General features: G+C 41.5%; 60 protein-coding genes, 1 pseudogene and 1 riboswitch (1 of these 62 running past the window's edge). Of the genes and pseudogenes, 45 read left to right on the top strand and 16 right to left on the bottom strand.

Annotated features, from left to right (window positions below):
- A protein-coding gene (kinD, locus tag AC0DBE_RS07825) for a sporulation kinase KinD (protein ID WP_072566188.1) crosses the window boundary here: on the bottom strand, positions 1–663 show its 5' end (the start). It extends 858 nt beyond the left edge of the window; the window shows 663 of its 1,521 coding nt (coding positions 1–663); the start codon lies at positions 661–663; its stop codon lies off the left edge, out of view.
- A 192-nt stretch (positions 664–855) separates the two neighbouring features.
- Here kinD and mhqR point away from each other — a divergent pair, with 192 nt between their 5' ends.
- Positions 856–1,293 (top strand): MarR family transcriptional regulator MhqR, encoded by a 438-nt coding sequence (gene mhqR / locus AC0DBE_RS07820; RefSeq protein ID WP_003232475.1) that lies wholly within the window; start codon positions 856–858, stop codon positions 1,291–1,293.
- Positions 1,294–1,331: 38 nt separating this feature from the next.
- Here the strand turns inward: mhqR and motB are convergent, their stop codons facing one another.
- The 3 genes from motB to clpE all read right to left on the bottom strand — a co-directional run bounded on the left by motB (position 1,332) and on the right by clpE (position 5,389).
- Positions 1,332–2,117 carry a flagellar motor protein MotB gene (gene motB / locus AC0DBE_RS07815; RefSeq protein ID WP_472961690.1) on the bottom strand — a complete coding sequence of 262 codons (786 nt, stop codon included), beginning with the start codon at positions 2,115–2,117 and terminating at the stop codon, positions 1,332–1,334.
- Positions 2,089–2,901 carry a flagellar motor stator protein MotA gene (motA, locus tag AC0DBE_RS07810; RefSeq protein ID WP_003238984.1) on the bottom strand — a complete coding sequence of 271 codons (813 nt, stop codon included), beginning with the start codon at positions 2,899–2,901 and terminating at the stop codon, positions 2,089–2,091. Before motA ends, motB begins: the two co-directional genes overlap by 29 nt.
- Positions 2,902–3,289: 388 nt before the next feature.
- The gene (gene clpE, locus AC0DBE_RS07805; RefSeq protein ID WP_472961686.1) at positions 3,290–5,389 is read right to left on the bottom strand and encodes an ATP-dependent protease ATP-binding subunit ClpE; all 2,100 of its coding nucleotides are present in this window, start codon (positions 5,387–5,389) and stop codon (positions 3,290–3,292) included.
- A gap of 366 nt (positions 5,390–5,755) precedes the next feature.
- Between clpE and AC0DBE_RS07800 the strand changes: the two genes are divergently transcribed.
- The 10 genes and pseudogenes from AC0DBE_RS07800 to AC0DBE_RS07755 all read left to right on the top strand — a co-directional run bounded on the left by AC0DBE_RS07800 (position 5,756) and on the right by AC0DBE_RS07755 (position 13,159).
- The gene (locus AC0DBE_RS07800; protein WP_014113587.1) at positions 5,756–6,799 is read left to right on the top strand and encodes a YkvI family membrane protein; all 1,044 of its coding nucleotides are present in this window, start codon (positions 5,756–5,758) and stop codon (positions 6,797–6,799) included.
- Between the two features lie 141 nt (positions 6,800–6,940).
- A riboswitch (PreQ1 riboswitch) is annotated at positions 6,941–6,985 on the top strand.
- Between the two features lie 128 nt (positions 6,986–7,113).
- Positions 7,114–7,773, top strand: coding sequence for a 7-cyano-7-deazaguanine synthase QueC (queC, locus tag AC0DBE_RS07795; protein ID WP_079288755.1), 660 nt, complete (start codon positions 7,114–7,116; stop codon positions 7,771–7,773).
- Positions 7,766–8,215, top strand: coding sequence for a 6-carboxytetrahydropterin synthase QueD (gene queD, locus AC0DBE_RS07790; protein WP_072182858.1), 450 nt, complete (start codon positions 7,766–7,768; stop codon positions 8,213–8,215). Before queC ends, queD begins: the two co-directional genes overlap by 8 nt.
- Complete coding sequence (gene queE, locus AC0DBE_RS07785) at positions 8,208–8,939, top strand: 7-carboxy-7-deazaguanine synthase QueE (protein WP_472961683.1); 732 nt, start codon at positions 8,208–8,210, stop codon at positions 8,937–8,939. The genes queD and queE overlap by 8 nt, the downstream gene beginning before the upstream one ends.
- 17 nt (positions 8,940–8,956) lie before the next feature.
- On the top strand, positions 8,957–9,454 hold the full coding sequence (queF, locus tag AC0DBE_RS07780) for a preQ(1) synthase (protein WP_472961681.1): 498 nt from the start codon (positions 8,957–8,959) through the stop codon (positions 9,452–9,454).
- A gap of 392 nt (positions 9,455–9,846) precedes the next feature.
- Entirely contained in the window at positions 9,847–11,043 is a 1,197-nt protein-coding gene (gene ykvP, locus AC0DBE_RS07775; protein WP_472961679.1) for a spore protein YkvP, read from the top strand.
- A gap of 15 nt (positions 11,044–11,058) precedes the next feature.
- The gene (locus AC0DBE_RS07770) at positions 11,059–11,286 is read left to right on the top strand and encodes a LysM peptidoglycan-binding domain-containing protein (protein ID WP_061187358.1); all 228 of its coding nucleotides are present in this window, start codon (positions 11,059–11,061) and stop codon (positions 11,284–11,286) included.
- Positions 11,287–11,384: 98 nt separating this feature from the next.
- Positions 11,385–12,320, top strand: a complete 936-nt coding sequence (locus AC0DBE_RS07765; protein WP_061187359.1) for a glycosyl hydrolase family 18 protein — start codon at positions 11,385–11,387, stop codon at positions 12,318–12,320.
- Positions 12,321–12,452: 132 nt separating this feature from the next.
- Positions 12,453–12,591: pseudogene (locus AC0DBE_RS07760) on the top strand (preQ(1) synthase); the annotation flags it as partial.
- Between the two features lie 277 nt (positions 12,592–12,868).
- Positions 12,869–13,159, top strand: coding sequence for a DUF3219 family protein (locus tag AC0DBE_RS07755; RefSeq protein WP_061187360.1), 291 nt, complete (start codon positions 12,869–12,871; stop codon positions 13,157–13,159).
- A gap of 120 nt (positions 13,160–13,279) precedes the next feature.
- On the opposite strand, the gene AC0DBE_RS07750 is transcribed toward AC0DBE_RS07755, so the two are convergent.
- Complete coding sequence (locus tag AC0DBE_RS07750; RefSeq protein WP_003232446.1) at positions 13,280–13,465, bottom strand: YkvS family protein; 186 nt, start codon at positions 13,463–13,465, stop codon at positions 13,280–13,282.
- A 164-nt stretch (positions 13,466–13,629) separates the two neighbouring features.
- On the opposite strand from AC0DBE_RS07750, the gene AC0DBE_RS07745 reads away from it, so the two are divergent.
- From AC0DBE_RS07745 to pfeT, 5 genes are all read left to right on the top strand, one after another.
- Entirely contained in the window at positions 13,630–13,824 is a 195-nt protein-coding gene (locus tag AC0DBE_RS07745) for a hypothetical protein (RefSeq protein WP_003218622.1), read from the top strand.
- 298 nt (positions 13,825–14,122) lie between these two features.
- Positions 14,123–14,752, top strand: coding sequence for a cell wall hydrolase (locus AC0DBE_RS07740; protein ID WP_061187361.1), 630 nt, complete (start codon positions 14,123–14,125; stop codon positions 14,750–14,752).
- A 117-nt stretch (positions 14,753–14,869) separates the two neighbouring features.
- The gene (gene ykvU, locus AC0DBE_RS07735) at positions 14,870–16,207 is read left to right on the top strand and encodes a sporulation protein YkvU (protein ID WP_061187362.1); all 1,338 of its coding nucleotides are present in this window, start codon (positions 14,870–14,872) and stop codon (positions 16,205–16,207) included.
- Between the two features lie 50 nt (positions 16,208–16,257).
- The gene (stoA, locus tag AC0DBE_RS07730) at positions 16,258–16,755 is read left to right on the top strand and encodes an endospore biogenesis thiol-disulfide oxidoreductase StoA (protein WP_472961673.1); all 498 of its coding nucleotides are present in this window, start codon (positions 16,258–16,260) and stop codon (positions 16,753–16,755) included.
- Between the two features lie 236 nt (positions 16,756–16,991).
- Positions 16,992–18,905, top strand: coding sequence for a metal-transporting ATPase PfeT (gene pfeT, locus AC0DBE_RS07725; RefSeq protein WP_472961671.1), 1,914 nt, complete (start codon positions 16,992–16,994; stop codon positions 18,903–18,905).
- A gap of 37 nt (positions 18,906–18,942) precedes the next feature.
- Here pfeT and AC0DBE_RS07720 read toward each other — a convergent pair whose 3' ends face one another.
- Positions 18,943–19,146: a hypothetical protein gene (locus AC0DBE_RS07720; RefSeq protein WP_014113599.1), complete on the bottom strand. Its 204-nt coding sequence runs from the start codon at positions 19,144–19,146 to the stop codon at positions 18,943–18,945.
- A gap of 164 nt (positions 19,147–19,310) precedes the next feature.
- Here AC0DBE_RS07720 and papB point away from each other — a divergent pair, with 164 nt between their 5' ends.
- From papB to splB, 8 genes are all read left to right on the top strand, one after another.
- A complete protein-coding gene (gene papB / locus AC0DBE_RS07715) occupies positions 19,311–20,405 on the top strand; it encodes a di/tri-peptidase (protein WP_242733367.1) in 1,095 nt (364 codons plus the stop codon).
- A 281-nt stretch (positions 20,406–20,686) separates the two neighbouring features.
- The gene (locus AC0DBE_RS07710) at positions 20,687–21,652 is read left to right on the top strand and encodes a LacI family DNA-binding transcriptional regulator (protein ID WP_472961668.1); all 966 of its coding nucleotides are present in this window, start codon (positions 20,687–20,689) and stop codon (positions 21,650–21,652) included.
- A gap of 62 nt (positions 21,653–21,714) precedes the next feature.
- Positions 21,715–22,581, top strand: a complete 867-nt coding sequence (gene glcT / locus AC0DBE_RS07705; protein ID WP_242733366.1) for a glucose PTS transporter transcription antiterminator GlcT — start codon at positions 21,715–21,717, stop codon at positions 22,579–22,581.
- Positions 22,582–22,810: 229 nt separating this feature from the next.
- The gene (gene ptsG, locus AC0DBE_RS07700) at positions 22,811–24,910 is read left to right on the top strand and encodes a PTS glucose transporter subunit IIABC (protein ID WP_061187367.1); all 2,100 of its coding nucleotides are present in this window, start codon (positions 22,811–22,813) and stop codon (positions 24,908–24,910) included.
- A gap of 98 nt (positions 24,911–25,008) precedes the next feature.
- On the top strand, positions 25,009–25,275 hold the full coding sequence (locus AC0DBE_RS07695; protein WP_010334034.1) for a phosphocarrier protein HPr: 267 nt from the start codon (positions 25,009–25,011) through the stop codon (positions 25,273–25,275).
- Positions 25,275–26,987, top strand: a complete 1,713-nt coding sequence (gene ptsP / locus AC0DBE_RS07690) for a phosphoenolpyruvate--protein phosphotransferase (RefSeq protein ID WP_144482504.1) — start codon at positions 25,275–25,277, stop codon at positions 26,985–26,987. Before AC0DBE_RS07695 ends, ptsP begins: the two co-directional genes overlap by 1 nt.
- Positions 26,988–27,077: 90 nt before the next feature.
- Positions 27,078–27,317, top strand: a complete 240-nt coding sequence (gene splA, locus AC0DBE_RS07685) for a splAB operon transcriptional regulator SplA (RefSeq protein WP_072182867.1) — start codon at positions 27,078–27,080, stop codon at positions 27,315–27,317.
- 77 nt (positions 27,318–27,394) lie between these two features.
- On the top strand, positions 27,395–28,423 hold the full coding sequence (splB, locus tag AC0DBE_RS07680; protein ID WP_014113605.1) for a spore photoproduct lyase: 1,029 nt from the start codon (positions 27,395–27,397) through the stop codon (positions 28,421–28,423).
- 14 nt (positions 28,424–28,437) lie between these two features.
- Here the strand turns inward: splB and AC0DBE_RS07675 are convergent, their stop codons facing one another.
- Positions 28,438–29,118 carry a GNAT family N-acetyltransferase gene (locus tag AC0DBE_RS07675; RefSeq protein ID WP_072182868.1) on the bottom strand — a complete coding sequence of 227 codons (681 nt, stop codon included), beginning with the start codon at positions 29,116–29,118 and terminating at the stop codon, positions 28,438–28,440.
- 134 nt (positions 29,119–29,252) lie between these two features.
- On the opposite strand from AC0DBE_RS07675, the gene mcpC reads away from it, so the two are divergent.
- Together mcpC and AC0DBE_RS07665 are read left to right on the top strand one after the other, a co-directional pair.
- Positions 29,253–31,220 carry a methyl-accepting chemotaxis protein McpC gene (gene mcpC, locus AC0DBE_RS07670; protein WP_090557603.1) on the top strand — a complete coding sequence of 656 codons (1,968 nt, stop codon included), beginning with the start codon at positions 29,253–29,255 and terminating at the stop codon, positions 31,218–31,220.
- A gap of 150 nt (positions 31,221–31,370) precedes the next feature.
- Entirely contained in the window at positions 31,371–32,237 is an 867-nt protein-coding gene (locus AC0DBE_RS07665) for an NAD(P)-dependent oxidoreductase (protein WP_014113608.1), read from the top strand.
- A gap of 39 nt (positions 32,238–32,276) precedes the next feature.
- Here AC0DBE_RS07665 and AC0DBE_RS07660 read toward each other — a convergent pair whose 3' ends face one another.
- The gene (locus tag AC0DBE_RS07660) at positions 32,277–33,047 is read right to left on the bottom strand and encodes a CAP domain-containing protein (RefSeq protein WP_079288743.1); all 771 of its coding nucleotides are present in this window, start codon (positions 33,045–33,047) and stop codon (positions 32,277–32,279) included.
- A gap of 337 nt (positions 33,048–33,384) precedes the next feature.
- On the opposite strand from AC0DBE_RS07660, the gene AC0DBE_RS07655 reads away from it, so the two are divergent.
- Together AC0DBE_RS07655 and kinA are read left to right on the top strand one after the other, a co-directional pair.
- The gene (locus AC0DBE_RS07655; RefSeq protein WP_061187369.1) at positions 33,385–35,499 is read left to right on the top strand and encodes a peptidoglycan D,D-transpeptidase FtsI family protein; all 2,115 of its coding nucleotides are present in this window, start codon (positions 33,385–33,387) and stop codon (positions 35,497–35,499) included.
- Positions 35,500–35,663: 164 nt separating this feature from the next.
- Entirely contained in the window at positions 35,664–37,484 is a 1,821-nt protein-coding gene (gene kinA / locus AC0DBE_RS07650) for a sporulation histidine kinase KinA (protein WP_061187370.1), read from the top strand.
- Positions 37,485–37,493: 9 nt separating this feature from the next.
- Here kinA and AC0DBE_RS07645 read toward each other — a convergent pair whose 3' ends face one another.
- Both AC0DBE_RS07645 and AC0DBE_RS07640 read right to left on the bottom strand, forming a co-directional pair.
- A complete protein-coding gene (locus AC0DBE_RS07645) occupies positions 37,494–38,675 on the bottom strand; it encodes an aminotransferase A (protein WP_003218653.1) in 1,182 nt (393 codons plus the stop codon).
- A gap of 201 nt (positions 38,676–38,876) precedes the next feature.
- Positions 38,877–39,038, bottom strand: coding sequence for a hypothetical protein (locus AC0DBE_RS07640; RefSeq protein WP_003218655.1), 162 nt, complete (start codon positions 39,036–39,038; stop codon positions 38,877–38,879).
- A gap of 205 nt (positions 39,039–39,243) precedes the next feature.
- On the opposite strand from AC0DBE_RS07640, the gene cheV reads away from it, so the two are divergent.
- Positions 39,244–40,155, top strand: coding sequence for a chemotaxis protein CheV (gene cheV / locus AC0DBE_RS07635; protein ID WP_079288742.1), 912 nt, complete (start codon positions 39,244–39,246; stop codon positions 40,153–40,155).
- Positions 40,156–40,196: 41 nt separating this feature from the next.
- Here the strand turns inward: cheV and AC0DBE_RS07630 are convergent, their stop codons facing one another.
- The 4 genes from AC0DBE_RS07630 to AC0DBE_RS07615 all read right to left on the bottom strand — a co-directional run bounded on the left by AC0DBE_RS07630 (position 40,197) and on the right by AC0DBE_RS07615 (position 43,566).
- Positions 40,197–40,661, bottom strand: coding sequence for a YkyB family protein (locus AC0DBE_RS07630; RefSeq protein WP_003232406.1), 465 nt, complete (start codon positions 40,659–40,661; stop codon positions 40,197–40,199).
- A 125-nt stretch (positions 40,662–40,786) separates the two neighbouring features.
- Positions 40,787–42,079, bottom strand: a complete 1,293-nt coding sequence (locus tag AC0DBE_RS07625) for an MFS transporter (protein ID WP_072566202.1) — start codon at positions 42,077–42,079, stop codon at positions 40,787–40,789.
- A 75-nt stretch (positions 42,080–42,154) separates the two neighbouring features.
- Entirely contained in the window at positions 42,155–42,649 is a 495-nt protein-coding gene (locus AC0DBE_RS07620) for a L,D-transpeptidase family protein (RefSeq protein WP_072182876.1), read from the bottom strand.
- A 56-nt stretch (positions 42,650–42,705) separates the two neighbouring features.
- A complete protein-coding gene (locus tag AC0DBE_RS07615; protein ID WP_114150604.1) occupies positions 42,706–43,566 on the bottom strand; it encodes a metallophosphoesterase in 861 nt (286 codons plus the stop codon).
- A gap of 141 nt (positions 43,567–43,707) precedes the next feature.
- On the opposite strand from AC0DBE_RS07615, the gene fadH reads away from it, so the two are divergent.
- From fadH to AC0DBE_RS07550, 13 genes are all read left to right on the top strand, one after another.
- Positions 43,708–44,472, top strand: a complete 765-nt coding sequence (gene fadH, locus AC0DBE_RS07610) for a 2,4-dienoyl-CoA reductase (RefSeq protein ID WP_472961659.1) — start codon at positions 43,708–43,710, stop codon at positions 44,470–44,472.
- A gap of 63 nt (positions 44,473–44,535) precedes the next feature.
- The gene (locus AC0DBE_RS07605) at positions 44,536–45,759 is read left to right on the top strand and encodes an EAL domain-containing protein (protein WP_061187372.1); all 1,224 of its coding nucleotides are present in this window, start codon (positions 44,536–44,538) and stop codon (positions 45,757–45,759) included.
- 621 nt (positions 45,760–46,380) lie between these two features.
- Complete coding sequence (locus AC0DBE_RS07600; RefSeq protein ID WP_003218671.1) at positions 46,381–46,620, top strand: YkuJ family protein; 240 nt, start codon at positions 46,381–46,383, stop codon at positions 46,618–46,620.
- 108 nt (positions 46,621–46,728) lie between these two features.
- Positions 46,729–47,247: a ribonuclease H-like YkuK family protein gene (locus AC0DBE_RS07595; RefSeq protein ID WP_003218672.1), complete on the top strand. Its 519-nt coding sequence runs from the start codon at positions 46,729–46,731 to the stop codon at positions 47,245–47,247.
- 133 nt (positions 47,248–47,380) lie between these two features.
- Positions 47,381–47,578, top strand: a complete 198-nt coding sequence (gene abbA / locus AC0DBE_RS07590) for an AbrB antirepressor AbbA (RefSeq protein WP_010886502.1) — start codon at positions 47,381–47,383, stop codon at positions 47,576–47,578.
- 138 nt (positions 47,579–47,716) lie between these two features.
- Positions 47,717–48,160 carry a cyclic-di-AMP-binding protein CbpB gene (cbpB, locus tag AC0DBE_RS07585; protein ID WP_003218674.1) on the top strand — a complete coding sequence of 148 codons (444 nt, stop codon included), beginning with the start codon at positions 47,717–47,719 and terminating at the stop codon, positions 48,158–48,160.
- A gap of 146 nt (positions 48,161–48,306) precedes the next feature.
- Complete coding sequence (gene ccpC, locus AC0DBE_RS07580) at positions 48,307–49,188, top strand: transcriptional regulator CcpC (protein WP_014113620.1); 882 nt, start codon at positions 48,307–48,309, stop codon at positions 49,186–49,188.
- Between the two features lie 110 nt (positions 49,189–49,298).
- A complete protein-coding gene (locus AC0DBE_RS07575; RefSeq protein ID WP_014113621.1) occupies positions 49,299–49,775 on the top strand; it encodes a flavodoxin in 477 nt (158 codons plus the stop codon).
- Positions 49,765–50,658: a WD40/YVTN/BNR-like repeat-containing protein gene (locus AC0DBE_RS07570; protein WP_242733362.1), complete on the top strand. Its 894-nt coding sequence runs from the start codon at positions 49,765–49,767 to the stop codon at positions 50,656–50,658. Before AC0DBE_RS07575 ends, AC0DBE_RS07570 begins: the two co-directional genes overlap by 11 nt.
- 15 nt (positions 50,659–50,673) lie before the next feature.
- A complete protein-coding gene (locus AC0DBE_RS07565) occupies positions 50,674–51,129 on the top strand; it encodes a flavodoxin (protein ID WP_014113623.1) in 456 nt (151 codons plus the stop codon).
- 105 nt (positions 51,130–51,234) lie between these two features.
- The gene (dapD, locus tag AC0DBE_RS07560) at positions 51,235–51,945 is read left to right on the top strand and encodes a 2,3,4,5-tetrahydropyridine-2,6-dicarboxylate N-acetyltransferase (protein WP_003218680.1); all 711 of its coding nucleotides are present in this window, start codon (positions 51,235–51,237) and stop codon (positions 51,943–51,945) included.
- 69 nt (positions 51,946–52,014) lie between these two features.
- Positions 52,015–53,139 carry an N-acetyldiaminopimelate deacetylase gene (locus tag AC0DBE_RS07555; protein ID WP_472961651.1) on the top strand — a complete coding sequence of 375 codons (1,125 nt, stop codon included), beginning with the start codon at positions 52,015–52,017 and terminating at the stop codon, positions 53,137–53,139.
- A 61-nt stretch (positions 53,140–53,200) separates the two neighbouring features.
- Complete coding sequence (locus AC0DBE_RS07550) at positions 53,201–53,446, top strand: YkuS family protein (protein WP_003218684.1); 246 nt, start codon at positions 53,201–53,203, stop codon at positions 53,444–53,446.
- 35 nt (positions 53,447–53,481) lie between these two features.
- Here AC0DBE_RS07550 and mscT read toward each other — a convergent pair whose 3' ends face one another.
- Positions 53,482–54,285, bottom strand: a complete 804-nt coding sequence (gene mscT, locus AC0DBE_RS07545; RefSeq protein WP_061187375.1) for a small-conductance mechanosensitive channel protein MscT — start codon at positions 54,283–54,285, stop codon at positions 53,482–53,484.
- A gap of 243 nt (positions 54,286–54,528) precedes the next feature.
- Between mscT and ahpA the strand changes: the two genes are divergently transcribed.
- The 3 genes from ahpA (at position 54,529) to rok (ending at position 56,633) form a co-directional block, all read left to right on the top strand.
- Positions 54,529–55,071, top strand: coding sequence for a biofilm-specific peroxidase AhpA (gene ahpA, locus AC0DBE_RS07540; RefSeq protein WP_003245371.1), 543 nt, complete (start codon positions 54,529–54,531; stop codon positions 55,069–55,071).
- Positions 55,072–55,140: 69 nt separating this feature from the next.
- Positions 55,141–55,608: a thiol-disulfide oxidoreductase YkuV gene (ykuV, locus tag AC0DBE_RS07535; RefSeq protein ID WP_242733360.1), complete on the top strand. Its 468-nt coding sequence runs from the start codon at positions 55,141–55,143 to the stop codon at positions 55,606–55,608.
- Between the two features lie 440 nt (positions 55,609–56,048).
- Positions 56,049–56,633, top strand: coding sequence for a transcriptional regulator Rok (gene rok, locus AC0DBE_RS07530; protein WP_061187376.1), 585 nt, complete (start codon positions 56,049–56,051; stop codon positions 56,631–56,633).
- A gap of 40 nt (positions 56,634–56,673) precedes the next feature.
- Here the strand turns inward: rok and AC0DBE_RS07525 are convergent, their stop codons facing one another.
- Entirely contained in the window at positions 56,674–57,639 is a 966-nt protein-coding gene (locus AC0DBE_RS07525) for a coiled-coil domain-containing protein (protein WP_242733359.1), read from the bottom strand.
- Positions 57,640–57,671 lie beyond the last annotated feature (32 nt).

The raw sequence follows: 57,671 nt of genomic DNA, 5'->3' as shown, positions 1-57,671 counted from the left end.
TTTCTGATCTATTGCATGTGAGGCCTGTCCGCTCGTAAAAATTATTTTTCCGTCTTGATTCACAACTTCAATATAAACATCAGGGCTAAGTAAGTTAATGAGATTTTTCAGATAATCAATTTGAATAGCTGCGACGAGATAATTTGTCACATTTCGTTTTGAGTCCAAAACAGGGACACAAATTGTAAAAATCGGCTGGCCTGTAATTCTGCTCGAATAACTATCTGAAATGACTGTCTTTTTTGTTTCCTTCGCTTTTGTAAAAAAAGATCTGTCGGCCAGGTTTACTTTCATTTTTAACTCTGTTGTGCTTGCGGTGACGTCTCCTTTGGCATTTAGAAAATAGAGACCGGAAAATCTCGGCTCTGAATCAAAGGTTTTTTCCAAAATCGACTGCATTTTCTTTATATCAACCGGTCTGTCGATGGCGATGGACAAGGAAGTCATTCTCGCCTCTGTTTCTCCGATTAAATAATTGATTTTGTTGCGGTGAAGGTTCAGCATTACACTCGCTTCTTGCTTATGTTCTGCAGCTATAGTATCTTTTTCTTTTTCATATACGAAAAAGCTGATGACGATTGCCGGAATCACGACCAGTATAATATAAAGTTTGACTCTCCCGCAGGCGCCTTTTAGTATTTTCAATTTGCATCGCTCCAACATACACCTGATTAGAGGTATTATATCATTGTTTCTTCTTCTTTAATAAGAAAAAATAACCAAAAAAATTAGAAAAAGATGTTGAGCAGCTTATAATATAAAAAAGAAGAGAAATATTGGAAAGATTTTTATTGACATTTCGGTCTTTGTTTATTAATGTTTCTCTGTAACGGTTTCTAAAAGGATGATTGAGACATGACAGAAAAATCACTGAAGTTATTTATCGTGCTGTCGCGCGCGTATCGGTCCATTAACGATCATATGAATAAGCATATTCATAAGCATGGACTAAACCCGACTGAATTTGCTGTGCTAGAGCTGTTGTACCATAAAGGCGATCAGCCGCTGCAGCAGATAGGAGATAAAATTCTCTTGGCTAGCGGGAGCATCACATACGTTGTAGATAAGCTGGAACAAAAAGAACTCCTCATTCGGAAAGCGTCTCCTACAGACAGACGTGTGACATTTGCACAAATTACTGAAAAAGGCATCGGTCTTTTGAATGATATTTTTCCTGATCACGCTGCTGAAATTGATGAAATGATCAGCGTATTAAGCGAAGAAGAGGTAGAGATGTGCACGGAAATGTTAAAAAGAGTAGGATTAAACGCAAAACAGTTTCATAATAAGTAAAAAAAGGAAGCCTGATATGTCACAGGCTTCCTTTTTAACTATTTTTCATTTGTTTCCGCTGCGCCTCTCGGCAAGATGAGAACTTCAACACGCCGGTTTTTGCTTCGGCCTTCCGCTGTTTTGTTGGAAGCAACCGGTTTATACTCACCATACCCCTTGGCACTGAATACTTTTGCATCGAGCTTAGGGTTTTCAATCAGTAGCCCCATAAAGTTTACCGCTCTCATGACGCTTAAATGCCAGTTTGATTGGAATTCAGAATTTTTAATTGGCATATTATCAGTATGTCCGCTAATAATGATATTTCTTGGCGGATTAATCACAAGAAGATTTGAAATCTCTTTTGCAAGCGGAACATCTTCCTTACGGATGGTCGCTTTCCCAGAATCAAAGAAGATACTGTCTTTAATCGTAATCAGAAGGCCTTCACTAGTCATCTTCGTTTCCAGCTGATGTTCCAGCTTTTTATCTTTGATGAACTTTTCCACCTGGCTCTTCACATTTTCAAGTTCTTTTTGATCAGCGGCTTTTTCTTTTTCTTTCTTGTTTTTCGCTTTCTCTTCTTTATCCTTTTCAACTTCATCGATTCCGTCTGACTCGTTTTCTGGAGGGGTGACACTGGAGTAGTCCATTACGCCGGTGCCACCTGTAAAGACTTCATTAAATGATTTTGAAAGCATCTGAAACTTAGCTGCGTCAATCGAGCTGCTCGCGTACAGCACAATAAATAATGCCAGGAGAAGAGTAAGGATGTCGGCGTAAGGGACGAGCCATGATTCATCAACGTGTTCGTCCTCATGCTTCTTCTTCTTTTTTCTCGCCATTTTGCGCCTCTCCTTGTTCTGCAAATTTCAAGCGGTCCTTCGCAGGAAGATACATTAAAAGCTTTTGTTCGATGACTTTCGGTGCCTGTCCTTCTAAAACGGATAAAACACCTTCAATCATGACCTCACGCAGTTTTACTTCTTGTTTTGATTTGCGTTTTAATTTATTTGCGAAAGGATGCCATAATACATATCCCGTAAAGATACCGAGAAGGGTGGCGACAAAGGCTGCACTGATAGCGTGTCCAAGCTCATCTGTGTTGTCCATATGAGAGAGGGCGGCAATCAGTCCGATTACAGCGCCTAGTACTCCAAGTGTCGGCGCGTACGTTCCCGCCTGCGTAAAAATAGCGGCTCCGGCTTGGTGCCTGTCCTCCATCGCTTCGACTTCCTCTGTCATGATATCTCTGATAAATTCCGCACTTTGCCCGTCAACAGCCATGCTGAGCCCGTTTTTCAGGAAAGCGTCATCTACATCCTCAATGCTTGCTTCTAAAGCAAGCAGGCCTTCGCGGCGTGCAAGCTGGGCCCATTCAGAGAACATAGGAATGAGCTCCTCTATCGTCAGCTGTTTGTTTTCTTTAAATAACACTCGGAACAGCGCAGGCACTTTTTTAATTTCTTTTGTTGGGAACGCAATAACGACTGCTGAGATTGTCCCGGCGATAATAATTAAAATGGCAGCTGGGTTTGCAAGCGCACTGAAACTGACGCCTTTCAGAACCATCCCCACGCTCAATGCCACAAAAGCAAGAATAATACCTATTAACGAAGTTTTATCCATAGTTTTCACCAAATCCTTTTTTACTAGCTTGTCTATGGTTAATATCGGTTTTGGTGCCCGGAACTTTAGGGACATTGTGAATTTGTTCATGAAATATTCAAGGAAGAGGCATAGAAGGGAGAAATAAACAAAAACGGGCCTTTCAAAATTGAAAAGCCCGAGAGTTTAGCGGTATTGAATTTGGCAGTTTGTTTGCAAGCTGTCCTTCAGACGGTTTTCATATAATAATAGAAATAAATATTCACTGTATATAAACATGTTCCATCCCTCCTTAAGAAAAGTGTAAAGGATGAAGGGAAGTAACGCTTCGGGGGAAGGAACGGTATTTTCTCAGTAAAGAGTATGAATCCGCAAAAAAGCGGCTTCCTAAATAGGAAACCGCTGATTATTATTTCGCTTGCACTTTGATTGTATGATCTTCTGCAGTGACGTGAAAACTTGTGATCTCGCTATTGTCAAGCAGCAGATCGGTCATTTTATCCTCAATCCATTCTTGGATGGTTCTTCTGAGCGGACGTGCGCCGAATGATGGGTGGTAGCCCAGCTCAGCGATTATTTCTTTCGCTTCGGCTGTCACATTCAAGCTGATGCCGCGTTCTGACAATGTTTCTTCAAGTTCTCCAAGCAGCAGGCTGACGATTTTGACCAAATGTTCTTTTTCCAGTGAGCGGAACTCAATAATGCTGTCAAAACGGTTGAGGAACTCAGGTTTAAAGAACATGCTCAGTGAATCAATCAATGTTTGTTCTTCGATTACACTGTCATCTGATTGGAAACCGACTTTCGTTTGTTTCTCACCAGCACCCGCGTTGCTTGTCATGATAATCACAGTGTCTTTAAAGCTTACGGTTCTGCCTTGGCTGTCTGTCAGACGGCCGTCCTCCATAATTTGCAGGAACATATGCTGAACGTCAGGGTGTGCTTTCTCAATCTCATCCAGCAACACGATGCTGTATGGATTGCGGCGCACTTTTTCTGTTAATTGCCCAGCTTCCTCATGGCCGACATATCCAGGCGGTGAACCGATGATTTTAGATACGGCGTGTTTCTCCATGTATTCGCTCATATCGAGTCGGATGATAGCGTCTTTTGTGCCGAATAATTCATCTGCCAGCGTTTTAGAAAGTTCTGTTTTCCCTACGCCGGTAGGGCCGACAAAGAGGAAGGAGCCGACTGGTCTGTTTTTGGATTTTAATCCGGCGCGGCTTCGTCTTACCGCTTTTGCCACTTTTTGAACAGCGGCTTCTTGTCCGATCACGCGTTCACGAAGTTTTGCTTCAAGCTCTTTCATTTTTGTTTGTTCATCTGCCTGCAGTTTGCCGACAGGGATGCCTGTTTTTTGTTCAATGATATCCTGAATGTGCTCAGCTTTCACAGTGACAGCGGAATGAGCAGAAGAGCTGTTCAGCTTTTTCTCTAATGCAATTTCTTCATCACGGAGTTTTGCCGCCAGTTCGTAATTTTCTTCTTCCAAGGCTTTTGTTTTTTCGGCTTCAATCGCAGTTAAGCGTTCAGCCGCATCTTCGTCATTCAGCTCATCAATTAACAGATTGGCTTTTGAACCTGCTTCATCTAATAAGTCAATTGCTTTATCCGGCAGGTGTCTGTCCTGAATGTAGCGGGATGATAAAGTCACACATGCTTTGATTGCTTCATCACTGAATGTCACGCCGTGATATGCTTCGTATTTGTCTTTGATCCCTTGCAGAATGAGGATGGCCTGTTCAATTGAAGGCTCCTGCACCATGACAGGCTGAAAACGTCTTTCCAGCGCGGCATCTTTTTCGATTTGACGGTATTCTTTCAGTGTTGTCGCACCGATGACTTGCAGTTCGCCTCTGGCAAGGGCAGGTTTAAGAATGTTGCCTGCGTCCATTGATCCTTCAGCAGAGCCAGCGCCAACGAGAAGATGAATTTCATCAATGAACAGAATGACATTTTTTCGTTCTTTCAGCTCAGTGATCAGCTGTTTCATTCTCTCTTCAAATTGGCCTCTGATCCCTGTGTTTGCAACAAGGGATGCAACATCAAGCAAGTAAAGCTCTTTGTTTTTCAGTTTGTTTGGAACATCACCTTCAGCAATTTTTAAAGCAAGTCCTTCGGCGATGGCGGTTTTCCCTACACCCGGCTCACCAATGAGAACTGGATTGTTTTTGTTGCGGCGGTTCAGAATTTCGATCACGCGCGCCACTTCTTCATCACGGCCGATGACGGGGTCAACGAGACCTGCTTTTGCACCGTTTGTAATATTTTGAGCCAGCTCATCAAGCAATCCTTTTTTCTCGCTTTGTTTTGCTGCGCTATGTTCTTTCGGCTGGAATGCTTGTTCAAACGGAAAACCGAAAGAGTGAGGACCCATGCTCATTGAAGGTTTACGAGTCAGTTCGTTATAGCAGGTTTCACATAGAACCATATGTTTATGAACGGAATTTATTTGCATGTTAAGGCGAATCGTCGCCTCGTTTTGATGACAATGTTGACAACGCATTTGCCAAAACCTCCTTAAAAGTTTGATCTTCTTTGACCAATGAATGTGAATAAAAAGGCCGTTTGGAATTGACCTTCTTTGACTATTAGTATACGGCAAACTTAACGGCTTTCAAAACAATTTGCTCAGAGCAGTCTGACTATTTGACTAACTTTGACCAATTGGTTTTTAAAAAAGGCCGGTTCATTTGACCAACTTTGATTAATAGTATACTCTGACCATCTTTGACTTTCAAGTCTTTTGCGTAAAAAATTTTTGATTTGTTTACACAGTAAAACATGTTTTCTTCGTCTTTTCAAGGAACTTGTCTCATAGGTTATAAAAAGGCATATATGGACAAAACTGCGGTTCGTTCGGAGGGGAGAAATGGAACAATCAAAAGGGTCTGCAAGTCAGCTTGCTTTTGTGTATGTCGGTACAGTAGTCGGAGCTGGATTTGCGACTGGCAGGGAAATTGTTGAGTTTTTTCTGAAGTTCGGCTGGTTCGGTTTATTCGGTATTATCATCAGCGGCGGGATGTTTACGTTTTTGGGGGCCAAGCTGATGATCATTTCAAAGCGAATCAATGCCAAGTCATATCAAGAAATGAATATATTTTTGTTCGGTGCGACAGCTGGGCGGATTATCAATGTGTTTATGCTGTTTGTTCTCCTCGGTGTCACATCTGTTATGCTTTCTGGGGCAGGGGCGCTTTTTGAGGAGCAGCTGGGGATGTCTGCTCAGATTGGGATGCTGATTACAATCGGATTGAGCTTAATTGTGATGACTAAAGGGGTAAAAGGCATTTTCGGTGTCAATGTGTTTGTTGTTCCTCTTTTGATCATCTTTTCTATGATTGTGGTGGCCGACTCTTTTATTTTCAGCGAGTCGCGGAACGCAGCTCAGTGGGTCTGGCCACATCGCTGGGACTGGCTGTTGTCAGCGGTTTCTTACGGCGCTTTGAATTTATCGCTTGCCCAAGCGGTTTTGGTTCCACTGGCGAATGAAATGCCATCGGAAAAAGTAATAAAAAAAGGCGCTTTAGTTGGAGGCACGATGCTGACGATTGTGCTGTCCGCGAGTTTTCTGTCATTGTCGACACTCCCGGATGTATTTTTGTATGATATACCGATGGCTCAAGTGGTTTATCTCTTTGCGCGATCTGTCCATTTGATTTATTTGCTCATTATTTTCGGTGAAGTGTTCACATCAGTTATCGGCAATCTATATGGATTGGAAAAACAAGTGCAGAGCTTTCTGCCAATGAAAAGCAAATATATCTTTGCAGCCATTATGATTACGGCTTATATCACGAGCCAAATTGGATACGGCAAGCTGATTTCAACGATTTATCCTTTGTTTGGCTATGTGAGTTTGGCCTTCATCGGCGCCCTGATTTGCAAAAAGTCTCCCCGGCGGCGCAGTTTGTAACATACATATATAATGAAGCGAGCCGTCATTGCAGAACGATGCTTGAACGGAAAGCTAGGGGCTGACTTTTTTTATTGTCAAGAAAAACAACATTATGGTAAGATAGCAGAAGTGAAAAATTGAAGAAAATCCGTACGATATGCGGGAGAGGTTCTAGCTACACCCTCTATAAAAAACTAAGGACGAGCTGTATCCTTGGATACGGCCTTTTTTATGTTTTTCTAGAGCACCTTCCGAAAAGGTGTTTTTTTGTGTAAATCAGCTGTAGCGATGTCTCTCGCCGAAAGTTTTTATTGCGGAGAAGGAGAGGAATCATGAAAAAAGAAAAAGCAATTGTCGTATTTAGCGGCGGTCAAGACAGCACCACATGCTTACTGTGGGCTCTAAAGGAATTCGAAGAAGTCGAAACGGTGACTTTTCATTACAATCAGCGTCATTCGCAGGAAATTGAAGTGGCAAAATCCATTGCAGAAAAGCTTGGTGTGAAAAACCATTTGCTCGATATGTCACTTTTAAATCAGCTTGCACCGAATGCTCTGACAAGAAATGATATTGATATAGAAGTAAAAGACGGCGAACTGCCATCCACATTTGTTCCGGGCCGCAATTTGGTATTCTTATCTTTTGCGTCTATCCTTGCATACCAAATTGGCGCGCGCCACATTATTACAGGAGTTTGCGAGACAGACTTCAGCGGTTATCCTGACTGCCGTGATGAATTCGTGAAATCTTGCAATGTAACAGTAAACTTGGCGATGGAGAAGCCGTTTGTGATTCATACGCCTCTCATGTGGCTGAATAAGGCAGAAACGTGGAAGCTTGCAGATGAGCTTGACTCGCTTGATTTTGTAAAAAACAACACGCTGACGTGTTATAACGGCATCATCGCAGACGGCTGCGGCGAATGTCCGGCATGCCACCTTCGTTCAAAAGGGTATGAAGAGTATATGGCGATGAAAGGAGAGCGTGCATAAATTGTTATCTCAAATTTATCCGCAGGCCCAGCATCCTTATTCATTTGAACTGAATAAGGACATGCACATTTCAGCTGCTCATTTTATCCCTAGGGAAAGTGCTGGAGCGTGCAGCAGGGTTCACGGGCACACGTATACCGTAAATATAACCGTTGCCGGCGACGAACTTGACGATTCCGGCTTCCTTGTCAATTTCAGCGTACTCAAAAAACTGGTGCACGGAAACTATGATCATACGCTTTTAAATGATCATGAAGATTTTTCTCAGGACGACCGGTATTCGCTGCCGACAACTGAAGTCGTGGCGAAAACGATTTATGACAACGTACAGGCTTATTTAGACACATTGGAGAATAAGCCGAGCTGTGTACAGGTGTTTGTCCGTGAAACACCGACAAGTTACTGTGTCTACCGTCCGAAAAAGGGTGGTTTGAATGGCTAAAGGAATTCCTGTATTAGAAATATTCGGACCGACGATTCAAGGAGAAGGCATGGTGATCGGACAGAAAACGATGTTCGTCCGTACAGCCGGCTGTGACTATTCCTGCAGCTGGTGTGACTCCGCCTTCACTTGGGATGGGTCTGCTAAAAAAGATATTCGCTGGCTGACGGCTGAGGAGATTTTTGCAGAGCTTAAGGACATTGGCGGAGACGCGTTTTCCCACGTGACGATCTCAGGCGGCAACCCGGCCCTGTTAAAGCAGCTGGATGCTTTTATCGAACTGCTGAAGAAAAATAACATCCGTGCAGCGCTCGAAACCCAGGGGACCGTTTATCAGGATTGGTTTACGCTGATTGATGATCTGACAATTTCTCCAAAACCGCCAAGCTCAAAAATGGTGACAAACTTTCAAAAGCTTGATCACATTTTGACTTCGCTTAAAGAGAATAACAGACAGCATGCTTGCAGCTTGAAGGTAGTCATTTTTAATAATGAAGATCTGGAGTTTGCCAAAACGGTGCACAAACGTTACCCGGGAATCCCGTTTTATTTACAAGTTGGTAATGATGATGTGCATACGACAAATGATCAGTCACTGATTGCACATTTGCTTGGAAAATATGAAGCGCTTGTTGATAAGGTAGCTGTCGACGCGGAGCTGAATCTGGTCAGAGTGCTTCCGCAGCTGCACACCCTGTTATGGGGCAACAAACGCGGAGTATAATAGAAAGGAAGATAAATATGACGACAAGAAAAGAATCAGAATTAGAAGGTGTCACACTGCTTGGCAACCAAGGAACAAATTATTTGTTTGAATATGCGCCGGACGTGCTGGAATCCTTCCCGAATAAACATGTAAACCGTGATTACTTTGTAAAATTCAACTGTCCTGAGTTCACATCTTTATGCCCGAAAACAGGACAGCCTGACTTTGCAACAATCTACATCAGCTACATTCCTGATGAAAAAATGGTTGAAAGCAAATCATTAAAGCTGTATCTGTTCAGCTTCAGAAACCATGGTGACTTCCACGAAGACTGCATGAACATCATCATGAATGACTTGATCGAATTAGTGGACCCGCGCTACATTGAAGTATGGGGCAAATTCACGCCAAGAGGCGGAATTTCCATTGACCCGTACACAAATTACGGAAAACCGGGCACGAAGTATGAGAAAATGGCCGAATACCGTATGATGAACCATGACTTGTATCCGGAGACGATTGATAATCGTTAATGAGAAGTCAACAAAATTAGGTAAGGTCACACTTGAAAATGGTTCATTTTATGGGGGAACGTGTGACTTTTATGCAATGAAAAATTGATCGTTCAGAAGTTATTTAAGGCGTACAAATGTGTACGTCTTTTTCTTTTTATGCACAAAAATAAACTATTAACTACGTCAGAAGGCTAGTCAAATCAAAGAAAAAGTGTTTTGTAAATCGCTTGCTTTTTCTGTGCCGGCGAGAGAAACGATTAATTTTCATTCTCTTACAATTTCATTTTGCAGGAAGCTATCACGTTATCTCGCACTTGAACATTTTTTATAGACTGGTACCGCGACAAATTATTTTACTTATACATACCAATAAAGTAGACATTAAAAGGTGAAAGAGAGGGCGAAAATGTGTGAAAATTCTTTTCCTCGAGAGTCATCCCATGTGGCTCTATGGTTTACCGAATGGGTTTAGGGAAGCAGGACATACCGTAATGATTTCGGGTCCTGTAAGTCGGGAAAATATCACTGAAATGATAGACGAATTTAAACCAGATCTAATAGTATCTATGGGATGGACACCAGAGCATTCAAGGGAAAAGCAAATCTGGATTCGCAACGCAACTAAAAAGGTGAATATCCCCCTTGTTTATTGGGCAACTGAAGACCCACTGCACACTCAAAACTTTACCATCCCGTTAATTAAAAAGATGAAACCGGATTTTGTTTTCACGGTTACGCCTTCTCTGTGTAAAACTTATGAAAGTATGGGGATTAAAGCAGCTCACTTAGACTTTGCATTTCACGAAAGTATACATCACCAGATTAAACCATTAGCAAAATACAGTTGTGATATAGCAGTGGTAGCTAATGCTTACCCTAATTTTCTTGAAGAACATCCGGAAGTGTTCCGTTCGTCCTCTTTAAAAACACTTATTCGTCCTCTTATACGAAAGGGTATTCGCATTGATTTTTGGGGGAGAAATTGGGAAAACATGAGTAAATATATAGGAAGAGAAATTCCCCGCAATTGGATCCATGGATACCTTGATTATACTGAAGCGTATAAAGTTTACAGTTCAGCAAAAATCATTATCGGATTGCAAAACTGTGAAAGCCAACTTACGCAACGCACCTATGAGATTCTTGGTTCCGGGGGGTTTTTATTGACATCGGATACACCAGCAGTTCGAGATAAATTCAAACCTGGTCGCGATCTTATCGTTTCTTCCTCACCCAAAGAAACATTGGAAAAGGTTAAATACTATTTGAATCATGATAGCGAGAGAAAAAAGATTCGGATAAACGGTAAAAAGGCTGTAAAGAAAGATTCCTATCGGCATAGAGCTGAGAAAATGATTGAGGTGCTAAAAAGCAGAGGAATCTTAAGAAACGTAGGGGAAACCATTCATTATGTAGATGTCCTCAAAGAAAAATACGAGATTCATCATGTTACTCCCGGTGAAACATTATCAAAAATTGCAAGGAAGTATAATGTTTCCCTTCAGCAGATCATGGAGCTTAATCATTTCAAATCGGATCAAATATATGCTGGACAAATTATTAAGATTAGAGAGAAACGGTCTAGAGATGTAAACAAATTTTTCTAAAGGAGAGTCATATGAATGAAGGGAAAAATACCTAAAACAAGAAATCAAGCGAATAAAGTAAAAAGAACGCCTCGTTATATGGAATTTCCCGTAACATATGAAGTTTATCATGTGGAATCTGGCGATACATTATGGACGATTTCCAAATCCTTTAATATTCCGGTACAACAACTTATGAATCTTAATAAAATTTCTTCAGATAGAATTTATCCAGGACAAATTATAAAGATAAGAGAAAGATAATCTTTGAGGTTTCGGAAACGAAACAAATTGAAATGATCAGTCTTCATTTTTTTTATTTGTTGGGAACTTGATATTTTTGGGGATGAAGGGGTTATGAGATGTTTCAAATGAGCTATTTCTATTCTGGATTAAGTAGCGATTTTATTCAACACGTTGATCAAACGAACGGAGTATTAAATGTCGTGTCTCCTGATTTTTTCTATATCAGAAAAGATGGATCATTACTTCTCCGTTCAGCTGATCCCGATGTGATTAAAACTCTTCATAGAAGAAAATTAAAAGTAGTTCCTTTTCTAAGCAATCATTGGAATCAGGATTTGGGACGATTTGCATTAAAGAACCGAGTGCTTTTGGCTAAACAAATTTCTCATGCAATAGAAGAACTGGATTTGGACGGAGTTAATATCGATATAGAAAACCTTACAGAAAAAGATCGGAAGGCATTTACGGATTTTGTTAGACTGGTAAGAAAAAGTATTCCTGGACATAAAGAGGTATCAGTTGCAGTGGCGGCAAATCCTTTTGGCTGGACGAAGGGCTGGCACGGATCATATGATTACGAAAATTTAGCAAAATATGCAGACTATCTTATGGTTATGGCCTATGATGAAAGCCGCCTTGCTGGGCCTACTGCAAGTGTAGGATGGGTGGAAAGGTCCATTCAATATGCTCTAACCCAAAAAATCTCCCCTCAAAAACTAGTTTTAGGATTGCCATTCTATGGCCGCTGCTGGATGAATGGCGAATCTAATTCTCAAGCCATTCCCCTTTACCTTGTTGACTCATTAGTAAAAAGACATAACGGGACAATTATTTTTGACACAAAGAGTCAATCTCCAAAAGCGGTGTTTACGATCAATCACGACAAGAAGGGTCCATTACCTTCAGGAACATATACATTATGGTTTGAAAATGAACAGTCGCTCAGAGCAAAAATAAAAATCGTTCAAAAATATAATCTGAAAGGCCTTGGCAGCTGGAGTCTTGGACAAGAGGATTCGTCAGTCTGGAATAAAGTGTTTAAAAATATATAAGGATTTATAGTTCTAAGCAAAATCCAAGATAATTGTAATGAATCTCTAAATCTTGGACATGCTGAAAAGCATTTAGTACGGGTACAGGTAAAACAGTGAGGACGAGGGTTTAATTCCAAAGGCTCTTGTCCCATGAACAACTTGATTGAATTAGAGGACCCGCTACATTGAAGTATGGGGCAAATTGATCCGTGATCCGTACACAAATGACGGAAAGCCTGGAACAAAGTATGAGAAGATGGCTGAGTACTGCATGCATGATGGATCATGACTTGTTAATAATCGTTAATATAGTTTCTTCTGAAAAATGCAGGGGATTTTTTACATAAAAAAGACGAGTGAATCTGGGGGGAATTCCACTCGCCGCTTCCTAATGAAAAGACGGGATGCTGGATGGCAGCTCGTCTGTTTTATTATATTTGATCGAACATATGTTTGTAAAGGTGTCTTTTCTAAAGAATTGGTTAACATAATAGGTCAGAACAGATTCATTGTAAACGTTCGCTAAGGTATGCTAAGATGCATGAACTATAAAGGAGTGAAATGAAGTGAAGACATTGCGATTAAACGATGTAACATTAGAAATGGCTGCATATCAAGAGGAGAGCGAGCCGAAGCGCAAAATTGCATTTACCCTAAACGTTACGAGCGAGACTTACCATGATATCGCTGTCCTGTTGTATGAAAAAACGTTTAACGTCGAGGTTCCGGAACGAAATCTTGCCTTCCGGGGGGAAATTACAAATTATTCAACGTCATTGACCAACCTGTATGAAGCAGGATCTGTCAGCGAGTTCTATATAGAAATAACGGAAACAGACCAAAACGCCGATTCATAATCGGTGTTTTTGATGTAAAAAAGCTGCCGGCCGGCAGCTTTTGAGAAAGCGAATTTCATATGTAAGGTGTTTAATTGTCCGTCTTGCAGTTTTTGCGAATGAATGTGGAAATGAGGAGGTTTAATAGGAGTCTCTGATGATCTTATAATTTTTATGATTAACAACTGTCAATGAATCTAACTCAAGATCCCGATAGTTATCCATAATCGTGACATCAACGATTACAGAATTCTCATTTACTTTTTCAACAACACCGGTTAATCCGTTTTTAAATTCAATGACGTTTCCAACCTTAGCGATTTTCACAAGCTTCCTCTCCTTTAAACATAATAATGCCTTTTGAAAGTATTTTGCAGTATTTTCATTGAGAAGTAAAGCGATAAGGAGTTTTATCTCCCTAATGAATTGTCCTGACGTTATAAAGATGGTATATTGATTTTCGTCAAAAGAAAGAAAAGGGGGAATTTTCGTTGCGTCCCGAAGAGATTACAGAAATGATTGAACAGCTGCGCACCGGCGCAATAAACGAACTGAGAGTCCAGAAAGAGCATTTCCTGGATTTCAGGGCTGTGTTATCTAAACAAGATGATTTTAAACATTTCCGAGGAATTGCCCAGCAAGGCGGAGATGTTATATTTCAATACTTAGAACAGCCAAGAAGCTGAAGGTTTCTCATATGTGAGAAGCCTTTTTATCATATATGACAGAATACAGGCTCTTTATTACACTCAGTTGTAACAGATGTAAACAAAATGTAAAACGCCAAAAATGGATAAACATGTTTTGAATTGACAAGATTTATAGAATTTCAAGCTGTTTTTCTTCCATTAACCAGCCTGTCATCCGGTATATTCCATCCTGATGCCTCCTTGGGAGAGTTGGAAAATCTTTTTCCGTGAAAATGAATGGATCTCTTGTTAAGGTTATGAAGTGTTTTTTTGAGCACTTTAAGGAGGAAACTGTATGACGACGAAATTCACTGCTCTGGCTGTTTTTCTTCTTTGTTTCATGCCTGCAGCAAAAATTGAACATACACAAGCTTCACTACTGAGCACAAAGAAGACAAAACATGAAGAAGCGAAATGGCTTACACATATAGATCAAGACAGAGACGAATCTTTCCCTTCACTGTCTGCTGATAAGGACCAGAAAAAAATAAAGCCGATCAAGCTATCAGCACACACTGAAAAGAAAGAGAAAGACAAGCCGGCCAAAACAACTGAAAAGAAAGAAACATATACACAGTCTGAAAAAGATCTGCTGTCCCGTCTCGTTCACGCAGAGGCTAAGGGAGAATCCTATAAAGGCAAGGTCGCCGTAGCAAGCGTTGTGCTGAACAGAACGGAGAAAAAAGGTTTTCCTGATACAATTAGAGGGGTTATTTATCAGAAAAACGCCTTTGAACCGGTTGCAAACGGAAGCATTAATCAAAAGCCTGATAAAGAATCGATTGCTGCTGCTGAAGAAGCGCTGTCCTCAAAAAATAGAGAAACAGATGCCATATTTTTTTATAATCCGAAAACAGCGTCAGATGATTGGATTCGTTCAAGGAAAATCATAGAAAAAATCGGCAGGCACGTTTTTGCCATCTAAGCATAGAAGAGACAATTTGTCTCAGCTGTGCTTTTTTACATATAAAGAGTAAAAATAAAATAATTTTTGAACTTGTCTCATATGATGTTGGTAGTACAAGAGACAAGGAGAGACATCATGAATCGATTTGTGAAAGGGATCATTCTTTTATCCATTGCCGCCTTTTTCGCTGAATGCCTTGAATTTGTCGTGAATATGATTTTGGCGCGGGAGCTTGGCGAGCACGGGATGGGGCTTTACATGAGTATTTTGCCCACGATCTTTTTAATTATAGTCATCGCAAGCCTGGAACTGCCGATCTCAATTTCTAAATTCATTGCCGAATCAAACCCTAAGCTTCATGAAAGCATGCTGAGGCACGCATTCAGAATGACGGTCGTTTTTACAGCGTTTTCTACTGCTGCTGCCAGTATTGCGCTTCCGTTTATTCCGGTATTTGATACATACCACCCGTTTATTAAAGGGATTGTCATCGGCTTAATTCCTATTGTCGCCTTTACTTCAATCGCCAGGGGCTATTTTATGGGTGTACAAAAAATGGGGAAGATCGCAATCGCCAATGTGCTGAAAAAAATCATCCAGCTCTTGTGCTTATTCCTCTTTTTTCAATGGTATTCATTTGAATTGGATATGGCTGTGCTGATTTCCTTGTTTGTCCTCGTCGTGAGTGATGTGGTTGTGCTTGTTTATTTATATTCACAATTTATCATGGCGAGGCGGGCGGTATCCGGCCAGCAGCACATTCATTTGCGCGGAAAGGATGTAAGAAAAAGACTGCTTGCCGTTTCCATTCCTACAACAGGGCTGCGCATTTTTCATGCGGTTGTCAATGCGATTGAACCCTTTTTAGTAAAAGGAGCGCTTTTGGCTGCAGGCGTTGCCGGGACAGCGGCGATCGATCAATATGGAATGCTGGCCGGTGTGGCTGTGACGATAGGGTCGTTCCCTGCATTTATTGCCCATTCGTTAATGGTTGTCATGATACCGAGTATCTCGGAAGCTTATGCGCTTTCGCAATATGACGTCGTATTAAAAAGACTGAAGCAGTCGATTTTCATTACGTTTGGCTACGGCATACCGTCCGTCTGGATCATGTTCCAGTTTGCGGGACCGCTCACACATTTGTTTTTTCACTCCCCCGAAGCGCAGTATTACTTGCAGCTGTTGTGGCCTTACTTTCTCTTTCATCTGTTTGTCATGCCGCTGCAGGCGTGCTTAATCGGGATGGGGTTTGTTAAAGAAGCTTTTTATCACAATGTCTGGAGCCATATCGTGGCCCTAAGTATGATGTATGTGCTGGGATCAATGGAGAATTTGCAAATGCTCGGGATTATCCTAGGGATGAACACTGGCATGATTTTGCTGACGAGCCTTCACTATACACAGATTTGCAAAGTGCTGCGGGTATCTGTTTTCCTTACGGGAGGAAGCAGAACGCCGCGAATTGAAGGATGATAAAGAAAAAGCAGGGGCAAGCTAATTGAAAAGCATGAAAGGAAGATTCCATGTTGACGAAGCGCTTGCTTACTGTATGCCTTATGTTATTGGGGATGATTGCATGGTTTCCTGATGTGGCAGCCGCTGAGAATAAACAGCCTGCAGTTCCCGCTGTTTTTCTTATGAAAACGATAGAAGGGGAGGATATCTCGATCCCGCATAAAGGGCAAAACACCATCCTGCATTTTTGGACATCTTGGTGTCCGCCCTGCAAAAAGGAGCTTCCCCAGTTTCAATCGTTTTATAATGCCCATCAATCCGACGGTGTAAAGCTGGTAACGGTGAATTTAGTGAACTCAGAACAAAATCAGCAAGCTGTTGAAGACTTTATTAAAGCAAACAAGCTGACGTTTCCGATCGTTCTTGACTCAAAAGGAGAATTGATGAAGGAGTATCATATCATCACGATCCCAACATCATTTTTGCTGAATGAAAAGGGAGAAATTGAAAAAACAAAAATTGGCCCGATGACGGCGGAACAACTGAAAGAATGGACGGAAGAATAGGCTGAGAGCATAGACTCTCAGCTTTTTTCATGTAGTGAAGAATTGGATGAATGTTAATGATAATTATTATCAAGAAGAAATTAAAATAATTATAATTGAAATTCTCATTGCGCATGCTATAATAAAGGAAGACATCAAGAAATAACTGACGATAAAGCTGCCTTTTGGGCGGCAATTTTGTTTTTATAAGAGAAATGATGATGATTTACGTTCTCAATTAGAGAGGAGAATTTGATATGAATGAACAAGTTATCGTTCAACACGATCCGCATGAGCCATTAAAAACAGAGCAGAGAGAAAAAAACTGGGCACAGCATGCGGAGCTTATCGCAGCACTCGTGTCAGGCGCTCTTATTTTGGCAGGCTGGCTCTTAGCCGGACATCAAGTATTATCAATAACACTTTACTTGCTGGCTTTTGTGATCGGCGGATTTGCTAAAGCAAAGGAAGGAATCGAAGAAACGCTCGAATCCAAAACGCTGAATGTAGAACTTTTAATGATTTTCGCTGCAATTGGTTCCGCCTTGATCGGATACTGGGCGGAGGGTGCTATTTTAATATTTATTTTTTCCTTAAGCGGAGCTTTAGAAACATACACGATGAATAAAAGCAGCAGAGATTTAACATCTTTAATGCAGCTTGAGCCTGAAGAAGCAACGCTGATGGTCAGTGGTGAAACCAAAAGAGTACCGGTATCGGACTTGCAGGCCGGTGATATGATTGTGATCAAACCCGGAGAACGTGTAGCGGCAGACGGTATCATTGAATCGGGCTCAACAAGCATTGATGAGTCAGCATTAACAGGTGAATCAATGCCTGTAGAAAAAAACACCGGTGACGCTGTATTTACGGGAACTGTGAATCGCAACGGCTCCTTGACCGTCCGTGTCACGAAAGCAAATGAAGATTCGTTATTCAGAAAAATTATCAAACTGGTTGAATCTGCGCAAAGCAGTGTTTCGCCCGCACAAGCTTTCATTGAACGATTTGAAAATGCTTATGTAAAAGGTGTGCTGATCGCGGTGGGACTCTTGTTATTCGTGCCGCACTTTGCGCTGGGCTGGAGCTGGAGTGAAACCTTCTACCGCGCAATGGTGTTTATGGTTGTCGCTTCACCTTGTGCGCTTGTCGCTTCTATTATGCCGGCAGCTTTGTCCTTGATTTCAAATGGCGCCCGCAACGGTATGCTTGTGAAGGGCAGCGTCTTCCTTGAACAGCTGGGCTCTGTGCAAATGATCGCCTTTGATAAAACGGGCACTGTAACAAAAGGCCAGCCTGCCGTTGAGACGATTAGAATTGCAAAAGGATTAAGTGAAGCGGAAGTGCTTGAGGCCGTCTATGCAATCGAAACGCAATCAAGCCATCCGCTTGCTCAAGCAATAACAACGTACGCTGAAAGCCGAGGCGTAAATCAGTCCGGCTACATATCTATAGAAGAAACATCAGGGTTTGGCGTTATGGCAGAAGTGTCGGGCGCGAAATGGAAGATCGGTAAGGCGGGTTTTATCGGCGAGGAAATGGCAGCACAATTTATAAAACAAACAGCATCAGATATCATTCAAAGCGGCCATACGATTGTATTTGTGAAAAAGGATGACCAAATAGCTGGCTGTATCGCACTGAAAGATCAAATCAGGCCCGAAGCAAAAGAGGTCATGGAAGAATTGAACCAACTTGGCATTAAAACGGCCATGCTGACAGGGGATCATGAGGACACGGCTCAAGCGATAGCGAAGGAAGCCGGAATGACAACTGTTGCTGCAGAATGCTTGCCTGACCAAAAAGTGAATGAAATCAAACGGTTAAAAGAAGAATTCGGAACGATTGCAATGGTCGGTGACGGAATCAATGATGCGCCGGCACTTAAAGCGGCGGATGTTGGCATTGCAATGGGCGGGGGAACAGATGTCGCTCTTGAGACCGCTGATATGGTACTCATGAAAAACGATTTGAAAAAGCTCGTAAACATGTGCCGCTTGTCACGGAAAATGAACAGGATTATCAAACAAAATATCGTGTTTTCTCTAGCTGTGATCTGCTTGCTGATTTGTGCAAACTTTTTGCAGGTGATGGAATTGCCATTTGGCGTGATCGGTCATGAGGGAAGTACAATTTTGGTGATCTTAAATGGGTTAAGACTCCTAAAATAAAATCAGCAGTCCAATTGGGCTGCTGGTTTTTTATGTATCAAGCTTTTCCTTCTTTTTTGTCTTTATCGGATCTTTTCGTAACCATGATGAGAGCGAGAATGCAGCATAGGCACCCCGCTGCACAGCCGATGATAGAGCTGTAATAATAAAAATCGACCATCTTCATACCGATAAAAGGAGCGGAAATTCCCAAAACCGTTAAGAGCATAACTGCTTTTCGTCTGAAAAAATTCATCAGCAAAACGGAACAACTCCCTACGCTTGAACTCTACTGTCAGTATACAGGAAGCGGGGCAGGAAATAAAATGGATCGAAAACGAAGGTGCCGCGGAAGGCAAACACCTGTAAAACCTGTTACAATGAAAGACAGAACAAAGCATTGCAAATGGCAGGGAGGAACTAGAAGTGAATAGAATACAACGCGTCTCTTCATGGCTGAAGGAAGCGGGGCATACTGCCGCATTTATTCATACGAAAGAGAATGTTTTTTACTTAACCGGTTTTTACACAGAGCCGCATGAAAGATTAATGGGTTTATTTATTTTCCAAGAAGAGGAGCCTTTCTTTGTTTGTCCTGGAATGGAAGCAAACCAGGCCCGCAACGCAGGCTGGAATCATGAAATCATTGGTTATGCGGATCATGAAAATCCGTGGGAGCTGATAGAGAAAGCCTTGAAAAAGCGAAATATCAGCATACATACACTCGCGGTAGAAAAGGATTCAATCTCACTATCACGCGCAGAACAGCTGAAGCATTCAGTGGGCGGGGCTCAATTTGTTTCAGCAGAAGAAACACTCAATCAATTTCGCCTGATGAAAGATGACAATGAAATTCGTTTGCTGAAAGAGGCGGCAAAGCTTGCTGATTACGGTGTTGAAGTCGGCACAGCTGCTTTGCGTGAAGGCATCAGTGAAGTGGAAGTGCTCGCTCAAATCGAGTATGAGCTGAAGAAAAAAGGAATTCAGGGCATGTCTTTCTCCACAATGGTTTTATTTGGAGAAAAATCAGGCCAGCCTCATGGAAATCCGGGTACAGCCACGTTGAAGAAAGGTGATTTTGTTTTATTTGATCTCGGTGTTATTCTTGACGGCTATTGCTCTGATATTACAAGAACGTTTGCATACAAAACCATCAATCCGAAGCAAGAGGAGATTTATGAGACCGTGCTTCAAGCGGAAAAAGCCGCGATTGAAGCAAGCAAACCAGGTGTCAGAATTGGAGATCTGGATTTAACTGCCCGCGGAATTATTGAAAAAGCGGGGTACGGAGATTATTTTCCTCACCGGCTGGGACACGGACTCGGGATTTCTGTCCATGAGTACCCATCAATGAGTCAAGCCAACGATACACTGCTGCAGGAAGGCATGGTCTACACGATCGAACCGGGGATTTATGTGCCTGAGATCGGCGGCGTGCGCATTGAGGATGACGTTCATGTAACAAAGGACGGAGCGGTTGCTCTGACCCAATATCCAAAGGAATTAATCATACTGCCGTAACTGGAAATAAAAAAGGACTTTGTTCTCGACATCGTCCTTTTTTATCTGCATTAAATAAAAAAATCATCAAATGTTCGAAAGGGTTTAATTTCATGTTTTTGGTTGAGAGGTTTTACTGCAAGACAGCTGCCGCCAAGAACAGTCAGACATAATCCAATTAAAATGAAGAAACCCATATGATCTTCTCCTTTCAGCTAAAAATACAAAATATGTCTGGTATGTTCATATCATATTGTATGAAATGCATTCCAGATCAAGGGAATTTAGAAAGAAGGGAATCTATGGCTAATATTAAAGACATTGCAGAAAAAGCCGGTGTCTCCGTTACAACGGTTTCCCGAGTCATAAACAATCACCCTTATGTCAGTGAAGACAAAAGAAATAGAGTGCTTGAGGCAATGGAAGCATTGGAGTACACGAGAAATATCCATGCCGTGCATTTGTCGAAAGGGTTTTCAAACATGATTGGCGTTGTCTTGCCGACGATTAATCTGCCTTATTTTGCAGAGCTGATTGCAGGAATAGCCGACGCAGCCACGGAATCCGGGTTTCACCTCTCTTTATTCCAAACAAATTATGATGTACAGAAAGAAATCTTTGCGCTAACCCAATTAAAGCAGCGCCAGGTTGACGGGTTAATTTTTTGCTCAAAGGCGCTTGCTGATGAGAAACTCATGGAATGGGAAGGCCCAATATTGCTTTGCCAGAATTCAGATATCGGCCGTTTTCCAACCATCAGCATTCCTCACCAACAAGCATTCCGGTACGGCTTGGACTATTTAATTGCCAAAGGGCATAAAAAAATAGCCATCTGTTTGGCAAGAAAAAAAGGCATGAACAGCCATTTTCGAATCAAAGCCTATAAAGAAGCATTGGAAGAGATCGGAGAGGCATTTCATGAAGACTGGGTGGTTGAGAAAGCGATTACAATTAATGATGGCAAAGCGCTTTTTCATAAGTGGAAAAAGTGGAAGGAAAAGCCGACGGCTATTTTCGTTGCCAATGATCAAGTCTCAGCAGGGCTTTTACTTGAAGCAAAGGCCCAGCGGGTATCGGTACCGGATGAGCTTGCCATCTTAAGCGTTGATAACCATGAAATCAGCCAATCACTTGGTATCACAACGATCGATATTCAAACAAAGGAAATGGGAAAGCAGGCGTTTGCCATGCTGGAAAAAAGAATTCAGGGACAGCCTATTGAAAGGAAGGTTCTGGATTACCGTCTCATCGAAAGATCGACTGTTTAGTGAAAGCGTTGAAAAAAGGTTTGACGTGCATTCCGTTCGTTATGTACGATATGAGGTATTGAATGACAAAGGAGCTGAGGATCGTGAATGGGTCCTTCACAGTGAAAAAGGTACTGAATAATAACGTCTTAATTGCTTCTCATCATAAATACAGCGAAGTCGTTTTAATCGGAAAAGGTATTGGTTTCGGAAAAAAACAAGATGATGTCATTGAAGATAAAGGTTACGATAAAATGTTCATTTTAAAGGACGAGAAGGAACAAAAGCAGTTTAAAAAGCTCCTTGACTATGTTGATGAAAAGCTCGTTGATATTTCAAACGATGTCATCTATCACATTAGTAATAGGACAAACCACTCATTAAATGAACATATTCACATTGCACTGACAGACCATATCGCATTTGCGATCAAAAGGCAGCAGCAGGGCTTTGATATGAAAAATCCATTTTTAATGGAGACTCAGTCACTTTATCCTGAAGAATACCAAATCGCCAAAGAAGTCATAGATATGATCAATGAAAAAGCGGGAATCTACCTTCCGGAAGGGGAGATCGGCTTTATTGCTCTGCATATCCATTCAGCTCTGACAAACCGTCCGCTGTCCGAGGTCAATCAGCATTCGCAGCTGATGGCACAGCTTGTTGAGGTGATTGAAGACTCGTTTCAAATGAAAGTAAACAAGGAAAGTGTCAACTATTTGCGGCTGATCCGGCATATCAGATTTACAATAGAAAGAATCAAAAAAGAAGAACCGACTAAAGAACCAGAAAAATTAATGTTGTTATTGAAAAATGAATATCCGCTATGCTACAATACAGCTTGGAAATTGATTAAAATCTTGCAGCAAACATTGAAGAAACCAGTTCATGAGGCGGAAGCGGTTTACCTGACGCTTCATCTGTACCGATTAACCAATAAAATTTCATAAATTCAGTTTATCCTTATAACGTGTTACTGATCCGATCAGGCATGAGTGATTGAGGGGAAAAAACGGGAAGTCCATTCTCGTTCTTTTGCGCACCCAATTTTGCTCATGCCCTTTTTGTTGTGTAAAAGGGCAAATGTAAACGGTTAAACTGGAAGACTTACGCCTGTGAATTCGTTGTCATGATTTTTAGCTGTAAGGTCAGACTAGTAAAAAGAGGAGGTCAATTCTTATGTTTAAAGCATTATTCGGCGTTCTTCAAAAAATTGGGCGTGCGCTTATGCTTCCAGTTGCGATCCTTCCGGCTGCGGGGATTTTGCTTGCGATCGGGAATGCGATGCAAAATAAGGACATGATTCAGGTCCTGCATTTCTTGAGCAATGACAATATTCAGCTCGTAGCGGGTGTTATGGAAAGCGCTGGGCAGATTGTTTTTGATAACCTTCCGCTTCTATTCGCAGTAGGTGTAGCCATCGGGCTTGCCAACGGTGATGGAGTTGCAGGGATTGCAGCAATTATCGGTTATCTGGTGATGAACGTATCCATGAGTGCGGTTCTTCTTGCAAACGGAACCATTCCTTCCGATTCAATCGAAAGAGCCAAGTTCTTCACGGAAAACCATCCTGCATATGTAAACATGCTTGGTATACCTACCTTGGCGACAGGTGTGTTCGGCGGTATTATCGTCGGTGTGTTAGCTGCATTATTGTTCAACAAATTTTACACAATTGAACTGCCGCAATATCTTGGTTTCTTTGCGGGTAAACGTTTTGTTCCAATTGTGACGTCAATTTCTGCACTGATTCTGGGTCTTATTATGTTAGTGATCTGGCCTCCGATCCAGCATGGATTGAATGCCTTTTCAACTGGATTAGTGGAAGCGAATCCAACCCTTGCTGCATTTATCTTCGGGGTGATTGAACGTTCGCTTATTCCATTCGGTTTGCACCACATTTTCTATTCGCCGTTCTGGTATGAATTCTTCAGCTATAAGAGTGCAGCAGGGGAAATCATCCGCGGGGATCAGCGTATCTTTATGGCGCAGATTAAAGACGGCGTACAGTTAACAGCAGGTACGTTCATGACAGGTAAATATCCATTTATGATGTTCGGTCTGCCTGCTGCGGCGCTTGCGATTTATCATGAAGCAAAACCACAAAACAAAAAACTCGTTGCAGGTATTATGGGTTCAGCGGCCTTGACATCCTTCTTAACAGGGATCACAGAGCCATTGGAATTCTCATTCCTATTCGTTGCCCCTGTCTTGTTTGCGATTCACTGTGTGTTTGCGGGACTTTCATTCATGGTCATGCAGCTGTTGAATGTTAAGATTGGTATGACATTCTCCGGCGGTTTAATTGACTACTTCCTATTCGGTATTTTACCGAACCGGACGGCATGGTGGCTTGTTATCCCTGTCGGCTTGGGACTTGCGGTCATTTACTACTTCGGATTCCGATTTGCGATCCGCAAATTTAATCTGAAAACACCGGGACGCGAGGATGCTACGGAAGAAACAGCAGCATCTGGGAAAACTGGTGAAGCAGGAGATCTTCCTTATGAGATCCTGCAGGCAATGGGTGACCAGGAAAACATTAAACACCTTGATGCTTGTATCACTCGTCTTCGTGTGACTGTAAACGATCAGAAAAAGGTTGATAAAGACCGTCTGAAACAGCTCGGTGCATCCGGGGTGCTGGAAGTCGGCAACAACATTCAAGCTATTTTCGGACCGCGTTCTGACGGTTTAAAAACACAAATGCAAGACATCATTGCGGGACGCAAGCCAAGACCTGAACCTACAACATCTGCTCAAGAGGAAGTAGGTCAGCAGGTTGAGGAAGTCATTGCAGAACCGCTGCAAAATGAAATCGGCGAGGAAGTTTTCGTTTCTCCGATTGCTGGGGAAATTCACCCGATTACTGATGTTCCTGACCAAGTCTTCTCAGGAAAAATGATGGGTGACGGTTTTGCGATTCTCCCTTCTGAAGGTATTGTCGTATCACCGGTTCGAGGAAAAATTCTAAATGTGTTCCCGACGAAACATGCGATCGGCCTGCAATCCGACGGCGGAAGAGAAATTTTGATCCACTTTGGTATTGATACTGTCAGCCTGAAGGGCGAAGGATTTACATCTTTCGTATCAGAAGGAGACCGCGTTGAGCCTGGACAAAAACTTCTTGAAGTTGATCTGGACGCAGTCAAACCGAATGTACCGTCTCTCATGACACCGATTGTGTTTACGAACCTTGCTGAGGGAGAAACAGTCAGCATTAAAGCAAGCGGCTCAGTCAACAGAGAGCAAGAAGACATTGTGAAGATTGAAAAATAAGGGTATATAGTACGCTGTGCTTGTCAGATGACAAGTACGGCTGTATGATATAATATTGTGAAGTAATAAAGCTTTAAGTTAAAAGGAGAATGATAAAAATGGCACAAAAAACATTCAAAGTAACTGCAGATTCTGGAATTCACGCTCGTCCTGCGACAGTTCTTGTACAAACTGCAAGCAAATACGACGCTGACGTTAATTTAGAATATAACGGCAAAACTGTAAACCTTAAATCAATCATGGGTGTTATGTCTCTTGGAATCGCTAAAGGCGCTGAAATCACAATCTCTGCAGCTGGCGCTGACGAAAACGATGCTCTTAACGCTTTAGAAGAAACAATGAAAAGCGAAGGACTCGGCGAGTAATGCAAGAATTAAAAGGGATTGGTGCTTCAGCCGGCATCGCGATTGCAAAAGCGTACCGGCTTGAAGAGCCAGATTTAACGGTTGAAAAGAAAAACATCTCTGATTCTGAAGCGGAAGTAAGCCGTTTTGAAGAAGCGATTGCACGTTCTAAAGAAGAGCTCGAAAAAATCAAAGAGCACGCTTTGAAAGAACTGGGTCAGGATAAAGCTGATATTTTTTCTGCTCACCTTTTAGTTCTCAGTGACCCTGAGCTTCTGAACCCTGTGAAAGAAAAAATCAGCACTGATTCAGTGAATGCTGAATTCGCTTTAAAAGAAACGTCTTCTATGTTCGTTACTATGTTTGAGTCAATGGACAACGAATATATGAAAGAGCGTGCGGCAGATATCCGCGACGTAACAAAACGCGTAACCGGCCACCTGCTTGGCGTCGAAATTCCGAACCCAAGCATGATCTCAGAAGAGGTTATTATTGTAGCTGAAGACTTAACACCGTCTGACACAGCTCAATTAAACCGTGAGTTCGTAAAAGGATTCACAACTGATATCGGCGGACGCACATCTCACTCTGCCATCATGGCGCGTTCTCTTGAAATTCCGGCAGTTGTCGGTACGAAAGCGGCTACAGGCACGATCCAAAACGGCGTGACTGTTATCGTTGACGGTATCAATGGCGATGTCATTATCGACCCATCTGCGGAAACTGTAAAAGAGTATGAAGAAAAACATAATGCTTATTTGGCTCAAAAAGCTGAGTGGGCAAAGCTTGTCAATGAACCGACTGTCTCAAAAGACGGACATCATGTAGAGCTTGCAGCTAACATCGGTACTCCTGATGATGTGAAAGGCGTTCTTGAAAACGGCGGAGAAGCAGTTGGTCTTTACCGTACAGAATTCCTTTACATGGGAAGAGATCAGCTGCCTACAGAAGATGAGCAGTTTGATGCTTACAAAACGGTTCTTGAGCGTATGGAAGGAAAATCAGTTGTCGTGCGGACACTTGATATCGGCGGAGACAAAGAGCTTCCTTACCTGCAGCTTCCTAAAGAAATGAACCCATTCTTGGGATACAGAGCGATTCGTCTTTGCCTTGAAGAGCAAGAAATCTTCAGAACACAGCTTCGCGCGCTGCTTCGTGCAAGTACATACGGAAACCTGAAAATCATGTTCCCTATGATTGCGACAGTTAACGAATTCAAAGAAGCAAAAGCGATTCTTCTTGAAGAGAAAGAAAAGCTTGTAAAAGCGGGACAGGCTGTATCTGACGATATTGAAGTCGGTATGATGGTTGAAATTCCATCAACTGCAGTCATCGCTGATCAGTTTGCTAAAGAAGTTGATTTCTTCAGTATTGGAACAAACGATTTGATCCAATACACAATGGCAGCTGACCGTATGAATGAACGTGTATCTTACCTGTATCAGCCATACAACCCAGCAATCCTTCGTTTAATTACACTCGTAATTGAAGCGGCACACAAAGAAGGAAAATGGGTTGGCATGTGCGGAGAAATGGCAGGAGACGAGATTGCGATCCCGATCCTTCTTGGCTTAGGCTTAGATGAGTTCTCAATGAGCGCAACTTCAATCCTTCCGGCAAGAACACAAATCAGCAAATTGTCTAAACAAGAAGCTGAGTCATTCAAAGAGAAAATTTTATCTATGAGCACGACAGAAGAAGTTGTCGCGTTCGTAAAAGAAACATTCAAGTAATGTCTAAAAACCAGACGGCCTCCGGCCTGTCTGGTTTTTTTCATAAGTAAAGGTATAGAAGGGCACAATAACATGGCTAGGAGGGATAGTATGTCAAACCAATTTAACGCAGGAGATACAGTTTACGTGATCTACAGAAATCCGCATGCCGCCAATGTTGCCCATATAAAGGAAGCTGAAATTGTGCACCACCCATACCATGAAGGCGAGCTCTCACTGTTTATTTATGAAACCTTTCATCCGTTTGCAGAGGATGATGCTGTATTTGCAAGCTATGAAGAAGCTAAATCACTCTACAAAGAACTATTTGATATCGATCCGTATGAGTAACAAGGAAATCATTACAACTCATATCCTTTCCGCCTTAAGAGAAAAGTAACGTTAGTAAAGGAAAAGGATGTGGCATTATGCAGAACCCATTTGTTCCTCAGCTTGTGTATATTGAACCGAGAGCGCTGGAATATCCGCTGGCCCAAGAATTACAAGATAAATTTGAGAAAATGGGCATTGAAATCAGAGAAACGACATCCCACAATCAAGTTCGTAATATTCCTGGAAAAAACCATCTTCAGCAATATCGCAACGCGAAGTCAACTTTAGTCATCGGTGTCCGGAAAACATTAAAGTTTGATTCTTCTAAACCTTCGGCTGAATATGCCATTCCGTTTGCAACAGGCTGCATGGGGCATTGCCATTACTGCTACCTGCAAACAACGATGGGATCAAAGCCGTATATCAGAACCTATGTAAACGTCGAAGAGATTTTGGATCAGGCAGATAAGTATATGAAGGAGCGCGCACCAGAATTCACAAGGTTCGAGGCCTCATGCACGTCAGATATTGTAGGAATCGATCATCTGACACACACGCTGAAGCGCGCCATTGAACATTTTGGGCAAAGTGACCTCGGAAAGCTCAGATTTGTAACGAAATTCCATCATGTCGATCACCTATTAGATGCAAAGCATAACGGGAAAACGAGATTCAGATTCAGTATTAATGCCGATTATGTAATTAAGAACTTTGAGCCGGGAACCTCACCTCTTGATAAGCGGATAGAAGCGGCAGTAAAAGTTGCAAAAGCAGGATACCCGCTAGGCTTTATTGTTGCGCCGATTTATATTCATGAAGGCTGGGAAGAAGGATACAGACATCTATTTGAAAAGCTTGATGCTGCTTTGCCGCAGGACGTTAGACATGATATTACTTTTGAATTAATTCAGCACCGTTTTACAAAACCGGCCAAACGAGTGATAGAGAAGAATTATCCGAAGACGAAGCTCGAATTAGATGAGGAAAAGCGTCGTTATAAATGGGGCCGTTACGGGATCGGAAAGTATATTTATCAGAAAGATGAAGAGCATGAACTTCGGGAAACGCTTGAATCCTATATTGATACCTATTTCCCTAACGCGAAAATTGAATATTTCACTTAAACGGGCTGTTGTGATCAACAGCTCGTTTTTTTATAAAAAGGATTTTTCCATTCCATTAAAACGCCGAAATTCAATGATTCTTTATCGTCTAAATAATTGCTGACTACTCGAATCGGTGAACGGCCGCAATGGAGAAGAAAGGACAGCACAGGGTCTTTTTTCTTGCCCTCCATTACATCTTCAACGTATTGAACAGCGCTGATCTCGTGTGAGTATTTATGATAAAAAGGAATGCGTCCGCCGCCGAGCAGGCGCTCCAGCCGCTTGTCAACAGTCAGCTCATACATCGTATTCATCAGCCATTTTCCGATTCCAAGCTTTCGATAATGAGGAGAAACAGAAATATCTACTACATATAAAGTATTTCCGTGAGGATCATGATTTTTAATAGATCCGTTATCTGTTGCCTGCACCCATGTATGGTCAGGAGATTCAGGCTCAAAATGTATGATAAGGGCAGTCATAGAACCGACAATTCTGCCATTGACCAGCGCGCATAAAGCGCCTTCCGGAAAGGTTTTGATATGGCTGTCAAGCTGTTCCTCCGACCATAGCAATTCCTGTGGGAACGGAGGAGGGAAACATTCTCTTTGAAGAGAAATCAGCCCCTTTACGTCAGTTTCAGTATAGTTTCTGATGGTCAGGGTCTCAAATTTTCTGCCGTTGTGCACATACATTTGTTTTAGTATGATCATCACCCTCCTTATATTGTTTCATTATAACGAAGATTGAATTTTCAGTAAATATATTCCGTTTTTCATATAATTTATTTTTTGATTATTCATTTTTCAAACGAAGGGGCCGATATAGAAATTAGGAGGGGATTGGTTTGTTTAAAAAACTTCACATGAAGATTGCTGTTTTTGTTTCAATCATGTTAATCGTCACAGTTGTTCTTTTAATGCTGTCTTCTTATTTGACGCTAAAACCGATGATTACAGAGGATGGGAAAAATACAACTCAAAACGTGACACAGTCACTTGAACAAAATATTGAATTGCAATTAAAGAGTTATGCCATTTCGTTATCAAGATTGGCTAATGGGGAATTAACTCATACATTTGTAACAAAACCAAGTAAAGAAGCTTCTCGGCTATTTAACGATGACATTAAACAAATCAAAGATAACGATGATTATGTTGCGATGGCTTATGTTGGCACCGCAAAAAAAGAAATGTTTACATACCCGAAAGCCGATTTTGCCGATGATTATGATCCAACAACAAGACCATGGTATAAGCTTGCAGCTGAAACCCCGGGTCAAGTCGTTTGGACGCAACCTTATAAAGATGTCGTGACGGGAGATATGATTGTCACTGCATCGAAAGCGATCCTTGACGGGCAAAAAGTGATCGGGGTTGCCAGCTACGACTTGAAACTCTCTGCTATCCAGAGTATGGTCAATAAGCAAAAGGTGCCTTACAATGGGTTTGCCTTTTTAGCTGATGCCAGCGGCAATCTTTTAGCACACCCGTCAAACCAAGGAAAAAATATATCAAAGGATCAAACACTGAAAACCATTGCATCTGAGAAAAAAGGGATACAAGATGAAAATGGGAAAATGGTTGTGTACCAAACGATTGGGGAAACGGGCTGGAAAGTCGGAACGCAATTTGATACCGATAAATTAATGTGGATTTCAGATAAAATGAATCGGGCGAATCTTTGGATATCACTGATTGCGCTTATCATAACAATTATTCTCAGCTACTTTCTGGCCAAAACGATAACCGGTCCGATACAGCAGCTGATCGCAAAAACGAAGGCAGTTTCCGCGGGCGATTTAACAGTGCACGCAGAATCAAAATCCAAGGATGAAGTCGGTATTTTAACAAAAGACTTTAATCAGATGGTTGAAAATATGAAGGAAATGGTTGAGCAAGTGAGACTCTCTTCAGGGAAAGTATCTGATACCTCTGAGCAATTAACGGCTGTCTCTGCGGAAACAAATGAAACAAGCGGACAAATTGCAAAAGCGATTGAAGAAGTAGCCGCTGGGGCATCAGAACAGGCTTCTGAAGTCGAGACCATTAACGAAAAATCAGAAAGCCTGTCAACGAAAATCAGGCAAATTGCTGAGGAGGCAGGCGGAATTAAAGAACGGTCAAAATCGTCTGAGGATGCAAGCTATAAAGGACTTGACGCGCTCGGCCAGCTGCTGATGAAGTCAAACGAAGCCAACATGGAAACGAAAAAGGTTGAAACGATGCTGCTTGATTTGGAAAATCAAACAAAGAATATTGAAGAAGTCGTTACAGCGATTTCGAATATTTCTGATCAAACCAACTTGCTTGCCTTAAATGCCAGCATTGAGGCAGCCAGAGCCGGAGAAAGCGGACGCGGCTTTGCCGTCGTAGCCGATGAAGTGCGGAAGCTTGCTGAGCAATCAGCCCTTTCTACAAAGCATATCAGCGAGACTGTGAAGCTTATCCAGCTTGAGACAAAAGAGGCCTCTCACGCCATGGTTGAGGCAAGCAGAATGAATGATGAACAAAACAGTGCCATTCATGAGACAGGAGAGGTATTAAACACGATAACCGCGGAAATGCAATCGCTGGTACAAGGCATTGATCACATTTACGAAGAAATTCAAAGAATGAGTGAAGAACAGCTCGCGATTTCTGAAGCCATTCAAAGCATTTCAGCCATATCACAGGAATCGGCTGCCGCAGCAGAGGAAGTGAACGCATCAACCGATGAACAGCTGATCACTCTTGATAAAGTCAAACACTCAACGGAGACGTTAAAACATGCAAGCCAAGAGCTTATGAACACAATTGCGAAATTCACATTGTAATCCAATTACATTCCCAAAACATGATTTGTTTTGGGGATTTTTTTATTTTAAGAGTATACTATATGATGAATAGATATGGTAGTCTAGAAAATGAAGGAAAAATGATAAATTTTAACTAAAATCAAAACGAAACATCTGGGAGGAATGACCTTGAAGAAAACAATTGGTTTTATCGGCCTTGGAGTGATGGGAAAAAGCATGGCGTCACATATTCTCAATGACGGACATCCTGTTTTAGTGTACACCCGGACAAAAGAAAAAGCAGACAGCATACTGCAAAAAGGCGCGGTATGGAAAGAAACGGTCAAAGATCTTTCAAAAGAAGCGGACGTTATCATTACAATGGTCGGCTATCCCAGTGATGTTGAAGAAGTGTATTTCGGAAGCAACGGAATTATTGAAAACGCAAAAGAAGGCGCATATCTCATTGATATGACGACATCTAAACCTTCACTTGCTAAGAAGATTGCTGAAGCGGCTAAAGAAAAATCATTGTTCGCTTTAGATGCCCCTGTTTCCGGCGGAGATATCGGCGCGCAAAACGGAACACTCGCAATTATGGTTGGAGGAGAAAAAGAAGCATTTGAAGCCTGCATGCCGATTTTCTCTTTAATGGGAGAAAACATTCAGTATCAAGGACAGGCTGGAAGCGGCCAGCATACCAAGATGTGTAATCAGATTGCAATCGCAGCTGGTATGATCGGTGTTGCTGAAGCGATGGCATATGCTCAAAAATCAGGCCTGCAGCCGGAAAATGTCCTGAAAAGCATCACAACGGGCGCAGCCGGAAGCTGGTCATTATCAAATCTTGCTCCCCGTATGCTGCAAGGCAACTTTGAACCAGGTTTTTATGTGAAACATTTTATTAAAGATATGGGAATTGCGCTAGAGGAAGCGGAATTAATGGGAGAAGAAATGCCAGGCTTGTCGCTTGCAAAATCCTTATATGACAAGCTCGCTGCACAAGGCGAAGAAAACAGCGGAACACAGAGTATATATAAGCTCTGGGTGAAATAAAAAAAGATTGCCTGTAAGAAACAGGCAATCTTTTTTTTATTATTTTCCGATGAATTGCTGTGTCCAGATGCTTCCAGACTCAACGTAGCCTACACCGATGTGAGTAAAGTTAGGGTTTAGAATGTTTTTTCTGTGTCCTTCACTGTTCATCCAAGCTTTTACTACTTCTTCTGGTGTTTTTTGGCCTTTAGCAATGTTTTCACCTGCTGTTTTGTAGCTGATTCCGAAAGATTTCATCATGTCAAACGGTGAGCCGTAAGTCGGGCTTTGGTGATCAAAGTAGTTCTTGTCTTTCATATCCTGAGATTTTGCGCGTGCAGATTTGCTTAACGTTTCATCAATTTGAAGCGGTTTTAAGCCTTGTTTTTGTCTTTCTGCATTTGTAAGCTCAACAACTTTTTTCTCATATGCACTTACAGATGAAGGTGCAGATGTTGTTGTGTTTGTTTTTTCAGCTGCAGGTGCTTTAGAAGCAGTGTTTTTTTCAGCAGCTGCTTTTTCTGTAGTTTTTTGCGCAGGTTTTGCAGTTTCTGTCTTTTGAACATCCTGAATGTTCATGTTAGATTGCTTCGCATGTTTTTTAAGAAGCTGCTTGATCTCTTTTTCGTTTGCAGTATTTAATGTTTTAATATTTGTGTTAATATGCAGCTTTTTCACTACATCGTTAAGAGACATGTTTTGTACTGTATTCCCTGTTTTTACTGTTACCACATGCTGGCAGGAGAGTTCTTTCGCTGATGCTTGCTGTACGCCCCCGAATGTGAATAATCCAACCGCAGCGGCAGCAGATAAAATAAATGCTTTCTTCATTAGTTCATAACCTCCTAGAGTTGTTTGTTTCTACAAAAAAATCATAACATAGCTTTTTTGTCATAAAGTATCCATCACTTTCCTTTGACAAAGAGAGATTGTCATTTTCGTAACCAATATGCGCTAAACCGCTGAGGTGAAGGGAATCAGCTGTATTTCATGATATTATCGTACAGTTACATAGCTTCCTTTTATTTGAATCGTTAGTTATATTTTAATGTGTTTTTATATTGACAGCTTTTTTTATCCTTTTTTGCTGTAACAACTGTTACAAAGGTGTTACAATTAATCTCAGTATATGTAAATATATTGAATGATTTGAGAGGGGTAACCAGAAGTGACTGAAATAGGACGTGAACCAAAGAAAAAAAGCAAAGGAAACAGGGCAATCAGAATGAACCTTTTTTTCCTTGCTGTCTTTGTTCTATTCACTGCATTAATCTTTAAGCTTGGCGTTGTTCAAATTGTTGAAGGTGAACAGCATGAAGAAAACGCTGAGAAAGCAAATGCAAAAACAGCGTACTATCCGGCGCCTCGAGGGAAGATGTACGACAGAAACCAGAAAGTGGCTGTCGATAACCAGAGCGTGCCTGAAATTGTGTATGTTTCAACATCGAGCACAAAAACAGAAGACAAAATCAAAACAGCGAAGCGGCTTGCTGCTTTAATTCATATTGATACCGAATTTTTGAAGGAAAGAGATTTGCGTGATTACTGGCTCGCATCTCATCCGAAAAAAGCCGCCGCTCTGCTCAAGGCATCTGAAAGCAATCTGAAAGGGGCCCAGGCTTACAAGCTTCAAATTGAGCGTGTACCGGATCAAGAATTGAAGGCGATTCAGCGAGATGACGAAGAAATGGAAATCGCTGCGATATATACAAGGTTTTCAAGCGGAAATGCTTACGAACCTCAAATCGTAAAAGCGATGAATCCAAATGAAAGCAACAGCAATGGAAAAAACGGAACATTGCTTGACGAGAAGAAAAGTTCCACGCAACGACCAAAAAATGATTTAACATATGATGAAATTTCAATTGTTTCTGAGCATTTAGAAGAGCTTCCGGGAATCGACATTGTAAACGATTGGACACGAAAATATCCTTATGACAAAACCCTCTATTCTGTTTTCGGCGGCGTCACGACACCTGATCAAGGCCTGCTGAGCGACCGGAAAGATTTCTACTTAACAAGAGGCTATGCGAATAATGACAGAGTGGGGAAAAGTTATATAGAGTATCAATATGAAGACTATTTAAATTCCCAAAAGGAAAAAGTGCAATACGTAGAAGACAATAAAGGGAATGTCGTCAGCCAAAAAACCATTGATAAAGGCAGCAGGGGATACGATCTTCAGCTTTCTTTTGACATGGAGCTTCAGGCAGAAGTGGAAAAGATCATTGAAGAAGAAGTGAGAAACAGCCGTGCACGCGGAAACTATATGCTTGACAGAGCCTTTGTCGTGATGATGGACCCGAATAACGGCGATATTTTGTCCATGGCAGGAAAAAAGATAGATTTAGAAACAAACAAAATTCAAGATTATGCGATAGGGGCATTTACAACCCAATATGAAATGGGTTCAGCAGTAAAGGGTGCCACAGTGCTTGCCGGTTATCAGGACGGAATTCCGCACTATAAATATTTTCTCGATGCTCCAATGTATTTAGGAACAAATCTCATAAAAAAATCTTATACCAATATGGGAACGATCAATGAATTAACCGCTCTGCAAAAAAGTTCTAACGTATATATGTTTAATGTTGCCATGCATATTGCGGGTGTAACATACAAGCCGCATGGGTCTCTTCCGGCTGATCAGAAGGATTTACTGAAAATGAGAAACTATTACAGCCAGTTTGGCCTAGGGGTAAAGACAGGTATTGACCTGCCTCAGGAATCAGCTGGTATGCAAACCACACCTGAAACTGTAGGGGGATTAATTTTAGACTTGGCAATCGGTCAATACGATACATACACACCGCTTCAAATGGCCCAGTACATCTCAGTAATCGCCAATGGAGGCTATCGTGTGCAGCCTAGAATCGTCACAAGTATTCATAAGCCAGGAAAAAAAGACCAGCTTGGTAAGGCGATTGAACATAGAAAACCTAAAGTGCTAAATAAGATCAACAATTCAGAGAGTGATTTGAAGCAAGTGCAAACAGGTATGAAATTAGTCACTTCTTCAGGGACAGCTAAAAATACGTTTACAGAAGACGTATCAGGAAAAACGGGAACAGCGGAAACATTTTACTACGGCACGAATCGTAATTGGTGGGGGAAAAGCACATACAACCTTACTTTTGTCGGTTATTACCCGTCGAAAAATCCAAAAGTGGCTTTTAGTGTTGTTGTTCCATCAGTAGATGATGATGATAAGATCAATAAAATTATTGCCAAAAGAGCTATACATGCTTACGCAGAGCTCGAAAAGAAACACAGTAAAAAATAAAAAAACAGGGTGCACAACTGAAAGGTTGTGTGCCCTTTCTTTTATTCAAAAATTGACGTTCACCATAAGAATAGAAGGAGAATACTCATTTTCTAGCGAATCATACTAGGTAAAAGTCAATCTGTATATGTCGAAATACGATGATCATGCAAAGGAGGGATTCTGTGGAACAGGATACGCAGCATGTTAAACCATTTCAAACAAAAACCGATATTCATGCAGTCTTGGCCTCTAATGGACGCATCATTTATATATCTGCCAACTCTAAACTGCATTTAGGCTATCTCCAAGGAGAGATGATCGGATCATTCCTCAAAACGTTTTTGCATGAGGAAGACCAATTTTTAGTTGAAAGCTATTTTTATAATGAACATCATCTGATGCCATGCACCTTTCGTTTTATTAAAAAAGATCATACGATTGTGTGGGTGGAGGCTGCGGTAGAAATCGTTACGACAAGAGCTGAGCGGACAGAACGGGAAATCATTCTGAAAATGAAGGTTCTTGAAGAAGAAACAGGCCATCAATCCCTAAACTTCGAAAAACATGAAATCGAGCCTGCAAGCCCGGAATCGACTACATATATAACGGATGATTATGAACGGTTAGTTGAAAATCTTCCGAGTCCGCTATGCATCAGTGTCAAAGGCAAGATCGTCTATGTAAACAGTGCGATGCTTTCAATGCTGGGAGCGAAAAGCAAGGATGCTATTATTGGCAAATGGTCCTATGAATTTATTGAAGAAGAATATCATGATATCGTGAAAAACAGGATTATACGAATGCAAAAAGGAATGGAAGTTGGAATGATTGAACAGACGTGGAAAAGGCTTGATGGCACACCTGTTCATTTAGAAGTGAAAGCGTCCCCGACCGTCTACAAAAAACAGCAGGCTGAGCTGCTGCTGCTGATCGACATCTCTTCAAGGAAAAAATTCCAAACCATCCTGCAAAAAAGCCGTGAACGATATCAGCTGCTGATTCAAAATTCAATCGATACTATTGCGGTGATTCATAATGGAAAATGGGTGTTTATGAATGAGTCGGGAATATCCCTGTTTGAAGCGGCTACCTATGAAGATTTAATTGGCAAAAACATATTTGATCAGCTGCATCCTTGCGATCATGAGGATGTAAAAGAAAGAATCCAAAACATCGCCGAGCAAAAAACACAATCAGAAATTGTCAAGCAATCATGGTTCACCTTCCAGAACAGGGTCATCTATACGGAGATGGTCTGCATTCCGACGACCTTTTTTGGAGAAGCTGCTGTCCAAGTCATTCTTCGGGACATTTCTGAGAGAAAACAAACAGAAGAATTGATGCTGAAATCGGAAAAATTATCAATCGCAGGGCAGCTCGCGGCAGGAATCGCCCATGAAATCCGCAACCCGCTGACGGCGATCAAAGGATTTTTGCAGCTGATGAAACCGACGATGGAAGGAAATGAACATTACTTTGATATTGTCTTTTCTGAACTCAGCCGTATCGAACTAATACTCAGTGAACTGCTTATGCTGGCGAAACCCCAGCAAAATGCCGTTAAAGAATATTTGAACTTGAAAAAATTAATTGGTGAGGTCTCGGCCCTGTTAGAAACACAGGCAAATTTAAATGGTATTTTTATCAGAACAAGCTATGAAAATGACAGCATTTATATAAACGGGGATCAAAACCAATTAAAGCAGGTATTCATTAATTTAATTAAAAATGCAGTTGAATCAATGCCTGACGGGGGAACAGTAGACATTATCATAACTGAGGATGAGCATTCTGTTCATGTCACTGTCAAAGATGAAGGGGAAGGCATACCTGAAAAGGTGCTGAACCGGATTGGAGAACCATTTTTAACGACAAAAGAAAAAGGCACGGGGCTTGGACTGATGGTGACATTTAATATTATCGAAAATCATCAGGGAGTCATCCACGTTGACAGCCAGCCGGAAAAAGGCACAGCATTTAAAATTTCATTTCCGAAAAAATAAAACAACGGCTTAAACGCCGTTGTTTATCGTCTGCATTGATTCCCGTTTTTTTAATACAAATAATTCTAAGCGGTCCAGGCCTTCTCTTAGCGTATCCAGCGAGTATGCGAAAGACAGCCTCACATATCCCTCACCATACTTTGAGAATGAGCTGCCCGGCACGAGTGCCACACCTGAATCTTCCAAAAGAGCCATACTAAAATCAAAAGAAGACATTCCAAATGATTTAATAGATGGGAAGATATAAAACGCGCCAGACGGTTTCACGACGTCAAGTCCCATGGAAACAAGACGGTCATACACATAGTCCAGACGTTTTTTGTATTGTTCCCTCATAATTAGGGCGTCGTCAAAGCCGTTTGTCACAGCTTCAAGGGCGGCTTTTTGAGAAATGGATGACGCACACGACACATTGTATTGATGAACCTTTAAAATGTGCTTTGCTATGTCTTTCGGTGCGAATAAAAATCCAATTCTCCAACCGGTCATGCTGTGTGATTTTGACAAGCCGTTAATGACAATTGTTTGATCTCGCAAATGGGTTGCGATGGAGTAATGGGGTCTGTCATATGTTAATTCACTGTATATTTCATCAGACAATACGAAGACATTTCTGCCTTTTAAAAGGGCAGCGATGCTTTTCAGTTCTTCTTCAGATAAAGTCACGCCAGTAGGATTTGACGGATAAGGAAGCACGACACACTTAGTGTTAGGAGTCAGAGCATCTTCAATCAGCCGGGCAGTAAGCTTAAAGCCATGTGACGTAGTATCAACAATGACAGGCTTGGCGCCGCACAAATTGATAATAGGTTCATAGCCTGGATAAATCGGGCCTGGCATAATCACCTCATCACCGGGAGATAAAATCGTCCGGAATGCAGCATCAATGGCTTGGCTTGCACCTGTTGTGATGATGATTTCAGATTCAGCATCATAGTTAAAATCCGCTTTTTTCTTCATATAAAGCTGCACAGCTTGTCTCAGCTCCAGGTAGCCGGCGTTCGGAGTATATGACGTCACGTTTTCATCAATGGCTTTTTTTGCGGCAGCTTTCACGTGATGCGGCGTGAAAAAGTCAGGCTGGCCGATTGTAAGTGAAATTACGTCTTCGTGTTGAGCTACAAGATTTGAGAATTTGCGTATTCCTGAAATTTCAATCTCTCTTGCTTTCGGATTCAGCAAATGTTCCATAATTCATCACCTTAACAAATATAATGAGTTTATCCTATTTTACCACTAGCTGATCATTTGTCACCTTTTTAGCCGATATATTTCGATTGTATGCGCCTTTTTTCTAAACATACCTTTCTTTTCAGAAAAAAAGAAGACAACCAGCGATTTGATTGTCTTTATTGTATCATGTTCTATTATTGTTTATATGTGCCAATTTCATTAATAACCATAATCAAAATGAAGGTCTTCGTGCCAAATCATATACGATGGATGCTCTTCTTGAAGGTCAGCTGATTCTTTCTTCATATGCAGGTAAGTCTCTTCACTGATATCTTCTAAAACAGTCATTTCATTTTCTTTAAATATTACTAAGGTACCCATTATTTACACCCTTCTTTGGAAAAATCCTTGACTATTTTATCACTGTTAGTTGGAAAGTCAATGGTTATTAGGAAAAAAGTTTCTTTTTTAAAGAACCGCGGCTTGACGCTCCCAGAATCGATTTTGAAGAGCCATGCCATTCACTTTTTACAATTTACGCCGATATATACAGTACAATACTGAATGCGAATAGCGAGGGATTGAAGTGTCGTTACAACAATACGAAATTTTATTGGATTCTGGTACAAATGAATTAGAAATTGTGAAGTATGGCGTAGGCGATAATGCTTTCGGAATTAACGTCATGAAGGTAAGGGAAATTATTCAGCCAGTCGAGGTGACATCAGTGCCTCACTCCCATCAGCATGTAGAAGGAATGATTAAGCTCAGAGGAGAAATTCTCCCTGTGATCAGCCTCTTCTCATTTTTTGGAGTTGAGCCTGAGGGATCAAAAGACGAGAAATATATCGTGACTGAATTTAATAAACGGAAAATTGTTTTCCATGTCGGCTCTGTTTCTCAAATTCACAGAGTATCCTGGGAAGCAATTGAAAAGCCCACATCATTAAATCAAGGAATGGAGCGGCACCTTACCGGGATTATTAAGCTCGAAGACCTAATGATCTTTTTGCCTGACTATGAAAAAATTATTTATGACATCGAATCAGACTCAGGTGTGGATACGTACAATATGCATACCGAGGGCTTCGATGAAAGAAGAGCTGATAAAAAGCTTATCATTGTAGAGGACTCACCGCTCTTGATGCGCCTCTTGCAGAATGAGTTAAAAGAAGCAGGGTACAACAATGTTTCTTCGTTTGAAAACGGAAAAGAGGCATATGACTACATTATGAACCTTGCTGAAAATGAAACTGATTTATCAGAACAGATTGATATGATTATCACTGACATTGAAATGCCAAAAATGGACGGACACAGGCTCACAAAGCTGCTGAAGGAAAACCCGAAAAGCTCAGACGTACCGGTTATGATTTTCTCATCGTTAATTACAGATGATTTGCGTCACCGCGGAGAAGTCGTTGGCGCAGATGAGCAAATCAGCAAGCCTGAGATCAGTGACTTGATTAAAAAAGTGGATACGTATGTCATCGAATAAATAAAAACAGCCGATGCCTGAGTGGCACGGCTGTTTTTATTTTAAAAGTAACTCTCGCCAAGCTTTTTAAAAACAGGTTTATGATAAGCTGGCTGCTGGCGATTTGGCACAAGCGGTTTTTCTTTCATGCCGACATATTCTTGCAACAGGTGTTTCGCTTTTGTTAAAGACATTTGAGCTTTAGGATTTCGGTACGATTGATTAAGTGTACCTAAATGCGGAAGATGTTCGAAGTCTTCTTTAGTTGGAGGCATGTGAAAATAGTAGTCTCCGATTGAAATAAGCACGTCCGATTGCTGTTGGCTAAACCTTGGGTTTTTTGAAAAATGAAGCCCTATTTTCTTTCCTTTACCTTCTTTGACAAGCTTTTGCAAAGCCCGTTTTTTCAGCAGGTATAGGTATTTAGGGTTGGGGGCGGTTTTTGCATGGCGGTTCACAGTGTAAACTGCTTTTGAAAGATTTTCTACGGTTGGTTGCAGATCTTTCGTATATGCATGGTCGTCCATTATTTCTCTCCTTTGCTCTTATCAAATTCTATATGATTAGATTATACTTTTTTAAAGTTGAAATGCAAATATTGAATGTAAAAATGCGCTTTTTTCTGAGAAAAAAAGCGCATTTTTAACGTATATTATACAGATCTTGCTTTCTTTTTCGGCTGCTCTTGAAATGCTTCCTGAACATTCACTTCCACAGCCTGTGCGCTGTATTTTGGCAGTGCAACAAAATAAAAAATAAAAACAAGCAGGATGATAACGCCCATGCCGTAATAAAGATAATCAATGTTTGAAACGAACTTAGGGAATAACAGCGCAACTAAGCCGAGTGTTAAAGACTGTGCAAACATCATAAAAGGGTCTTGCAAGCCGCTTACACGTCCCATCAGCTTTGGATGAACAATCTTTGGCATCCATCCTCCGATTGCAATGTTGATCGGTCCAATGCACATTCCCAGGGCAAAAGCTGCCGCGTAGTACACCCATAAAACATTCGTATAGCCGAGAACGAAAATCAGCAAGCCTGCAATGAAAATCGGTATCGACATTAAAAAATGCGGCTTCACTTTTTTAGAGATGATCGTGCCGATTACACTTCCCGCCAGCAGCCCAAACCCGAGTGCGATTGTAAATACAGACGTATGCCACTCATAACGGTCAGGCGCCAATCCGTATTTCATTGTAAACATTGGCAATACGGCGAATCCTCCGTTGACAAATCCGAAAATGAAGAAACCGAATATAAGAGATGCAAGCAGTTTGTTTTTAAAAATATAGAGAATACCTTCCCTAAAATCATTTATTGAATCTTTAACAGAAGTTTTTCTCCAGCTGAATGCGCCGTTTGGCTGTCGGGCTTCTTTCGGAATCCGGCAGCTGCGGATCAGCAGCCCGGAAATGATAAAGCTGACAAAATCAAGAATAATGGCGCCTTCAATACCGATGGTGTTGTACATAACAGCGCCAATTCCGACTCCGAACACCATGAAAATACTAAAAAGCATCTGGTTAAGCCCTGCCGCTTTCGCATAATGCTCCTTCGGCAGGATGGCTTGTACCAAACTGTTTTCTGCCGGAAAGAAAAACTTCGTGACAGCGCTTCTGACAAATAAAATACAGAAAACAAGAGGAATATTGCCGGTAAATAAAGTGAAAAAAAGAACGACAGTCAGGCCGGCTCTGATCCAATCACAGTTTTCCGCTACCTTTTTTCTGTCAAACCGGTCCGCGACAACTCCTACGATCAAAAATACAAATACGGTCGGGAGAGAATACATCAGCTCCGCCAAGGTCGTATATGAAGGCTGGCTGCTGAAGCGGTCCAGCAAGAAAAAAGCAAAGGCCATGTTGCCTACTGTCGTGCCCATTTGAGAAGCGAGTGCTGCGAAAAATAGGCGAACAAAATTACGATTTTTAAATATATCCATAAAAACGCTCCTTACCCTAAAGGTCCCACTTTATCATATTATAAACCGCCTGTTTTTGAAACAAATAAGAAAACATTACCGGTTAATAGTGACTCTTGTTCCGTTTGGCACAATTGAAGCGAGTTCGATTACGTCTTTGTTATGCATGCGAATGCAGCCTTTAGAAACAGCCTTACCAATCGAAGAGGGATTATTCGTCCCGTGTATTCCGTAGTGCTGCTTTGAAAGGCTCAGCCAATAAGCGCCAAATGGGCCGCCGGGATTGCGCTGGCGGTTAATAATATAAAACTCGCCAGTGGGCGTTTGCGTCAGTATTTTACCAACGGCGATGGGGTAGGTTTTCATTACCCGATTATTTTGGAACAGCGTAAGGGTCTTCGCTCCGATTGAGACTGCGATATGATACGGAATCGTATTAGGGTCCGGCAGGCCGGGTATGACTATGGACTGTCCTGCTGTGAGCCCTGCCTGCAGTGACGGATTAGCCTGGAGTAACGCAGCGGTGCTGATTCTGAAATCAGCCGCGATGCTGTTCAGTGTATCACCTTGCTTCACCTGGTACGTAAGCAGTTTCCTCATCCTCCTTTTTTACTTATAAGTATTGATAAGGAGCCCATCCTGCTACATTAATTTGTGCTTTTTAAGGTAAAGACAGTGATTTCAGGCTTGGCTAGAAACCGCAAAGGCAGTCTGGTCATCCCGAGGCCGCGGTTTACATAAATATGAGTGCTGCCTGTTTGATACATTCCTTCTATGTAGACTTTTCCATATGGAGGCGTAATGATCGGTCCGTAAAAAGGCAGCTGAATCTGGCCGCCGTGTGTATGGCCGGAAAGCTGAAGATTCACCGGATATCCTGTTGTTTTTAAGGCTGCATCAGGTTCATGGACGAGCAGAATGGAAAAAAGTCTGTCGCTTAGCCTTGATAGGATGCCTTCATAATCTGGGTTTCCGAGCATTAAGTCATCAAGCGATGCAATCTCGATTTCACTGCCATCTGCAAGCGACAATGTTTGATAACCATTGCGGTATACCGTAAAACCGCCAGCCGTCATCAGGCTTTTGTAAACAGCAGTTCCATAGCCTCCGTGATCATGATTGCCGTAAATACAAAGCTTGCCGAAGGGAGCATGTAGTTTTCTCAATAATGGAATAACTGCCTGGTGTTGCTGGTACGTATTAGGATTATCGATGATATCCCCTGTAAAAACTATGAGATCAGGTTTAGATTCATTAATTGTTAGGATGACAGTTTTTAAATCTTCAAGAGTAAAATAATCACTCAAGTGTGTATCACTGAACTGCACGATTTTAAAACCGTCAAATCCGTGCGGGATGAGAGAGCTTTTTATAGTGTGTTCGGTTGTCTCGATCATATGCGGCTCCAGATATCTGGCATAGCCGTATCCTCCGCCAGCTGTTAAAGCCCCGGCAGCAAGAGTGCCGAACATTCCTTTCAGAAATTGCCTTCTGGACATCTTTTTCATTTCAAACCAACCTTTAATAGAGTTTTTCTATTATAGCATCTGTATCTTGAAAAAATCTCATATCAGCATGTACTGACAGAGCAGGCATATAATGATAGAATAATATTGAATGAATACTCATTCATGACGGGAGGGAGAAACATGGAAAAAAAAGCGGTTATTATTACCGGCGGGTCAAGCGGCATGGGAAAAGCAATGGCAAAAAAACAGGCTGAATTAGGCTGGCACGTCATGGTGACAGGACGGAACCAGGAAGCACTTGAGGAAACGAAAAGAGAAATTGAGACCTTTGAGGGGCAGGTCACTTGTTTTCAAATGGATGTCCGTTCTGATTCCGCTGCTTCAGACATGATTACAGAAGGGGTAAGAGCCTTTGGCCGGCTTGATGCGCTGATTAATAATGCGGCCGGAAATTTTATTTGCCCGGCAGAAAAGCTGACGCCCAATGGATGGAAAGCCGTTATTGAGATTGTTTTAAACGGCACATTTTTTTGCAGCCAAGCTGCGGCACGGTATTGGATCGAGCAGCAGCAGAAGGGCGTCATTTTAAATATGGCCGCCACTTATGCTTGGGGAGCGGGAGCGGGGGTCGTTCATTCCGCTGCAGCCAAAGCAGGGGTATTGTCACTGACAAGAACCTTGGCCGTGGAGTGGGGGAGCCAATACGGAATCCGCACAAACGCGATTGCACCTGGTCCGATTGAGCGAACAGGCGGTGCGGAGAAGCTATTTGAATCAGAAAAAGCGATGGCCCGCACGCTGAACAGTGTGCCGCTCGGACGGCTCGGCACGCCGGAGGAAATCGCCGCCTTGGCCGCGTTTATGCTTTCTGATGAAACTTCCTATATGAATGGAGAATGTGTCACTCTGGATGGGGGGCAATGGCTGAATCCTTATCCGTTTTAAAGCATATTAAACTTTGGATTCAATGTGGTATAATCAGACAAAGATAGAGAAGCAGGTGATAACATGTTGGATCCACTTGATATTTTAACGAACATTGATGATGTCCTCCCATATTACCAGGCGATTTTCAGTGCCGAGGAGCAGAAAATCGTCGGGTATGAGGTGCTGGGGCGTATAATGGCAGATTCGGAAATTCAAAGTCTCGGACCCTTTTTTTTAGATGGGGGAATACCCGAAGAATATAAATTAGAGGTGGATAACAGAATTATCCGCCAGGCTCTAGACCGTTTTTTAGAGGCCGATTCTGATCTGCTGATTTTTATGAATCAGGATGCCAATCTGCTGATGCTTGATCACGGCGAAAGCTTTCTGGAGCTTCTGAAAGAATATGAAGCGAAAGGAATTGAACTTCATCGTTTCGTGCTTGAAATTACGGAGCACAATTTTGAAGGGGATATTGAGCAGCTTTACCATATGCTTGCCTACTATCGTACATACGGAATTAAAATTGCAGTTGATAATATCGGAAAAGAAAGCAGCAACCTGGACAGAATTGCATTACTTTCGCCAGATCTGTTAAAAATCGATTTGCAGGCGCTGAAAGTATCACAGCCGTCACCGTCATATGAGCATGTGCTATATAGCATATCTTTACTAGCGAGAAAAATCGGTGCTGCGCTGCTGTATGAAGACATTGAGGCGAACTTCCAGCTTCAGTACGCTTGGAGAAACGGAGGCCGCTATTTTCAGGGCTATTACTTGTTGTCTCCGTCTGAAACGTTTCTAGAGAGAGATGTATTGAAACAAAGACTTAAAACTGAATTTCACCAATTTATCACACATGAGAAAAAGAAGCTTGAAACCGTCTATGAACACTCTGAACAGTTTTACAGACGGGTTCATCAAGCGGTGACATCTTTGAGAAAAAACAACTTGTCTTCTGATGATGACTTTATTAAAAAGCTGGCGGAAGAGCTGACCGATTGCAGCTTTAGAATTTACATGTGTGATGGAGAAGGCGATCAGCTGACGGGAAATGTGTTTAAACAAGATGGAGAATGGATTTACCAACCGGAATACGCGGAAAAGAATTGGAGCTGGCGTCCTTATTTCCTGGAGAACATTATGAGAATGAGAAATCTCAGAAAAGGGTTTTTCAGTGATCTGTACAGTGATTTGGAAACAGGTGAAATGATCAGAACGTTTTCGTATCCGATGGATGATCAGATGTATTTATTTATAGACTTGCCCTATTCTTATTTATATGAGCAGGATGGATTGATTTAAGCGGCTGAAAGGCCGTTTTTTTTATGAATTGAAAAAAATATCAAAAAACGATTGACATTGATACTGAGAATCATTATCATTTAATTATAGAGAGAAGCTACTCTCTGTTCCCCAACCCCTCTATCAGATCAAGATCCGAAAAAGCTTGGCGCTACCCCCGCCAAGTTTTTTTATTTGCCAAAGCATAAGACAATCAATAAAACAATAAACCTAACTAGGGGAAAACGTTGAACAATGGGAGGAACAAAATGTTCTTTCAGCGCCCGAACACTCGTACCAATGCTGCACGGCTGTGCAAGAGATATTAGACGGCAAATGCGGCGAGATGTTCACTCTGAATCATTACATATTGCAAAATTTCAAAAGAAGATTTTGATGAAATTGCAAAAAAAAGCTTTCCTGACTCTGCGGGCATACCAAAAAAAATCATAATTGTGTGCATGACATTCAAAAAAAGCCTCAAACTAATAAAAAATAGTTTTTTCACTTTTTTTCTTTTCTTAAATTCAGCAGTGAAAATGCCATCCTGTCCGACTTTATGGTATGATGCTCAATAGAACTTGTATTATAATAAATACTTGTTGATTTGAAGTTGCTTTTTGAAAGGAGTCTTTTTTTAGAATGTCACAATTAATGGGTATCATCACACGGCTGCAAAGTCTGCAAGAAACAGCGGAAGCGGCTAACGAGCCAATGCAGCGTTATTTCGAAGTAAATGGTGAGAAAATATGCAGTGTTAAATATTTCGAAAAAAATCAAACGTTTGAATTGACGGTTTTCCAAAAAGGTGAAAAACCTAACACATATCCGTTTGATAATATCGACATGGTTTCCATCGAAATCTTTGAACTTCTTCAGTAAGATTCCTGAAATAGTGGGAACAAGCTTCCGCTTTTGCAAAAGTAATCGAAATAAACGGTAAGGAACATACTTGTTTCATGGTTGTAAATTTTGAAAAGGAGTGTCGCTATGGCTGATTCTTTTCTGTTTTATAATCTTTCAGAAGCACAGATGACCTTTCAAGATGTGATGGAACGGCTTAAAGCCTTTGTTCGAAAGGACCCCCGTTCTTCTTATGTGTTATCGATCGGAACCGATTCACAAGTGTACCGCGATTACACAAAGTTTATTACCGCATTGCATTTGCATCGTACAGGCAAGGGAGCTTGGGGCTGCTTGAAAAATCATACAGTCGATAGACCCATACATAGCCTTCGGGAGAAGATTTCGTTAGAAACGGCGTACAGCCAAGAAACGGCCGCTCATATTCTTGATGGGCACTTAATGGATATTACCGATCTGCTCCTGCCCTTTACCGGTGAGGGGGCGGATCTTACCTTTGAGGTTCACTTGGATATTGGGAAAAAAGGGCTTACAAAAGAACTAATTCAAGAAATGACAGGACGTATCACTTCCATGGGGATTGAGGCAAAAATAAAACCGGATTCATACACTGCCTTCAGCTATGCAAATCGTTTCACAAAATAATTCCGGCTGAAAAGCCAAGGGAAATGTCGAATTATGCGGTTGACGTTTGTTTTCTGATTACTTATTCTAGCGGTAGAGCTGAAAGTAAGTTGTCTTGCTTTCAGAGGTATTCAGTATAAAACAGGGGGCCTGATTGCGAATGAGTCTTATCGGTGAACGATTTACAGAAGAAGAACAAAAACTTCTGCTGAATATCCTGATCAACCATGAGTATGCCATCGAGCTATTAAGCAGTGAGATCAACGATATAGAGACAGGAACCAAAAACGTTGACGGAACCACCTACAAAAAACTTGTAACGCTATACGACCGATTTCGATTTGAAAATTAATGGAGCACCCTATAATTGATACTCGCTCAAAGAGTATCTTTTTTATTGAAACGAAACTTTTCGACAAATACTGATAAAGTTTATATTATTGTAATATAGGGAATGTATTGTTGAGGAAAATGAAAAGGGGTCGAAAACATGATAAGCTTACAATCAGACCAGCTTCTTGAGGCAACAGTCGGACAATTTATGATTGAGGCGGACAAAGTAGCGCACGTTCAAGTCGGCAACAACCTTGAGCACGCATTATTAGTGCTGACAAAAACCGGATACACAGCCATCCCGGTTCTTGATCCTTCCTATCGTTTACATGGTTTAATCGGTACAAATATGATCATGAACAGCATTTTTGGGCTTGAGCGAATCGAGTTTGAAAAGCTTGACCAGATTACTGTCGAGGAAGTCATGCTGACTGATATTCCGCGCCTCCATATAAATGATCCGATTATGAAGGGGTTCGGCATGGTCATTAATAACGGATTTGTCTGTGTTGAAAATGATGAGCAGGTGTTTGAAGGAATTTTTACGAGAAGAGTGGTTTTAAAGGAATTGAATAAGCATATACGCTCATTGAACAAGTAGGCTTCACGGCCTATTTTTATTATATCCCCAGATCAAGAAAGAAAGCGCATACATAATTTAAACCAGAATAGGGCTTGAATCAGAAACAAAGATTTGATTAGAATGGGAGATAAGAAAAACTTATTGATCATGAAAAGGAGGACGACATGCAGCTTCAAGAGCTTCATATGCTCGTAGTTTTAGCTGAGGAGTTAAATATGAGAAAGGCGGCGGAGCGGCTTTTTGTATCTCAGCCGGCTTTATCTCAGCGCTTACAAACAATTGAAAAGGCGTGGGGCACAAAAATCTTTTTAAGATCCCAAAAAGGGTTAACGGTAACGCCGGCCGGTGAGAAAATCATTCAGTTTGCGAATGATGTGACGTTAGAGCAGGAAAGAATAAGAGAAAATATTGATGAACTTGAAGGTGAAATTCACGGCACACTGAAGCTTGCCGTCGCCTCCATAATCGGCCAGCATTGGCTTCCTAAAGTCTTAAAGACGTATGTGGAAAAGTATCCGAATGCAAAGGTCTCACTCATTACGGGCTGGAGCAGCGAAATGCTGAAAAGCTTATACGAGGATCAGGTTCATATTGGCATTATTAGGGGCAACCCAGAGTGGAAGGGCCGTAAAGATTACTTAATGACAGATCACCTGTATTTAGTGGACACTGAAATTTCCTGCATCGAAGATATTGCCCATACAGAACGGCCGTTTATCCAATTTAAAAGCGACAGCACTTATTTTCAGGAAATTCAGCACTGGTGGCATCAAAAATTTAAAACGTCGCCAAAACAGACGATATTGGTTGATCAGATTGAAACGTGCAAACAGATGGCGCTGCACGGAATCGGTTATGCCATTTTGCCGTCTGTTACCCTTCAAAACGAAGATAAAGTCAATAAAATGCCTCTGTTAGACATGAAAGAGCATCCGATCGGACGGGATACATGGCTATTAGGCTATGAACCTGCCTTTGAGCTGAAGCAAGTTCAAGCTTTTGTTCAAGTGATAAAGGATATGCTGGATCAAGAAAATCCATTTTAAAGACAGCGATGTGCTGTCTTTTTTTATTTACACATTGACAATGAAAATCATTATCAGTTAAAGTGATACATATGATATTGAAAATCATTATCAATTGATGAGGTGATAACATGGCTAAAGCCTTGATTACATATGCCAGCATGTCAGGAAATACAGAAGACATTGCCGTAATTATAAAAGAAACGCTTCAGGAATATGAGTTGGATATCGATTGTGTCGAGATAGATGATGCGGATGTGTCTGCTTTGACATCCTATGATTATGTGCTGATTGGCACCTATACATGGGGCGACGGCGATTTGCCTTACGAAGCGGAAGATTTTTTTGAAGAGGTCAAACAGCTTCAGCTTAATGGCTTAAAAACAGCCTGCTTCGGATCTGGAGATTATTCTTATCCGAAGTTTTGTGAAGCGGTCAATTTATTCAGTGTCATGTTGCAAGAGGCGGGGGCTGCCGTTTACCAGGAAACATTGAAAATCGAACTAGCGCCTGAAACAGATGAAGATGTGGAAAGCTGCCGAGCGTTTGCGAGAGATTTTCTTGCATGGGCAGATTATATGAACAAGGAAAAAATCCATGTTTCATAAAGGAGCGACTGCTGTCACGGCATCGGCATTTCCTGGTTATTTTGTGGCGGTACAAAGAGAAGGCATTTTTCATTATTCTTTGGAGCAGGGCTGGAGAAAGCTTTTTCGTTTGAAAAGCAAAATTCATTGCATCAGTTACATAGGGTCTTACTTATTTGGCGTCGGTGAAAAGGGAACGATCATTCGCTCGTCTGACGAAGGGAAAACCTGGACGATGTCGAGCTTTCCGACAAATGCAACAGTGTGGGCGATTACCGGCCGAAATGATGGATTTGTCTGTGCCCATGGCAAGCATTGCATATATGTATCGGATGATTTTGGTGTTTCATGGTGCGTAGCCAAACCTTTTGCGGAATTTGATAACCCCCCTGTAATCCGTTCGTTGTGCCTGCACGGCGGCAGTCTTTTCATCGGCACGCAAATACACGAATATTTTGGGGGCATTTGGGCTTACGATTTTAAACGTGATACTGTCCAAATGGTAAAGAAAGAAGAAAACCGGATGACGGCATCCATGCTTGTGTTCAATGAAAATTGGTTAGTGGCGGCGACGGGGTCTGTGAAAGGAAAGCACGGTGCTGTCACTGTACGGAATATTTTGACTGATGAAGAATTCACCATACAATCCAGCATGATCAGAAAAGAAGAATCATTTCTTGATATTTCAGAGGATGATGGAATTATATATGTCACAACGACGCAAGATGAAAATGGTTATTCGAGAATTTACCAGGCTGATCTCGAAGCCCGAGCGTTAAAATGGTTCGATACCATTAAGGGGCATGGGTGGAGAGTGGCTAATCAGAAAGAGAATTTCTTTTGTGCAGGCTTGTATGAATGTAAATTTGTCCAGCCGTACGAAGTTTCAGCAATGATTCATTAGAGGAGGAATAAGGAATTGGGGAAGATTTTGCTCGTTTATGCAACAATGTCAGGCAACACTGAAGCGATGGCAGATTTGATTGAGAAGGGGCTTCAGGAGGCGGAAGTGGAAGCGGACCGTTTTGAAGCGATAGATATTGATAATGCACAGTTGTTTAACGATTATGATCATATTATTATGGGAACCTATACGTGGGGAGACGGAGATCTGCCTGATGAATTTTTAGACCTTGCTGAAGATATGGATGAGATTGATTTTTCCGGCAAAACATGCGCCGTATTCGGGTCCGGTGATACAGCATATGAATTTTTCTGCGGAGCAGTTGATACGCTCGAAGCAAAAATAAAAGAACGCGGAGGCGAAATTGTGCTGCCTTCGGTAAAAATCGAAAATAATCCAGAAGGTGAAGAAGAGGAAGAATTAATGGAGTTCGGGAGACAATTCGCAAAGAAAAGCGGAATCGCTGTCTGACTCTCCCACTGGGAACTGCTAAAGCGGCTGTTCCTTTTTTTCTTGTCTTTGTATCTTTCCTTTGATACAGTAATGAGGTAGAAAATCAGGAGGAGGACTATACATATGAAAATGATGGACGCAAATGAAATTATTTCATTTATTCAAAATAGTACAAAATCTACACCGGTAAAGGTTTACGTGAAAGGTGAGCTGGAAGGAATCAATTTCGGCGAATCTGCGAAAGCTTTTATCAACGGAAACACTGGTGTCGTTTTCGGTGAATGGAGCGAAATCCAAACAGCAATTGAAGAAAATCAAAGCAAAATCGAAGACTATGTGGTTGAAAATGACCGCCGCAATTCTGCGATTCCAATGCTTGATCTTAAAAATATCAAAGCGCGTATCGAGCCGGGCGCGATCATCCGCGACCAAGTTGAAATCGGTGATAACGCAGTCATCATGATGGGTGCTTCTATCAATATCGGTTCAGTTATCGGCGAAGGCACAATGATCGATATGAACGTTGTCTTGGGTGGACGAGCTACCGTTGGTAAAAACTGCCATATCGGAGCGGGTTCTGTACTTGCGGGCGTTATTGAGCCGCCATCCGCTAAACCGGTTGTCATTGAAGACGACGTTGTGATCGGCGCAAATGCTGTTGTGCTTGAAGGCGTAACAGTAGGTAAAGGAGCGGTTGTTGCTGCGGGCGCGATCGTGGTAAACGATGTTGAGCCATACACTGTCGTTGCAGGAACACCTGCTAAAAAAATCAAAGACATTGATGAGAAAACAAAAGGCAAAACTGAAATCAAGCAGGAATTACGCCAGCTGTAAGGAATGGTTTGATAAAAAAGGCGTGGATAATATATCCACGCCTTATTCGTATAGGCAGGAGGAATGAAAATGAAGAAAGAGGAGCTCATCGCAATCCGCAGAGATCTGCACCGTATACCGGAGCTTGGATTTCAGGAGTTCAAAACCCAGCAATATTTATTAAATGTTTTGGAACAATATCCGCAAGACAGGATTGAAATTGAGAAATGGCGAACAGGGCTTTTTGTAAAGATCAACGGAACGGCGCCGGAAAAAATGCTGGCGTACAGAGCGGATATCGACGCGCTTTCCATTGAAGAGCAAACCGGTCTTCCGTTCGCATCAGAGCATCACGGTAACATGCACGCCTGCGGACACGATTTACATATGACGATTGCACTCGGCATTATTGACCATTTTGTTCACCATCCGGTCAAACATGATTTGCTCTTTCTGTTTCAACCGGCAGAGGAAGGACCTGGCGGTGCGGAACCAATGCTTGAGAGCGACGTTTTAAAAAAGTGGAAGCCTGATTTCATCACTGCGCTGCATATTGCTCCAGAGCTGCCAGTAGGCACTATCGCGACAAAAAGCGGCCTTCTTTTTGCGAATACATCAGAGCTTGTCATCGATCTGGAAGGCAAAGGGGGACATGCAGCCTATCCGCATTTGGCCGAGGACATGGTTGTAGCCGCAAGCACACTTGTCACCCAGCTGCAAACGATCATCTCTAGAAACACAGATCCGCTGGACAGTGCTGTTATTACAGTTGGTACCATTACCGGCGGCTCAGCACAAAATATCATTGCGGAAACGGCCCACTTGGAAGGCACGATCCGCACGCTTTCTGAAGAATCAATGAAGAAGGTAAAGGAGCGGATTGAAGATATAGTGAAAGGAATCGAAATCGGGTTCCGCTGCAAAGGGAAAGTGACATACCCGTCAGTGTATCACCAAGTTTACAATACGAACGGACTGACAGAAGGATTTATGTCTTTTGTTGCTGAACATCAACTGGCAACAGTAATCGAAGCAAAAGAAGCAATGACTGGAGAGGATTTTGGCTACATGCTGAAAAAATATCCCGGCTTCATGTTCTGGCTCGGTGCTGACTCTGAACATGGGCTTCATCACGCAAAGCTGAATCCCGATGAAAATGCGATAGAGACAGCGGTTAACGTCATGACAGGTTATTTTTCTGTTTATGCCAATTAAGTATAAATGAAAGAATAAAATTCCATAAAATGAGCACTCTAGTAAACGGAGGTGTTCAATAATGGCTAAAAAAATTGGAATTGAGCAATCGTTATCAGATGTAGAAGCTGCATTAAAAGAAAAAGGATATGACGTTGTAATGATGAAAAGCCCTGACGATGCAAAAGGCTGTGACTGCTGTGTCGTAACAGGTCTTGATAATAATGTGCAAGGAATAGCCGATACGGTAACACAAGCACCTGTCATTACAGCTTCCGGGATGACTGCTGAAGAAATTTGCAGCGAAGTTGAAAGCAGAATTCAGTAAATAAAAACCGAAGCAAAAAGCTTCGGTTCTTTTATTTATTCTGTTTCTTTAGGAAAAGCACGGTCAAGTGCAGTTTTTATTTCCTTTCTAAGCACTCGCTCAACCCGCCACTGTTCCATATTTTCTGTTTTGGCAATGACTCTGATCACGATTTCAGAAGTGCCCAGTTCTTGAATTCCGATGACATTAGGGCCTTCTTTTATTTGCGGGAGAGCGGCTGCTGTCTCATCACATACTTGCTGTAAAATGTGAATCGTTTCATCAATATTTCTTTCAGCCGGCACTTTAATATCAACCAGAGCCTGCATTGTTCCCCGCGAATGATTGCTCACGTTTGTAATGTTTCTGTTTGGGATATAATGCAGGGTTCCGTCAAAGCTGCGGATTTGAGTGGTTCTTAAGCCAACCTGCTCAACAATCCCGTCAAAGGTGGAAACAGTAATATAATCTCCGACATCCAATTGTTTTTCAAGCAATATAAAAAAACCTGTCACAATGTCGCTGACAAGTCCTTGGGCGCCAAATCCGACAGCCAGTCCGACGATTCCTGCTCCCGCTAAAAGAGCACTTGGATCGTAATGGAACAAATCAAGAACCATGACAAAGAATATAAAAATTAATATGTAAGCAAATATGTTAAGAGTCAGGCTTCGGAGAGTATGTGCACGTCCGATAGACAAGCTGTGCTGCTCCTCGAATTTTGCAAACAGATGTTTAATGATTTTTATACCTAAAGATCGAACGATAAAATAGAGCAATACCATAATGACGAGTTTAATGAGCAGAATACCGGCATTTGTAATCAGTCCCGCCCAATCGTATTGTTTAATAAAATCCATGTTGGAGCTCCTTTTCTGAATTGATTGCTGCACATTGAGATGAGTTACCCTATACATGAATATGTTAAACTCTTTATTCAAAAATGTCGAAACCAAAGACATACAAGATTTGTTAAAAATTGACTCTGAAAATCGGCTCCTATATAATGGGCATTGTGATGTTATTAACGAAATATGGGTAAACATCCTTTACTTTCATGTGAGTCCGGCTTTTAAGCCAAACTATAAATTGGAGGGATACATATGGCAGAACGTATGGTAGGTAAACAGGCTCCTCGTTTTGAAATGGAAGCAGTCCTTGCAAGTAAAGAATTTGGCAAAGTAAGTCTTGAGGAAAACATGAAAAACGACAAATGGACAGTGTTGTTCTTCTATCCAATGGACTTCACTTTTGTTTGTCCGACTGAAATCACAGCAATGTCTGACCGCTATGACGAATTCGAAGATCTTGATGCTGAAGTCATCGGGGTTTCAACTGATACAATCCATACTCATTTGGCGTGGATTAATACAGACCGTAAAGAAAACGGCCTTGGCCAGCTGAAATATCCGCTTGCTGCTGATACTAACCATGAGGTATCCCGTGAATATGGCGTTTTAATCGAAGAAGAAGGTGTGGCCCTGCGTGGATTGTTTATTATCAATCCTGAAGGCGAGCTCCAATATCAAACTGTTTTCCACAACAACATTGGCCGTGACGTTGATGAAACGCTTCGTGTTCTTCAAGCGCTGCAAACTGGCGGACTCTGCCCGGCTAACTGGAAACCAGGCCAAAAAACACTTTAATTCTTTCTAAGGACGAAAAAGGGTCTAACATATTCGTTAGGCCTTTCTGTTTAATAGGAGGGAAAAGCAATGAAATTACGTCAGCCAATGCCTGAATTGACAGGGGAAAAAGCTTGGTTCAATGGTGAAGTAACGAGAGAGCAATTGATCGGGGAAAAGCCGACGCTTATTCATTTTTGGTCCATCAGCTGCCATCTGTGCAAAGAAGCGATGCCGCAAGTGAATGAATTTCGTGATAAATATCAAGATAAATTGAACGTTGTAGCTGTGCATATGCCTCGTTCCGAAGATGATCTTGACCTCGGCAAAATTAAAGAAGTAGCTGCTGAACATGACATCACTCAGCCGATTTTTGTTGACAGTGATCATGTTTTAACCGATGCATTTGAAAATGAATATGTGCCTGCATACTATGTGTTTGATAAAACAGGACAGCTCCGTCACTTCCAAGCCGGCGGGAGCGGTATGAAGATGCTTGAAAAACGTGTGAACCGTGTACTGGCTGAAACAGAACAGGCATCTGATAGTTCTTCATAAAAACCTGATCTCATCAGGTTTTTTTATTTGTGAAAGAAAGCAATCGAAGAAGAGTAAGAAGCTTATTTTTCCAAATTTGGGTATAGGAAATGATGATTTGTTTGATTGATACGCTAAAAAAACAGCTCATTTTTGATGTTTTTCCTCAATTTTAGATAAATTTCATATCCCATAACTCGAAAATTGTAGATATTACACTAAATTTCATTAAAGAAGTAAGTAATATATATATTTTCAACATTATACCAAATGAATTTGAAAGCCCCTCAATCCCTTGTGAATAAAGGACTCTTTTGAAAAATAAAACATTTTCAGAAAATAAGGAATTTTTCATAGAGTAAATATAATAGTAAAATGCTAAAATAATAGTTGATAAAATTACTTTTGTAATCTAATATCTTAATTAAAGATGTTAATTTTGATAGGGGGTACATTGAGGAATGTTTAATGAAAGAGAAGCTTTGCGCTTGCGGTTAGAACAATTAAATGAAGCTGAAGTGAAAGTCATTCGTGAATATCAAATTGAACGTGATAAAATATACGCAAAATTAAGAGAGCTAGACAGAAATGGAAGCCCTTCCGAAATCAAAAAGGATTTCCGTTCTGAAAAAAAACCTGACTCTCTGCCGGTTCTCGCTGAGCTTGCGGCTCAGGAAATCAGAAGCTATCAGCCGCAATCACAGCAGCAGTCTGTTCAGCCTCAGCTTCAATCTATTTCCTCTCTTCCTGCCGGTATACCAGACGGAACAACACGAAGAAGAAGAGGGACGGCAAGACCGGGATCAAAAGCAGCTAAGCTGCGTGAAGCTGCCATTAAAACATTAAAACGCCACAATGCGGCGATTAAGAGCTCCGAGCTTCAAAAAGAGATTGAAAAAGAAAGCGGTCTTGAAATCCCTAATATGACAACGTTTATGCAAAGCTTAATTAAAATGTACCCGGAAGTGAAAAAGCCGTATCGCGGCCAGTACATTTTAGAAGGCGAAATTGAATCAGCTGAATCTGCAGAATCAGCAAATGATTAAAGATACAGAAAAACTGCTTGGCATGGCTCAAGCAGTTTTTTTATTGAGTTTTTTTCTGTGAAGGTTTGTTTTCTTTTTCAAGATTAAGCTTATATACCCACTTTTGATATGGCTTTTCTTCAGCGGCTCTGTTTTTCAGCTCTTCGATTGTATGGCTCATGGCTTGGTCTGATGATTGGGCGCGGGCAAGCTGTTTTTGAAGCGCATGTATCTGCTTGGTGACATCTTGAAGTATGGTTTCTACATGATTTGGCTGCGTGTAGACCGCTGGAGTTTCTTCTGCCGTTTTTTCTTTTTGTTTCGTGCCGCCATCAATATCGGCAAAATGAGAAGCAATCCAGGCATCGCTTTCATCAAGCTGCCGTTTATACGATATAATAGTTTCGTGAAATAATTTTTCTTTCGTTTTTTCTATTTCGAGCAGCCTTTCTTTCGTTTCTATGATTCGATCTTTCATATGATCAACTTCTATTTTAATATGTTTTAGCTGATATTCTTTTTCTACCATTTGCTCTTTTAGACGGCCATTTTCGGCTTTTATCAATTCGGTTTGCTGTTTTGCCTGAAGGAGTGCGCCTTGTTCCTGCTCAATAGAGGCCTGAAGATGGCTGATTCGTTTATGAAGATTTTTATTTTCTTCTTCAATTTTGATATTAGCAATATGAAGTTTATGTTTTTCTTCTATTTCGGCTTTGCGTTTATAGGTTTCAGCAGAAAGAAGCTCCTGCAAAGCAACGATTTTATCAAGCAGTTCAGCTCTTATTTGGTGCAGGGTTTGGCTGGTATGGGAGGCGTGTTTTTCCTTCGTTGACATTTGTGTTAATTCGGCAGACAGCTGCTGGAGTTTTTCTTTCATATCATTATTTTCTTTGAGAAGCTTGTTATTTTTCTGATGGAAGTAGCTTGCTTCAAGTTCGGCAATTAGCTTATGGCACCTTGATAGCTCTGATTTTAAATAAAGGTTCTCCTGAGACACGTCGTGGAAAAAAGGACCTGATCTTTTCATTCGAACCATCTCCCTCATGATGTTAACACTAC

This window comes from Bacillus sp. VA15 (genome assembly GCF_055721145.1).
The sequence above is the reverse complement of the archived record's forward strand: the minus strand, read 5'-3'. Positions and strand labels throughout refer to the sequence as shown.

What these genes read in the sequence shown, in the direction of transcription:
- AC0DBE_RS07625 (WP_072566202.1), bottom strand. Translation starts at nt 42,079, where the DNA reads ATGGATATATTTAAAAATCGTAATTTTGTTCGCCTATTTTTCGCAGCA.
- AC0DBE_RS07660 (WP_079288743.1), bottom strand. Translation starts at nt 33,047, where the DNA reads ATGAAGAAAGCATTTATTTTATCTGCTGCCGCTGCGGTTGGATTATTC.
- queC (WP_079288755.1), top strand. Translation starts at nt 7,114, where the DNA reads ATGAAAAAAGAAAAAGCAATTGTCGTATTTAGCGGCGGTCAAGACAGC.
- AC0DBE_RS07695 (WP_010334034.1), top strand. Translation starts at nt 25,009, where the DNA reads ATGGCACAAAAAACATTCAAAGTAACTGCAGATTCTGGAATTCACGCT.
- AC0DBE_RS07570 (WP_242733362.1), top strand. Translation starts at nt 49,765, where the DNA reads ATGTTTCATAAAGGAGCGACTGCTGTCACGGCATCGGCATTTCCTGGT.
- AC0DBE_RS07630 (WP_003232406.1), bottom strand. Translation starts at nt 40,661, where the DNA reads ATGGACGACCATGCATATACGAAAGATCTGCAACCAACCGTAGAAAAT.
- glcT (WP_242733366.1), top strand. Translation starts at nt 21,715, where the DNA reads ATGACAAAGGAGCTGAGGATCGTGAATGGGTCCTTCACAGTGAAAAAG.
- AC0DBE_RS07675 (WP_072182868.1), bottom strand. Translation starts at nt 29,118, where the DNA reads ATGATCATACTAAAACAAATGTATGTGCACAACGGCAGAAAATTTGAG.
- mhqR (WP_003232475.1), top strand. Translation starts at nt 856, where the DNA reads ATGACAGAAAAATCACTGAAGTTATTTATCGTGCTGTCGCGCGCGTAT.
- ptsP (WP_144482504.1), top strand. Translation starts at nt 25,275, where the DNA reads ATGCAAGAATTAAAAGGGATTGGTGCTTCAGCCGGCATCGCGATTGCA.
- rok (WP_061187376.1), top strand. Translation starts at nt 56,049, where the DNA reads ATGTTTAATGAAAGAGAAGCTTTGCGCTTGCGGTTAGAACAATTAAAT.
- AC0DBE_RS07615 (WP_114150604.1), bottom strand. Translation starts at nt 43,566, where the DNA reads ATGAAAAAGATGTCCAGAAGGCAATTTCTGAAAGGAATGTTCGGCACT.
- AC0DBE_RS07550 (WP_003218684.1), top strand. Translation starts at nt 53,201, where the DNA reads ATGGCTAAAAAAATTGGAATTGAGCAATCGTTATCAGATGTAGAAGCT.
- queE (WP_472961683.1), top strand. Translation starts at nt 8,208, where the DNA reads ATGGCTAAAGGAATTCCTGTATTAGAAATATTCGGACCGACGATTCAA.
- clpE (WP_472961686.1), bottom strand. Translation starts at nt 5,389, where the DNA reads ATGCGTTGTCAACATTGTCATCAAAACGAGGCGACGATTCGCCTTAAC.
- cbpB (WP_003218674.1), top strand. Translation starts at nt 47,717, where the DNA reads ATGATAAGCTTACAATCAGACCAGCTTCTTGAGGCAACAGTCGGACAA.
- splA (WP_072182867.1), top strand. Translation starts at nt 27,078, where the DNA reads ATGTCAAACCAATTTAACGCAGGAGATACAGTTTACGTGATCTACAGA.
- splB (WP_014113605.1), top strand. Translation starts at nt 27,395, where the DNA reads ATGCAGAACCCATTTGTTCCTCAGCTTGTGTATATTGAACCGAGAGCG.
- ptsG (WP_061187367.1), top strand. Translation starts at nt 22,811, where the DNA reads ATGTTTAAAGCATTATTCGGCGTTCTTCAAAAAATTGGGCGTGCGCTT.
- ccpC (WP_014113620.1), top strand. Translation starts at nt 48,307, where the DNA reads ATGCAGCTTCAAGAGCTTCATATGCTCGTAGTTTTAGCTGAGGAGTTA.
- ykvU (WP_061187362.1), top strand. Translation starts at nt 14,870, where the DNA reads ATGAATCGATTTGTGAAAGGGATCATTCTTTTATCCATTGCCGCCTTT.
- AC0DBE_RS07765 (WP_061187359.1), top strand. Translation starts at nt 11,385, where the DNA reads ATGTTTCAAATGAGCTATTTCTATTCTGGATTAAGTAGCGATTTTATT.
- fadH (WP_472961659.1), top strand. Translation starts at nt 43,708, where the DNA reads ATGGAAAAAAAAGCGGTTATTATTACCGGCGGGTCAAGCGGCATGGGA.
- queF (WP_472961681.1), top strand. Translation starts at nt 8,957, where the DNA reads ATGACGACAAGAAAAGAATCAGAATTAGAAGGTGTCACACTGCTTGGC.
- AC0DBE_RS07740 (WP_061187361.1), top strand. Translation starts at nt 14,123, where the DNA reads ATGACGACGAAATTCACTGCTCTGGCTGTTTTTCTTCTTTGTTTCATG.
- AC0DBE_RS07595 (WP_003218672.1), top strand. Translation starts at nt 46,729, where the DNA reads ATGGCTGATTCTTTTCTGTTTTATAATCTTTCAGAAGCACAGATGACC.
- ykuV (WP_242733360.1), top strand. Translation starts at nt 55,141, where the DNA reads ATGAAATTACGTCAGCCAATGCCTGAATTGACAGGGGAAAAAGCTTGG.
- AC0DBE_RS07600 (WP_003218671.1), top strand. Translation starts at nt 46,381, where the DNA reads ATGTCACAATTAATGGGTATCATCACACGGCTGCAAAGTCTGCAAGAA.
- AC0DBE_RS07645 (WP_003218653.1), bottom strand. Translation starts at nt 38,675, where the DNA reads ATGGAACATTTGCTGAATCCGAAAGCAAGAGAGATTGAAATTTCAGGA.
- stoA (WP_472961673.1), top strand. Translation starts at nt 16,258, where the DNA reads ATGTTGACGAAGCGCTTGCTTACTGTATGCCTTATGTTATTGGGGATG.
- dapD (WP_003218680.1), top strand. Translation starts at nt 51,235, where the DNA reads ATGAAAATGATGGACGCAAATGAAATTATTTCATTTATTCAAAATAGT.
- AC0DBE_RS07800 (WP_014113587.1), top strand. Translation starts at nt 5,756, where the DNA reads ATGGAACAATCAAAAGGGTCTGCAAGTCAGCTTGCTTTTGTGTATGTC.
- motB (WP_472961690.1), bottom strand. Translation starts at nt 2,117, where the DNA reads ATGGCGAGAAAAAAGAAGAAGAAGCATGAGGACGAACACGTTGATGAA.
- AC0DBE_RS07525 (WP_242733359.1), bottom strand. Translation starts at nt 57,639, where the DNA reads ATGAAAAGATCAGGTCCTTTTTTCCACGACGTGTCTCAGGAGAACCTT.
- ahpA (WP_003245371.1), top strand. Translation starts at nt 54,529, where the DNA reads ATGGCAGAACGTATGGTAGGTAAACAGGCTCCTCGTTTTGAAATGGAA.
- AC0DBE_RS07710 (WP_472961668.1), top strand. Translation starts at nt 20,687, where the DNA reads ATGGCTAATATTAAAGACATTGCAGAAAAAGCCGGTGTCTCCGTTACA.
- motA (WP_003238984.1), bottom strand. Translation starts at nt 2,901, where the DNA reads ATGGATAAAACTTCGTTAATAGGTATTATTCTTGCTTTTGTGGCATTG.
- AC0DBE_RS07605 (WP_061187372.1), top strand. Translation starts at nt 44,536, where the DNA reads ATGTTGGATCCACTTGATATTTTAACGAACATTGATGATGTCCTCCCA.
- mscT (WP_061187375.1), bottom strand. Translation starts at nt 54,285, where the DNA reads ATGGATTTTATTAAACAATACGATTGGGCGGGACTGATTACAAATGCC.
- pfeT (WP_472961671.1), top strand. Translation starts at nt 16,992, where the DNA reads ATGAATGAACAAGTTATCGTTCAACACGATCCGCATGAGCCATTAAAA.
- AC0DBE_RS07555 (WP_472961651.1), top strand. Translation starts at nt 52,015, where the DNA reads ATGAAGAAAGAGGAGCTCATCGCAATCCGCAGAGATCTGCACCGTATA.
- AC0DBE_RS07640 (WP_003218655.1), bottom strand. Translation starts at nt 39,038, where the DNA reads ATGGGTACCTTAGTAATATTTAAAGAAAATGAAATGACTGTTTTAGAA.
- AC0DBE_RS07770 (WP_061187358.1), top strand. Translation starts at nt 11,059, where the DNA reads ATGAAGGGAAAAATACCTAAAACAAGAAATCAAGCGAATAAAGTAAAA.
- AC0DBE_RS07575 (WP_014113621.1), top strand. Translation starts at nt 49,299, where the DNA reads ATGGCTAAAGCCTTGATTACATATGCCAGCATGTCAGGAAATACAGAA.